This window comes from Streptomyces sp. CNT372 (assembly GCF_000377145.1).
This window is the reverse complement of record NZ_KB897795.1, coordinates 1-43,840: the sequence shown is the minus strand read 5'-3', so window position 1 is coordinate 43,840 and position 43,840 is coordinate 1. Positions and strand designations below refer to the sequence as shown.

At 73.7% G+C, this 43,840-nt stretch carries 29 protein-coding genes and 8 pseudogenes; 26 read left to right on the top strand and 11 right to left on the bottom strand.

Annotated elements, in window-relative coordinates:
* The 3 genes and pseudogenes from C593_RS33150 to C593_RS30700 form a co-directional block, all read left to right on the top strand.
* On the top strand, positions 1-117 hold a 117-nt coding region (locus tag C593_RS33150), incomplete at its 5' end, for an acyl-CoA dehydrogenase (protein ID WP_158686867.1).
* Between the two features lie 503 nt (positions 118-620).
* Positions 621-1,010, top strand: coding sequence for a VOC family protein (locus tag C593_RS0127720; protein WP_018849372.1), 390 nt, complete (start codon positions 621-623; stop codon positions 1,008-1,010).
* Positions 1,011-1,136: 126 nt separating this feature from the next.
* Positions 1,137-2,060, top strand: a pseudogene (locus C593_RS30700) (response regulator); the annotation flags it as partial.
* 202 nt (positions 2,061-2,262) lie between these two features.
* On the opposite strand, the pseudogene C593_RS34015 reads toward C593_RS30700, so the two are convergent.
* Positions 2,263-3,006: pseudogene (locus C593_RS34015) on the bottom strand (condensation domain-containing protein); the annotation flags it as partial.
* A 402-nt stretch (positions 3,007-3,408) separates the two neighbouring features.
* Between C593_RS34015 and C593_RS0127710 the strand changes: the two are divergent.
* The 9 genes and pseudogenes from C593_RS0127710 to C593_RS30690 all read left to right on the top strand — a co-directional run.
* Positions 3,409-5,034 carry an AMP-binding protein gene (locus C593_RS0127710; RefSeq protein WP_018850585.1) on the top strand — a complete coding sequence of 542 codons (1,626 nt, stop codon included), beginning with the start codon at positions 3,409-3,411 and terminating at the stop codon, positions 5,032-5,034.
* Complete coding sequence (locus tag C593_RS0127705) at positions 5,031-6,335, top strand: MDR family MFS transporter (RefSeq protein ID WP_018850584.1); 1,305 nt, start codon at positions 5,031-5,033, stop codon at positions 6,333-6,335. Before C593_RS0127710 ends, C593_RS0127705 begins: the two co-directional genes overlap by 4 nt.
* Positions 6,336-6,387: 52 nt before the next feature.
* Complete coding sequence (locus tag C593_RS0127700; protein ID WP_018850583.1) at positions 6,388-7,629, top strand: ATP-grasp domain-containing protein; 1,242 nt, start codon at positions 6,388-6,390, stop codon at positions 7,627-7,629.
* Positions 7,630-7,852: 223 nt separating this feature from the next.
* Positions 7,853-8,099, top strand: a pseudogene (locus C593_RS34010) (ParA family protein); the annotation flags it as partial.
* Positions 8,095-8,547 (top strand): annotated as a pseudogene (locus C593_RS30695) (ParB/RepB/Spo0J family partition protein); the annotation flags it as partial. The pseudogenes C593_RS34010 and C593_RS30695, both read left to right, overlap by 5 nt.
* Positions 8,548-9,023: 476 nt before the next feature.
* Positions 9,024-10,202, top strand: coding sequence for a Cmx/CmrA family chloramphenicol efflux MFS transporter (locus tag C593_RS0127685; protein ID WP_026278135.1), 1,179 nt, complete (start codon positions 9,024-9,026; stop codon positions 10,200-10,202).
* 437 nt (positions 10,203-10,639) lie between these two features.
* Positions 10,640-10,849 (top strand): annotated as a pseudogene (locus tag C593_RS32145) (helix-turn-helix domain-containing protein); the annotation flags it as partial.
* A 361-nt stretch (positions 10,850-11,210) separates the two neighbouring features.
* Complete coding sequence (locus tag C593_RS0127680; protein WP_018850580.1) at positions 11,211-12,125, top strand: S41 family peptidase; 915 nt, start codon at positions 11,211-11,213, stop codon at positions 12,123-12,125.
* 21 nt (positions 12,126-12,146) lie between these two features.
* Positions 12,147-13,087 (top strand): annotated as a pseudogene (locus C593_RS30690) (IS701 family transposase); the annotation flags it as partial.
* A gap of 377 nt (positions 13,088-13,464) precedes the next feature.
* Here the strand turns inward: C593_RS30690 and C593_RS0127670 are convergent.
* On the bottom strand, positions 13,465-13,737 hold the full coding sequence (locus C593_RS0127670; protein WP_018850579.1) for a DUF3253 domain-containing protein: 273 nt from the start codon (positions 13,735-13,737) through the stop codon (positions 13,465-13,467).
* A 124-nt stretch (positions 13,738-13,861) separates the two neighbouring features.
* Here C593_RS0127670 and C593_RS0127665 point away from each other — a divergent pair, with 124 nt between their 5' ends.
* Positions 13,862-14,500 carry a DUF6082 family protein gene (locus C593_RS0127665; protein WP_018850578.1) on the top strand — a complete coding sequence of 213 codons (639 nt, stop codon included), beginning with the start codon at positions 13,862-13,864 and terminating at the stop codon, positions 14,498-14,500.
* Between the two features lie 66 nt (positions 14,501-14,566).
* On the opposite strand, the gene C593_RS0127660 is transcribed toward C593_RS0127665, so the two are convergent.
* Positions 14,567-15,679: an SPFH domain-containing protein gene (locus tag C593_RS0127660; protein ID WP_018850577.1), complete on the bottom strand. Its 1,113-nt coding sequence runs from the start codon at positions 15,677-15,679 to the stop codon at positions 14,567-14,569.
* Positions 15,680-15,787: 108 nt separating this feature from the next.
* Positions 15,788-16,225, bottom strand: a complete 438-nt coding sequence (locus C593_RS0127655; protein WP_018850576.1) for an NfeD family protein — start codon at positions 16,223-16,225, stop codon at positions 15,788-15,790.
* A gap of 72 nt (positions 16,226-16,297) precedes the next feature.
* Here C593_RS0127655 and C593_RS32140 point away from each other — a divergent pair.
* Positions 16,298-16,807, top strand: a pseudogene (locus tag C593_RS32140) (Asp23/Gls24 family envelope stress response protein); the annotation flags it as partial.
* A 199-nt stretch (positions 16,808-17,006) separates the two neighbouring features.
* Here C593_RS32140 and C593_RS0127650 read toward each other — a convergent pair.
* Positions 17,007-18,350 carry a DEAD/DEAH box helicase gene (locus C593_RS0127650; protein ID WP_018850575.1) on the bottom strand — a complete coding sequence of 448 codons (1,344 nt, stop codon included), beginning with the start codon at positions 18,348-18,350 and terminating at the stop codon, positions 17,007-17,009.
* A 292-nt stretch (positions 18,351-18,642) separates the two neighbouring features.
* Here C593_RS0127650 and C593_RS0127645 point away from each other — a divergent pair, with 292 nt between their 5' ends.
* Positions 18,643-19,266, top strand: coding sequence for a snapalysin family zinc-dependent metalloprotease (locus C593_RS0127645; RefSeq protein ID WP_018850574.1), 624 nt, complete (start codon positions 18,643-18,645; stop codon positions 19,264-19,266).
* A gap of 105 nt (positions 19,267-19,371) precedes the next feature.
* Here the strand turns inward: C593_RS0127645 and C593_RS0127640 are convergent, their stop codons facing one another.
* A complete protein-coding gene (locus C593_RS0127640) occupies positions 19,372-20,220 on the bottom strand; it encodes an endonuclease (protein WP_018850573.1) in 849 nt (282 codons plus the stop codon).
* Positions 20,221-21,279: 1,059 nt separating this feature from the next.
* Between C593_RS0127640 and C593_RS0127635 the strand changes: the two genes are divergently transcribed.
* From C593_RS0127635 to C593_RS0127600, 8 genes are all read left to right on the top strand, one after another.
* Entirely contained in the window at positions 21,280-22,647 is a 1,368-nt protein-coding gene (locus C593_RS0127635; protein WP_018850572.1) for an MFS transporter, read from the top strand.
* Between the two features lie 61 nt (positions 22,648-22,708).
* Positions 22,709-24,088 (top strand): hypothetical protein, encoded by a 1,380-nt coding sequence (locus tag C593_RS0127630; RefSeq protein ID WP_018850571.1) that lies wholly within the window; start codon positions 22,709-22,711, stop codon positions 24,086-24,088.
* Between the two features lie 462 nt (positions 24,089-24,550).
* Positions 24,551-27,886: a non-ribosomal peptide synthetase gene (locus tag C593_RS0127625; protein WP_018850570.1), complete on the top strand. Its 3,336-nt coding sequence runs from the start codon at positions 24,551-24,553 to the stop codon at positions 27,884-27,886.
* A complete protein-coding gene (locus C593_RS34005; protein WP_018850569.1) occupies positions 27,883-30,036 on the top strand; it encodes an AMP-binding protein in 2,154 nt (717 codons plus the stop codon). Before C593_RS0127625 ends, C593_RS34005 begins: the two co-directional genes overlap by 4 nt.
* Position 30,037: 1 nt before the next feature.
* Positions 30,038-31,900, top strand: coding sequence for a non-ribosomal peptide synthetase (locus tag C593_RS0127615; RefSeq protein WP_018850568.1), 1,863 nt, complete (start codon positions 30,038-30,040; stop codon positions 31,898-31,900).
* Complete coding sequence (locus tag C593_RS0127610; RefSeq protein WP_020610409.1) at positions 31,890-34,748, top strand: condensation domain-containing protein; 2,859 nt, start codon at positions 31,890-31,892, stop codon at positions 34,746-34,748. Before C593_RS0127615 ends, C593_RS0127610 begins: the two co-directional genes overlap by 11 nt.
* 154 nt (positions 34,749-34,902) lie before the next feature.
* A complete protein-coding gene (locus C593_RS0127605; protein ID WP_018850567.1) occupies positions 34,903-35,103 on the top strand; it encodes a cold shock domain-containing protein in 201 nt (66 codons plus the stop codon).
* A gap of 297 nt (positions 35,104-35,400) precedes the next feature.
* The gene (locus C593_RS0127600) at positions 35,401-37,344 is read left to right on the top strand and encodes a glycoside hydrolase family 15 protein (protein WP_051093827.1); all 1,944 of its coding nucleotides are present in this window, start codon (positions 35,401-35,403) and stop codon (positions 37,342-37,344) included.
* Positions 37,345-37,384: 40 nt separating this feature from the next.
* On the opposite strand, the gene C593_RS0127595 is transcribed toward C593_RS0127600, so the two are convergent.
* Genes C593_RS0127595 through C593_RS0127585 form a run of 3 tightly spaced genes read right to left on the bottom strand, consistent with a single transcriptional unit; the run spans position 37,385 to position 39,662 of the window.
* Positions 37,385-37,681: a YkvA family protein gene (locus C593_RS0127595; RefSeq protein WP_018850565.1), complete on the bottom strand. Its 297-nt coding sequence runs from the start codon at positions 37,679-37,681 to the stop codon at positions 37,385-37,387.
* Between the two features lie 49 nt (positions 37,682-37,730).
* Positions 37,731-38,882, bottom strand: coding sequence for an AI-2E family transporter (locus tag C593_RS0127590; protein WP_018850564.1), 1,152 nt, complete (start codon positions 38,880-38,882; stop codon positions 37,731-37,733).
* A 51-nt stretch (positions 38,883-38,933) separates the two neighbouring features.
* Positions 38,934-39,662 (bottom strand): ribonuclease H family protein, encoded by a 729-nt coding sequence (locus tag C593_RS0127585; protein ID WP_018850563.1) that lies wholly within the window; start codon positions 39,660-39,662, stop codon positions 38,934-38,936.
* A 283-nt stretch (positions 39,663-39,945) separates the two neighbouring features.
* On the opposite strand from C593_RS0127585, the gene C593_RS30680 reads away from it, so the two are divergent.
* Positions 39,946-40,704, top strand: a complete 759-nt coding sequence (locus tag C593_RS30680; protein ID WP_018850562.1) for a lysophospholipid acyltransferase family protein — start codon at positions 39,946-39,948, stop codon at positions 40,702-40,704.
* Positions 40,705-40,826: 122 nt separating this feature from the next.
* Here the strand turns inward: C593_RS30680 and C593_RS30675 are convergent, their stop codons facing one another.
* Both C593_RS30675 and C593_RS33480 read right to left on the bottom strand, forming a co-directional pair.
* Positions 40,827-41,381 carry a hypothetical protein gene (locus tag C593_RS30675; protein ID WP_018850561.1) on the bottom strand — a complete coding sequence of 185 codons (555 nt, stop codon included), beginning with the start codon at positions 41,379-41,381 and terminating at the stop codon, positions 40,827-40,829.
* Positions 41,382-41,439: 58 nt separating this feature from the next.
* Positions 41,440-41,589: a hypothetical protein gene (locus C593_RS33480; protein ID WP_018850560.1), complete on the bottom strand. Its 150-nt coding sequence runs from the start codon at positions 41,587-41,589 to the stop codon at positions 41,440-41,442.
* Between the two features lie 297 nt (positions 41,590-41,886).
* On the opposite strand from C593_RS33480, the gene C593_RS0127565 reads away from it, so the two are divergent.
* On the top strand, positions 41,887-42,714 hold the full coding sequence (locus tag C593_RS0127565) for a S1 family peptidase (protein ID WP_486591198.1): 828 nt from the start codon (positions 41,887-41,889) through the stop codon (positions 42,712-42,714).
* A gap of 244 nt (positions 42,715-42,958) precedes the next feature.
* Positions 42,959-43,840: pseudogene (locus tag C593_RS0127560) on the top strand (DUF1996 domain-containing protein); the annotation flags it as partial.

Genomic DNA, 43,840 nt, shown 5'->3' with positions numbered 1-43,840 from the left:
GCCATCAGCCGGGAAGTGAACGACCTCTGCCGCAAGGTCCGGCCACTGGCCGTCGACCTGGTCGACGCCTGGAACATCCCACCCGAACTGCTACGGGCCCCGGACCTCCTGACGTGACACCCGCCCCGCAGCCGGCACACGGACGGGCAAAAGGACCGGACAAGAAACACACGGACCGACGGGCAAAAGGACCGGACAAGAAACACACGGACCGACGGGCAAAAGGACCGGACAAGAAACACACGGACCGACGACCGGCCGTCAAACCCCCAGGAGACGGCACAGGGCCGCGCCCACCCCGGAAACCCGGACCCCGCCACCCGAAAAAACCCCAGACCGACCAGGCACCAACCCCCCAACCCGGCCAGCGATCCAAGCCCAGGCCAGCACACCAAACCACCCCAACGACACCCCCGTACCGACCCTCACCGCAAACAGAACCCCACCGACCCGACCCGACCCCGACACCACAGAAGCAGCAGAGACGGGGGCACGCGGGCGGGCCGCAAACCCCCTCCCGTGGCGGGCCGGTCCCCGGCTATGATCCACCGCGGCATCGCGTGCCGGTCACCGGCCGGGTGAGGCATGGAGGTGCCGGGAGTTGCCCTCGGAGGCATTCCTTGTCAGTCGATCTCAACCACACCATCGTTCACTCCCGTGACAACCGGGAATCCGCGGAGTTCTTCGCGACCCTGCTCGGCCTCGACATCACCGGCGAGTGGGGCCCGTTCATCGCCGTCGCCCTCGGCAACGGCGTGACCCTGGACTTCGCCACCGTCCCCGCGGACACGATCACCCCGCAGCACTACGCCTTCCTCGTCTCCGAGGAGGAGTTCGACGCGGCGTACGCGCAGATCCGGGAGCGCGGCATCGAGCACTACGCCGACCCGCGGCGCACGCAGCCCGCCACGATCAACCACAACGACGGCGGCCGGGGCGTGTACTTCATGGACCCGGCCGGGCACGCGCTGGAACTCATCACGGTGCCGTACGGCGGCCGGCCCGCGTAGCGCGAAGGCGGGGCCGGGGAACGGTGCCGTGTTCCCGCCGCACCTGGTGAACGCGTCGTCCGGCAACGGTCCCCGGCCCTTCCCGCCCGCAGCGCGCCCCGCCGCGTTCCTCCCTACGATGGGCGTGTGACAGCCACCGGCCGTTCGCCGGGTGGGAGGCGTACGGGACAGCCGCCGGGTTCGGCGCGGACCGTCATCCTGACCGTGGATGACGATCCGGGGGTGTCCCGTGCCGTCGCCCGTGATCTGCGGCGGCGGTACGGCGAGGCGCACCGGATCGTGCGGGCGGAGTCGGGGGAGGCCGGGCTCGACGCGCTGCGGGAGCTGAAGCTGCGCGGGGACCAGGTGGCGGTGATCCTGGCCGACTACCGGATGCCGCAGATGAACGGCATCGAGTTCCTGGAACAGGCGCTCGACGTGTACCCGTGGGCGCGCCGGGCGCTGCTCACGGCGTACGCGGACACCGGCGCGGCGATCGACGCGATCAATGTGATCGACCTCGACCACTATCTCCTCAAACCGTGGGACCCGCCGGAGGAGAAGCTCTACCCGGTCCTCGACGACCTCATCGCCGCCTGGCGGACCGGCGACCACCGGCCCGTTCCGACCTGCAAGGTGGTCGGACACCGCTGGTCGGCGCGCACTTCGGGGGTGCGGGAGTTCCTGGCCCGCAACCAGGTGCCGTACCGCTGGTACGCGTCCGACTCGCCCGAGGGGCAGCGGCTGCTGGCCGCGGCCGGGCAGGACGGGGAACGGCTGCCGCTGGTCGTCACCGCGGACGGCACCCCGCTGGTGGAGCCCGGCGACACCGATCTCGCGGCGAAGGTGGGGCTGGCCACCACACCGGCGGCCGAGTTCTACGACCTGGTCGTCATCGGCGGGGGCCCGGCCGGGCTCGGTGCGGCCGTGTACGGGGCGTCCGAGGGGCTGCGCACGGTGCTCGTCGAACGGTCGGCGACGGGCGGGCAGGCCGGGCAGAGCTCCCGGATCGAGAACTACCTCGGCTTCCCCGACGGGGTGTCCGGCGCCCAGCTGATCGACCGTGCGCGGCCCGGGCCAGGTCGGCGAAGGGGGAACCGGTGTCCTCGATCAGGGCGGGCACCCACTGGTTCATGGACGTCACGACGTCCCGCCGGCGAGGGGTGAACCGGTTGGCGCTCATCAGCTGGACCATCAGCCGGTTGTCGTCGCTGTCCCCGGTTCCGGTGCCGCCGGCGTCGCAGCGGCGGGCGACGGCCCCCGCGCAGGCAGCGAGGACGACCCCGGCGAGGGAGATGCCTTCACGGGCGGCGATCGTACGGGCGGCGGCGCGGGCGTGGGCGGAGCGCAGGGTTCCCTGCACGACGGCGCCCGGTGCTTCGGCGTCATGCGGGAGTGTAGTCGGCGGGGCGGCGGCGAGCACGTGCTCCCAGTGGGCGAGCGCGGCCCGCTGCCGCCTCCGGCCGGCCGGAGAGTGCTGGTCCGCCGCCAGATCGGCGGGGCCCGGTGGTGGTGGCCCGAGCCGCCCGGGAGCGGTGATCTCCCGCAGGATTTCCTGGTGCAGCTGCTCCTGGGCCCAGGCGTCGGCGACGATGTGGTGTTTGACGAAGACCAGGTGTGACAGCGCTCCGTCACGGGCCAGGAGTCGGGCCCGCCAGCCGTGTTCGCGGCCCAGGTCGAAGGGGCGCGCCGCCAGGGCGAGAGCGATCTCCGCAGGGCGCTGTCCTCCGTCGCGGCCGGGGTCAGTGAGGTCGACGAGGTCGACCGATGCGCGGACTTGCTCATCCGGGGGCAACTGGCGCGGTTCGTCCGGGTCTTCGAGGACGTAGCGCGTCCTCAGGGAGGGATGGCGCAGTGCCAGCGCGTGAACGGCGGCGCTGACCGCTTCCGCACGTGTGCCGGGCGGAAGGGCCCACACCGCGGCGTTGTTGGGCTCGTGCCGGCGTGAGGGCCGCAGGTCCCGGATGTCGTGCCAGACCGAGAGCTGCCCTAGGGACAGGGGGTTCGCCTCGGTCATTCACACTCCAGTCAGAGTAATTCCGCCATGCGGAATACGATTTCCATCGAGATCATCTCGCTGCCACACGGCACCGAAGCCTGTCCAGGGCCGACTCGACCCCGGTTCCGGGTCGCCGTGGTGACGGCGTGACGCTCAACACCCGGACGCACGGCCCAACATGAGGCACGCAGCACGTCGGCCACCCCTCGCGGGCCCGCGCCGGCCCTACGGGAGCGAAAACCCCGGAGCGGGATCCCTGCCGACCGAATGGGACTGGCCTTCGAGTGGCGGCGTGTGCAAACATTTCACTCCCGCGATGGAATTCGTATTCCGCAGAACGGAATTCCGCGTCATCACGCCACGCACGACCCCGCTGCCGGCGACACACGACGAACCACAGCGCAGGAGAAGGACACGGACGTGACGCAACCACCGGGCGCAGCGCCCTCAGTCACCGGCGAGTTCCTGCACGACTTCCTGCTCGCCCGGGTACCCGACAGCCCCGCGGTCGTGGAGCCCGGCCCGCCGGGAAGCGTCATCGTGACCACGTACGACAGCCTTCGCAGCCGCGTGGCTCGGTACGCCGGCGAACTCCGGGCCCTGGACCTGGAGACGGGCTCCCGGGTGCTGCTGGAGGCGGAGGCGACCGCCGACTCCATCGCGATGCTGCTCGCCTGCTCCCGCGCGGGTCTCACCTTCGTACCGGTGAGCCCCGAGACGCCGCGCGACCGACTGCTCCCCCTGATCGGGACCGCACGGCCCGCCCTGCACCTCCAGCCCCGGGACGGCAAGCGCGAGGACCTGCCTCCCGACCTGGCCACCGCCCGGTTCGGACCCGGCGGTATCACCGTGGAGCGACCACCGGTCCCGGCGCCCCGCACGCGCCGGTCGCCCAGCGTCACCGACCCCGCGTACATCATCTTCACCTCCGGGACCACCGGCCGCCCCAAGGGCGTGGTGATGAGTCACCGTGCCGTCGTCGCCTTCTACCGGGGCATGCTCACCCACGACATCGCGCGCCCCGGTGACCGGATCGCGAGCACCTCTCCGCTCCAGTTCGACTTCTCGCTGCTCAACATCGGCCTGGCTCTCGGCAGCGGCGCCGCCGTCGTCCCCGTACCACAGGCCCTGGTGCGCTGGCCCCGGCACTTCCTGCGAGTGCTGCGCGACACCGAGGCGACCCAGGTCAACGGCGTACCGTCGATCTGGCGGCAGGTGCTGCGCCACGAGCCGGACCGCCTCGCGGAGCTCGACCGCCTGCGCGGAGTGCTCTTCTGCGGTGAGGAGTTCCCGCTGCCGGAGCTTCGCCGGCTACAGCGGCTGCGGCCCGGGATGCGCATCGTCAACTGCTACGGCGCCACCGAGTCCATGGCCTGCTCCTTCGAGGACGTCCCCGACCCCCTTCCCGAGGACGTCGAGCGCCTCTCCATCGGCGTGGCCCACCCGGGCGCCGAGATGCTGCTCGTGGACGAGTCCGGCCGGGTGGTCGACCGCCCCGGAATTCCAGGAGAGATCCACCTGCGCAGCCCCGCCCTCTTCTCCGGCTACTGGGACGACCCCGGGGCGACCCGTGCCGCCCTCGTCCCCGACCCGCTGTGCCCGCAGTCCGGGCAACTGGTGCTGCGCACCGGGGACCTGGCGGTCCAGGGCGAGAAGGGCGAGTTCTACTTCTGCGGGCGCACCGACTCCCAGGTGCAGATCAACGGCAACCGCGTCGAGCTGGGCGAGGTGGAGCGCCGCCTGCTGGAGTTCCCCGGTGCCACCGCGGCCGCCGCGCTCCCCCTGCCGGAGCCGGGCGGAGGCAGCCGGCTGGCCGCCTTCGTCGTCGTCGCGGCCCGGGACGCCCGCCCGCAGGCGGGCGATCTGCGGGACTTCTGCGCACGGACCCTGCCTGCCTACATGGTCCCCGGGGAGATCCGGCTCCTCGACACACTGCCCACGACCACGAACGGCAAGGTCGACCGGGCGGCGCTGGCCGCGTCGCCCTCCCCCGGCCCGGCTCGGGTTCCGGCCACCACTACCGCCTCCCGCCGGGGAGAACGATGACCACGACCGACCGCCCGGGCACCGGTCCGGCACCGGAACCGGGAACCGAACCGGAAGCGGAACCGGGCAGCAGTACGGCACCGGGCGGTGGGCGGACACGGTGGCGGGCCCACGTCGCCGTCCGGGTCGGCGGACTGCCCGGAGCCTTCTGGGTGCTCTGGTGCGGCACCCTGGTCAACCGGCTCGGCGCCATGGTCAACCCGTTCCTGAGCCTCTACCTCGCCGAGGTCAGGGGCGTGCCCATCGCCACCACGGGGCTGATCCTCGCGGCCGTGGGCGTCGGGTCCGTCATCTCCCAGCCGCTCGGCGGGGTCATCACCGACCGCTTCGGCCGCAGGATCGCGCTCACTGGCGGAATGATCGCCAACGGCACCGTGCTGCTCGCCCTCGGGCACGCCGAGAGCCTTCCCGCGATCGCCGCCTGCGGCTTCGCGCTCGGCGTCACGATCGATCTGTTCCGGCCCGCCTCGCAGGCCCTGGTCGCCGACGCGGTGCCGTCCGCCGACCGCACGCGCGCCTTCGGGCTGCTGCTGTGGTCCGTCAACCTGGGCTTCTCCGCCGCCATGGTGATGGGCGGATACCTGGCGACGCGCGGGTTCCACCTGCTCTTCTGGGTCGACGCGGTGGCCTGCGCCGTCTTCGGCCTGCTCGTCTGGTTCGCCGTCCCGGAGACGCACCGGCCGGCCCGCGACCGCCCAGACGGTACCTATCGCGCCGTCCTCGCCGACAAGGTGATGCTCGCGTTCGCCGGTGTCGTCGTTCTGTACGCCACCGTGTTCCAGCAGGCGTTCGCCACCCTTCCGCTGGCGATGAGCGGCAGCGGACTGTCCAGCGGGGCGTACGGCACCGTCATGGGTGTCAACGGCATCGTCGTCATCGCCGTACAGCCACTGATCGGCCACCGGCTCGCCGCGTTCGACAGGAGCCGGGTACTCGCCTTCGGATTCACCGTCGCCGCCTGCGGCAACGCGCTGCTGGCCATCGCGTCCGGCACGGTGGTGTACGGCGTCGCGGTCGCGGTGTGGAGTCTGGGTGAGGTGCTCGTCTTCGCGGTCACCGCGTCCATCGTCGCCGACCTCGCTCCCGCCCATCTGCGCGGGCGCTACAACGGACTTCTCGGCATGGCGTGGGGCACCGGCTTCCTCATCGCCCCCGTCGTCGGCACCCGGCTGCTGGTCATCGGCGCGCCCGTGCTCTGGCTGTCGTGTGCCGCCCTGTGCGTCCTGGCCGCGGTGGCGCAGTTGGCGCTCGCGCCGGCCGTCCGCGGCCGCGAGGGCGACTTCGCGAAGGTCGCCGCATGACCCCGGCCGGCCCGTCCCACCCGCCCGGGCCCCGGCCACCACGGAGAGACGGATGACGAAGAAGATCCTGCTGCTCGAAGCGTGGGTCGCGGCCGGCGAGGGCCTGCTGCGCGCGGCAGCCGCACTGGGCGCCGAGGCGTACGTCGCCACGCACGAGAACGTCTACGCCACGCACTACCGGCCCGACCTCAAAGAAATGATCAGCGGTGTCGCCTTCACCGACTTCGGTGACCCCGCCGCCGCACTCGACGACCTGACCGCGTTCTGCCGGGCGAACCGCGTCGACGGAGTCGTCGCCTGCTGGGAGTTCCTCTCCCCCGTGGCGACCCTCCTCGCTGCCCGGCTCGGCCTGCCCGGTCATGACCCGGTCCGGGCGGCTGCCTGCCGCAACAAGCGGCTCATGGCCGAGATGTTCGCCGCCCACGACGTCCCGGCCCCACGCACGGTCACCGCTGCCGATCACCACACCCTCGCGCGTCGCGCCGAAGCGGCCGGCATCGGTTTCCCGCTCGTGGTCAAGCCCGCCGAGAACGCCGCCTCGATCGGCGTCACCGTCGTCAGCTCCGCCGAGGACCTCCCGGCCGCCGCGCGGCTGGCCGCGAGCGAGACGCACAAGCCGTCGCACGGTATCCCGCTGGACACCACGCTGCTGGGCCAGGAGTACGTGGACGGCGAAGAGTTCAGCGTCGAAACGGTCCTCACGCGCGGCGAGGTCCACCACCTGGCCGTGACCGAGAAGTTCACCACGCGGGACACGAGCCGCGCCGAGACCGGCCACACCGTGCCGGCCCAGCTCCCCCCGGATGTCCGTGCGGCCGTCCTCACCGCCACCACACACGCAGTCACCGCGCTGGGTCTGCGCGACGGCGTGGCCCACACCGAGGTGAAGGTGGACAGCCGGGGCCGGCCGCGCGTCATAGAGGTGGGCGCCCGGCCGCCGGGTGACAGCATCATGAAACTGATCGCCGAGGCCACCGGCATCGACCAGGCCCGTGCGTATCTGCTGACCGCACTGGGAGAGCGGCCCGACCTCGTCCCCCGGCACGAACGGGCCGCCGCCATCCGGTTCATCACCGCCCCTTGTGCCGGCACGCTCACCCGGGCAGAGGGCCTCCCCCAAGGGGATCACGTCGTGAGCACCGGGCTCCTGAAACACCCCGGTGACCCGGTCGGCGACCCGCGCGACAACCTCCAGCGCGTCGGCCATCTCATGGTGCGCGGTGACAACGCGGAGGCCGCCAACAAGGCGGCGGCCGAGGCGCTGAACGCCATCACCGTCGAGGTGTCACCGTGAGCAGCGCGCCGCTCGCCCTTCCCGGTCAGGGTTCACCGGACTCCCGCCATCGCGCTCCGCGCGGATGCCGCCGGGCGTCTCGGTGAGCCGAGCCAGATGCGCATGGCCAGGATGTGGAAGCGTTCGTCGCCGGCGGGAACGTTGACCACGAAGGTGGCGTAGGGGCGACCGTTCTTGTCCCGCGTGATGCGTTGGACGGATCCCAGTAGGGCGATCGGATGGGGACGTGAAGCTCTCCGGTGTGCGGGCCCGGGAGGCTCTGGAGCGGGCGCTCGCCCCGCTGGAGGCGGACTACGACGTCGTCATCATCGACTTGCCCGCCGAGCTTGGGGCTGAGCATGGAGGCCGCGGCTTACTACGGCCGGCGGCGCGACGGTGAGGTGCCGGCCAACTCCGGTGTCCTTGTCGTCGTTCAGGCCGAGGACAGCTCGACCGACGCCTACGGTCTGCTCACGACCCAGACGCATGAGCAGCAAGGCGTCCAGGCTCGGCACCGGCGCGTCGTTCGCGCAGACGGCTCAGTCGGTGAGTGCGCGCCGGCAGGCGATCGACGCCGCGACGAGTGCTCCGACCGCGGGGGCCACTCCCCCGGTCAAACTGCCGGTCGGCGTGATCAGTTTGAATCCTGCGAACCCGCGGAGTTCACTCGGGGACCTGTCGGAGCTTGCCGGGAGCCTGCGGGATCACGGCCAGAAGCAGGCCGTCACGATCATGTCCAGGTTCGCGTTCCTCGAAGCAAACCCGGAGCGGGCGGGCGATCTCGAAGAGGGTGCCAAGTACGTCGTCATCGACGGCAACTCCCGCCTCGCGGCCGCGCGGGAGGCCGGGCTGACCGACATCAAGGTGACCCTGGACGAGGACCTGGGCGCGAACGCCGAAGAGCTTCTCGAGTCGGCCCTCGTCGCGAACATCCACCGCAGCGCCGACCATGACGGCTGAGGAGCCCGAGCAGAGTCCGCCCTGGCCCGGTACGTCGAACTCGCCGGCGGCCCCGCGGCCTTCGCCGAGGAACTCCGTGCGAGCCCGGATCCGGAGTACCGGGCCGAGCTCGCCAAGCTGCTGACCTGACGCCGCCCGGACGCCACGAAGGGGCGGGCTTCATTACGCCGTAATGAGTGGTCGCTAGGTGTTGCGGGACATGACGTTGGTGACGCAGGCCGATGTCAGTGAAAGAAAGATGCTGCGACGGGCATCGGTCAGGTACCGTGCGGGCCATGTCGAGTCCTGAGTCGGACAAGGTGGGGGCTTTCGGTCACGCCGTCAGCCCCCTGAACCACTGAGCACGTAGCCCTGTCGTCCCGCCGCATTCTGCGGCCGGGCGAGTGTGGGTCCTTGGGGCTGGCCGCGGTGACGAGATGACCTTCTCGTGCTTCTCCTTACCTCGGAGCCACTCGATGCCTCTCCCGCTGTACCTGCTTGCCATGGCGGTTTTCGCCGTGGGCACCTCGGAATTCATGCTCGCCGGCCTCCTGCCGGACATCGCCTCAGACCTCGATGTCACGATCGGGGCAGCCGGAACGCTCACCTCGGCCTTCGCGGTCGGCATGATCGTCGGTGCCCCACTCGTGGCCGCGCTTGCCCGCAACTGGCCCAGGCGCTCCAGCCTTCTCGGGTTCATCCTCGCTTTCGCAGTAGCTCACGCCGTGGGCGCCGTCACCACCAGCTTCCCTGTCCTGTTCGCCACCCGGGTCGTCGCCGCGCTCGCGAACGCGGGGTTTCTCGCCGTCGCTCTGACGGCGGCCGCCACGCTGGTCTCACCCGACAAGAAGGGCCGTGCGCTGGCCGTGCTGCTCTCAGGCACGACGGTGGCCACGATCGCCGGTGTCCCTGGCGGCTCGGTGCTCGGCACGTTCCTCGGCTGGCGGGCCACGTTCTGGGCTGTCGCCGCTCTCTGCCTGCCGGCAGCTCTCGGCATCCTGAAGGGAATCCCAGCAGGGCGTGGTGCGGATGAGGTGACCGGCAGGCCGGCGTTGCGAGCGGAGCTCGCCCAGCTCGCACGGCCGCGGTTGATTCTGGTGATACTGCTCGGCGCGCTCGTGAACGCGGCAACCTTCGCAAGCCTCACCTTCCTCGCCCCCGTGGTGACCGACAGCGCCGGACTGGGCGACTTGTGGATCTCTGTCGCCCTGGTGCTCTTCGGCGCCGGCTCCTTCGTGGGCGTCACCGTCGCCGGCCGGCTGTCCGACCGGCGTCCCGGTCCAGTCATCGCAGTCGGCGGCCCGCTGCTGCTCATCGGCTGGCTGGCCCTGGCGATGCTGGCCAACGAGCCGGTCGTCCTGTTCATTCTCGTGTTCGTGCAGGGCGCACTGTCCTTCGCGCTGGGCAGCACGCTGATTACGCGGGTCCTCTACGAGGCCGCGGGAGCCCCCACCATGGCCGGCTCGTATGCGACCGCGGCGCTCAACGTGGGCGCCGCCGTTGGCCCCGTCATCGCTGCGGCCGCCCTCAGCACCGAAGCCGGGGACCTCGGGCCGCTCTGGGCAAGCGGACTCCTCGTCGCGGTGGCGCTGCTTATCGCATTCCCCCTCCTCACCACCATCACGGCCGGCCGGAGCACCGAGGTGCTCCAGTGACACACGCGAACGCCCCTTTGAACATCGAGGGACGCCGAAGGCTCGTGGCTCGCTGCCGCACCCGGCCGATCGCGCACGCCGCCGCCGAGGCCGGTGGCTGGCGCGCCCGGGCATCAACCATTGCCGGTTCCTCGACCCCGACGGCTCGGCCAACAGACGCCCGTCGAAACGGGTCCGTGGCCCGCTGCCCGGGCCACATGGTCCACCTGCACGTCAAGAAGGGCGGATCCCCGACGGCAGCAGGTGGCGGGCCCGCGGACGCGGCTCCGGGCAGGCCAGGGCAGCGGCCTGCGGCCTGCGGAAGACCGCCGCGGAGTAAAGCAGCGCAGCGGCGGGGGAGTCCGAGCGGTATTACGGCGTGATGAAAACGAGAGGGCGACTCCCTCGCCGATCTGACCTGCCGGATTCGCCCAGGAGCGGGATCTCGATGAGGCGACGTGGCGGGGCACGCCAACGCCCCGCTGACGCCGGAAGGGCGTCGTCGGCTCTGTGAACGCGTGGACGCCGGACGTCCGATCGCGCACGTTGCGGCCGAGGGCGGCATCTCACGGCGCTGCTTGGCCAAGTGGTACGCCCGCTGGCGCATTCACGGCGAGGACGGGCTGCTCGATCACTCCTCCCGGCCCGCAACGAGCCCGGCCCGGACGACGGAGGACATCGCGGGACCTGATCGAAGCGTTTCGGCGGCAGACCAAGCACGGGCCCGCGCGGCGCTCGCCAAGCTGCTGACCTGACACCGCCCGGACGCCACGAAGGGGCGGGCTTCATTACGCCGTAATGAAGCCCGCCCCTCGTCGTCTCTGGTGCCGACCGACTGTACCTTGTCTGCCGGGCGCGGCCATCGGCCGCTTCATTACGCCGTAATGAGTGCTCGCTGAAGGATCGAGGTCTGGGGGACTCATGGGTCGAGGGCGTTTGCTGCGTTTCACAGTTGCGGGGTTTGCGTGTGTTCTCGCTGCTGGGGCCGCCGGGTGTTCCGGTGGGGGTTCCACGCCTCCAGGGGCGGCAATGTCCGACGAGGCTCGGTCCTACCTGTCCACCGCCTTGACTATCATGGAAGAGAACGCGCTGCGCAGCGGTGACGTCGACTGGGCCGACGTGCGACAAACTGCCTTCACGCAGGCGGGTAACGCGCAGCGTTCTGCCGATACGTATCCGGCCATCAGGACGGCTCTGAGCAGTTTGGGAGACGGCCACAGCGGCTTCTACGACCCGAAAGGAGCGAAGGAGCTGTCTGGCGATGATCAGGTCCGCCAGCCTGTTGAAGGGCGAGCGTTGGACGGACGTTTGGGGTATCTGTTCCTCCCCGGAGTACAAGGATCCGAGAAGATCTACAAGGAGTACGTGCGGGAAGGCCGAGACGCTGTGGCGAAAGCCAATCGTCCGAATGCCTGCGGCTGGGTGATCGACCTCCGCCGCAACCGCGGTGGAAATATGTGGCCGATGCTCGCTGTGGTGGGACCGATCCTCGGGGACGGCGACGTCGGATCGTTCGTCGATGCGGACGGAAAGAAGAGGATGTGGTCCGTCGACGAGGGCAGCCCTCGACTGGACGGCGAATCGACCGGCTGGGGGGCAAGTTCTCCAGTAGGCGGGGGTTCAGCGCCCGTTGCGGTGCTCACCAGCCGTTCTACCGCCAGTTCCGGGGAGGCAGTGGCCGTGGCCTTCCGAGGTCGCCCTGAGACGCGGTCCTTCGGCGAGGCCACCACTGGCGTTCCCACCGGCAACAAGTCGCATCGCCTGGCCGACGGGGCGATCCTCAACCTGACCGAGGTTGAGGACGCCGACCGCACGGGGCGTGCATACGACCGCCCGATCCCACCTGACGAAGTGGTCGTCGACAACCTCGGGCGCGGGGGAAGCAGCGACCCGGTCCTGGACGCGGCAACTGAGTGGTTGTCTGAGCAGCCCGCCTGCGCCTAGTACTCCAGTCTGGTGGCGCGATCTGCCGGACGCATCGAGAACTCCCAGGTCAATGTCTTCCTCGCCTACGCCACCGGCCGGGGACGGGCGTTGATCGACCGCCGGCTCTACCCGCCTGAGCAGTCCTGGTGCTCCGATCCCGAGCGCCGCCGAGCGGCCGGGATACCCAAGGAGATCGAGTTCGCGACCAAGCCCCGCCTGGCCTATGACATGATCGCCGCCGCGCTGGACGCCGGGTTCAGGCAGCGTGGGTGACCGGTGACGGAGCCTACGGGCAGGACCCACAGCTGCGTGCCCGCCTGGAGGAGGCCGGCATCGGCCACGTGATGGCCGTCGCCTGCTCGACCAGGGTGCGGATCAACCAGGGCCGCACCCCCGTCCGCGCGGACCCCCTCGCCGACCGTCTGCCCGCCACCGCCTGGCAGTTGCACAGCGCAGGCCCCGGCGCGAAGGGCCCGCGCTGCTACGACTGGGGCTGGATCCACATCGGCACCGGCGAACACCGCCACCTGCTCGTCCGCCGCAACCGCACCAGTGGTGAACTGGCCTTCTGCATGTGCTGGTCCCCTACCCCAGCCACCCTCGCGGAACTCGCCCGCATCGCCGGTGTCCGCTGGAGCGTCGAGGAATGCTTCCAGGCCGCCAAGAGCCACGTCGGACTCGACCACTACCAGGTAAGGCACTGGACCTCATGGCACCGCCACATCACACTCGCCATGCTCGCCCTGGTCTTTCTCGCCGCCGACGCGGCGCCGAAGCGGCCCACCGATCCGCACCACCCAGTGCGCGGAAGCGAACCGATCTCCTTGACCGTCCCGGAGATCCGGCACCTACTCGTCACCGTCTTCGGCCCACCGGCTCTGACTGCTGCCAGGATGCTGCACTGGTCAATCTGGCGCAGACACCACCGGGTCTGTCAATCGGACGATTACAGTCCCCTCGTGGTCCGTGGTGCGCGGTGATGCCTCCCCGGCTGAGCCCCTGACAGGAGGCGGCCCAACTGTTCTCGGAGGCATGCTGACTGGCCGGGCGGCCATTAGTTTCATTACGCCGCGACGGATGCTCGCCCGGTGATCATCAGACGGCGCGGCCCGCCGGTACGCGGTGAGAGTGCGCAGGTCGACACGGGAGCAGTCGACAGTGCGTCGAGGCCGGCGCCTCGGACTGCGAGGCAGCCTTCGCGGAGTCGAGCATGCTGACGACGGGGGAGTCCAAGCCGTATTACGGCGTAATGAAGTCGGCGGACGACGATCCCGCCTGAGGCCAGCCTCTCCCGGTTTCGTGCCAGAGCCTCGCGCCACCCTGATGGAGCCGGCCCGGCCCGGCGGGCCCTGGGCCGTCAGCGGGCGCGGCGGATGCGGATCGGGCCGCGGGCCTCGTCCGGATCGACGGGTCGGCCGCGCTGGGTGATCTCCACCTCGCCGGCCGCAACCATGTGCCGGGCTACGCGGCGGACGGGCTCCATCAGGGCGCGCCAGCCGTCGTCGTCTCCCGGGTAGACCGCCCGGGCGGCGTCGGAGGGGCAGATCGTGCCGGACGGGCCGCGCTGCTCCAGCAGTTGGCGGATCGTCTGCTCCACATGCCGGTCCGTCCCGGTCTCGCCGCCCCTCATACTCCCAGTGTTCCACCGTCGGCGCGGCCTCGCTCCGCGTGAGGGTGAGGTGCGCGGGGCGTGGGTAGGTCGCCGGATCAGATGGTCATCGGGGTGGGGGCGTATGAGGATTTCGGCGGGCAGAGTGGCGTGGGTCGCGGCGGGCGTGCTGGGGGCGTTGGGGGTGATCCTCCTGACCCCGTTCCTGCTGAAGGCCATGGGCCCGAAGGACGCGGACTGGGAGCGGCTCAGCCAGATCAGTCAGGCGTACGGTGCGCTGTCGGTGATCCTCTCGGCCGGTGCCCTGGCGGGTGTGGCGCTCTCTCTGGCCCATCAAGCCCGGCAGAACCGCATCGCGACAGAGGAGACCACGTGGAGCGCCCACCGGGAGCTGCTGCTGCTGTCGTTGTCGGACACGGAGTTCCTGCCGTGCTGGGAGCCGCCCACGATGCCGGTGTCACAAGAGGATTGGCGCCGCATGGTGTTCACGAATCTGATCATCCAGGACTGGGAGAAGACCTACGTTTTCGGGTTGATGAGTGACGCCCAGTTGGCGAGGACCTTCGAGGTGCACTTCCAGGGGCAGACGGCACGTGATCACTGGCGCAACTCCCGGGTGCACTATCTGCGGCACGCCGAGGCCGGTACGAACAAGCGGACGCGGCGATTCGCACAGACCGCGGACCGCTGCTACGAGGCCGCGGTGGCGGCCGGTGAGGCTGTGGCGCCGACCGCCTACTTCCGTGCACGGCCGCCGATGCCGGGGCAGCCGCCAGCCGGGTAGGTCCGGCCGTCCCGCTGATTGCGCCGGACGGTCGGTCGGAGGGCAGGGACGGCGGACCGGCCGGTCTCAGTCCCCGGAGGGCTGGCGCCGGCCCGAGGCCTGGGGTGAGCCCGAGCTGGCCGCCTCCGCTTCGGCCTTGGCGTCGCTCACGGCTGCCGCGGCTTCCTGCGCGACCTGGTCGGCGGCAAGGGCGGCGTCCAGCGACAGCGGCGATCCGGCGGTGATCGCCGCTGTTCCGGCGTCGTCGGACGCGTCGTCCGTGCCGGCTGCCGCCTCGGGTTGCGCGGCGGCGGGCGGGGCGCCCGTCGCCGACTGGCTGCCGAAGGCGGTGGTCACGGTGCGGACGGCCTCGGTCAGCTCCCCCGGGATCACCCAGAAGGTGTTGTTGTCGCTGCTCGCGATGCTCGGGAGGGTCTCCAGGTATTTGTAGGCGAGGACCTTCGGGTCGGCGTTGTTGCGGTGGACGGCCTGGAAGACGCGCTCCACGGCTTTCGCCTCGCCGTCCGCCCGGAGGATCATGGCCTGCTGGGTGCCCTGCGCCTCAAGGATGTCCTTCTGCTTCGTGCCCTCCGCGGTGAGGATCTTTGCCTGCCGCTCGCCCTCGGCGTGGAGGATGGCCGCGCGCTTGTCGCGTTCGGCGCGCATCTGCTTCTCCATCGCCTCCTTGATGGTGTGCGGCGGGTCGATGGCCTTGATCTCGACGCGGTTGACACGGATGCCCCACTTGCCGGTGGCGTCGTCGAGGACCGTGCGCAGGCGGGTGTTGATCTCCTCGCGCGAGGTGAGGGTCTCTTCGAGGTCCATGCTGCCGATGACGTTGCGCAGCGTGGTCACGGTGAGCTGGTCGATGGCCTGGAGGTAGTCGGCGACCTCGTAGGCCGCGGCCCGGGGGTCGGTGATCTGGTAGTAGAGGACCGTGTCGATGTTCACGACGAGGTTGTCCTCGGTGATCACCGGCTTGGGGTCGGAGGAGTACACCTGCTCGCGCACGTCGAGTTTGGTGTTGACGCGGTCGGCGACCGGCACGACGAGGTTCAGGCCGGGTTGCAGGGTGCGGTGATAGCGGCCGAAGCGCTCGATGTTGTAGCGCCGCGCCTGCGGGACGATCCGTACCGCCGAGGCCACGAGGAAGACCACAACGATCGCCGCGACGAGAATCGGGATGACCACCGGATCCACATGTCCTCCCTGGGTGCGGTCGGCCGGGTAATGTCCGGCCGGAGTGTGTTCAGCCGTTCGGCGTTCGGTCGTTCATGGCGTTCTGGCGTTTCGTGGCATCGGGTTGTTTCACGGTAGGAGTTCGCGGGGGTAGACGACGGCGGTCGCGCCGTCGATCTCCATGACGTCGACGAGGGTGCCCACGGGGATCACATGGCTCTCGTCGAGGGCGCGGGCGGACCATGCTTCGCCGGCGAGCTTGACCAGGCCGTGCGTCGCGGTGACCTCTTGGACGACCTCCGCCGGCTTGCCGACCAGCGCGTCGCTGCCCTCGCGGGAGAGAGGTGAGCGGGCCATCTGCCGCAGCGCGACGGGCCGCACGAGGACGAACCCCGCGGCCGCGGCCACTCCGAGCGCCACAAGCTGTCCGAGGAATCCGACGCCGAGACCCGCGACGACGGCGGCGACCAGGGCGGCACCCGCGAGCAGCCCGAAGACGAGCGTCAGGGTGAAGAACTCCGCGACGCCCAGACCTGCGGCGGCGAGCAGCCAGATGAACCACGGCATGCGGTCACCCTCCCTGGTCTCTGGAGGGGGTCACTTCTGAAGGTACCCGCCGGAGCAGCGGACTGAACATACGTGCGCCTGTCGTGTTCCACGGGCGCACGCGATGTGACGCGGAGTGACGGCCAGCCCCTGGGCGACGCGGGCGGGGTCCGGGTGCCGTGCGGCAGTCGGGGCCGTGGCTTCCGGGAGACGGGGTGGCCTTCGGGGGCCTCGCGGCGCTTCTCCGCAGGGGACACGGGCAAGAGCGCCGGGCGCGATTCTGCTCCGGCGGAGCGGTACGGGGACGGCGGGCAGGGCAGGGACGTCGAGCAGGAGCGCGGCACCACCACGATCGCCGATGTCGTGGTGCAGAAGATCGCCGGACTCGCGGCCCGCGAGGTATCCGGGGTGCACGCGCTGGGCGGCGGCGCGGCACAAGCGTTCGGCGCGGTGAAGGGCCGCATTCTGGGGGCGTCCGCCGGGCCCGGGCCGGGCGTGTCCGTCGAGGTCGGCCGGAAGCAGGCGGCCGTCGATCTGCAATTCGTCGTCGAGTACGGCTCCGTCATACCCGGCCGGCCCGCGCGGTGCGGGACAACATCATCGACACCGTCGGGGATGACCGGGCTGGAGGTCGTCGAGGTGAACATCGACGTCGGCGACGTCCATGTCCCCGGTGACCCCGACGACGAGGACGAGGACGAGGACGAGGGTGGCGGGCGCGTCGCCCAGCCGGGGTGGCGCTGGGGGCCGGGCGGGTCGCGGGCTCCCGGCCGGACAGGGCGGGGGTTGTGCGCGGTGCTCCTCAGCGGCCCCGGCGGATCCGGGCTGCGGCGCGTGCCTCCGCTGCCTTGCGGGCTTCGGCGGCCTTGCGGGACTCCTTGGCGGGGCGGCCGGGGCGGGTGCCGATACCGCGGAAGGCGGCGTTGCCCTCGGCGGGCCGGGTTCCGGACGGAGGGCGCCGTGCGCCGGTGATCGCGGTGAGCTGTGCCTCACCGGAACGCACCTGGGTGACGGTGGGCCGGATCCGGGCCTCGGACAGCATCCGGTTCACCTCGCGGCGTTCGCCGGCGGTGACCAGGGTGACGACCTTCCCGGACTCCCCCGCGCGGGCCGTGCGCCCGGCGCGGTGCAGGTACTCCTTGGCGTCGGCGGGCGGGTCGACGTTGACGACGAGATCGAGCGCCTCGATGTGGATGCCGCGTGCCGCGACGTTGGTGGCGACCAGGACGTTCGTCGCGCCCTCCTGGAACTGGGCGAGGGTGTGGGTGCGCTGGGGCTGCGACTTGCCGCTGTGCAGGGCGGCGGCCCGGATGCCGCTGGCGCGCAGCTGCCGGGTGAAGCGGTCCACGGCGGCCTTGGTGTCCAGGAACATCAGGACCCGGCCGTCTCGTGCGGCGATCTCGGTCGCGGTGGCGAACTTGTCGGCGCCGTGGACGTTGAGGACATGGTGTTCCATCGTGGTCACCGCGCCGGCGGCGTGGTCGACGGAGACGGGCAGGGGGTCGTGGAGGTGCTCGCGCACCAGGCGGTCGACGTCGCGGTCGAGGGTGGCCGAGAACAGCAGGCGCTGACCGTCGGGGCGGACCTGGGCCAGGAGCTGTGAGACCTGCGGCAGGAAGCCCAGGTCGCACATCTGGTCGGCCTCGTCGAGCACGGTGATCCGGACCTGGCCGAGGTCGCAGTCCCGGCGGGAGACCAGGTCGGTCAGGCGCCCGGGGGTTCCGACGAGGACCTCGGCGCCGGCGCGGAGCTGGGCCGTCTGCCGGTTGATCGACAGGCCGCCGACCGCCGTGGCCAGGCGCAGGTCCAGGGCGCGGGCGTAGGGCTCCAGGGCGTCGGTGACCTGCTGGGCGAGTTCCCGGGTGGGCACCAGGACCAGGGCGAGCGGGGCCTTCGGCCGGGCGCGGCGGCCGGCGGTGCGGGTGAGGAGGGCGAGACCGAAGGCGAGGGTCTTCCCGGAGCCGGTCCGCGCGCGGCCGAGGATGTCCCGGCCGGCCAGGGCGTGGGGCAGGGCGGCCGCCTGGATGGGGAAGGGCTTCTCGACGCCGAGGCCGGTCATCGTGGTCAGGAGCGCGGGCGGCAGGCCGAGCCCGTCGAAGGATTCGGGGGGCGGCGCGTCCGGGGTGGCCGGCGTATCGGCGTTCATGGGGGCCTCTCTCGATCGTCGCCCGGAACGCGCCGGGGCCCGTACCCCTGCGGTACGGGCCCCGGCGGTGTCGAAGCGTGCCCCCATTTTACCAGCGGGAAGGCGGACCCCTGCCGGGGGACGGAGACGTTCATGACAGGTGCATGACTGGCGCGGCGGTGTGCGGGTAGGTTCCCCGGGCCCGGGGAGACGTGTCAACCGGCCGCCCTCTCACGTCAGTTGCCGGTGGTCGCGGCTCCCGCACTCTCGGCCCCGGAGCGGGCCGAGTCCCCCCATGAGTGAAGGGACGACCATGACCGACCACTCCCGCCGGCCACGCCATGCCTTCTGGCTGAAGGCCGCCGGCACCGCCGCCGCGTTCACCGTGTGCGCGGCGACGGCGGCCACCGCCGTACCGGCACCCCCGCCTTCGCCCGCCTCCACGCCGTCGGCCGCGGCGGTGACGATCACCTACGACGACAGCCGGGCAGGCGGCTGGGAGGCGGCCGTCGCCGCCGGCGTCGCCGCGTGGAACGACAACGTCGGCAACGTCGAGCTGGTCGAGGCCGCGCCCGGCGTCCGTGCCGAGATACAGATCGTGGCCACCAGCGGCTGGCCCCAGGCGAACCTCGGCCCGGTCCGGCCGGGCGGGCAGGTGCGCGTCGAGCTGGGCAGCCGGGCGGTCGCGGAGGGCCACGACAAAACCCGGATCGTCGCCCACGAGATCGGCCACAGCCTGGGCCTGCCCGACACCAAGCCGGGTCCGTGCTCGCAGCTGATGTCGGGTTCGAGCGCGGGCACCGCCTGCGCCAACGCGGTCCCGGACGCCGCCGAGCGGTCCCGCGTCGAGTCCGCCTACGGCGGAGGCTCCGCCTTCCGCGTCCCGGCGGACGGGCGTGTGGTGGTGGACGGGCGCATGGTGGTGGACGCGCCGTAGCACCGGCGGGCGCCGCGGACGGCAACGGCCCGGCGGGCGGCAACGGCCCCGCGGGCGGACACGAAGTCCCCCGCCGGGCCGTACCCGTTCGGCGCGCGCCGGCGGCTACTTCCAGATCTCGGCGACCCACTCGGGGTGGTCGATGAAGGGGTTGCGGTTCTTCTGGATCCCGAAGATCGCCTCGTTCCGCGCCTTCTCGAAAGCGTCCGGCGGGTCGGCCTCGTTCCACTGCTTCAGCACCGACAGCCGGCCCATCGCGGGCGCCGAGCCGTTGCCGACCTGGTCGTTGGGTTCGAGGTCGGCGAAGCCCTCACCGCCCTCGTAGCGGACGGTCATATAGAGGATCATGCGGGCGACGTCACCCTTGACCTGGTCGCGCGGTTCGAAGGAGTCCTCGTCGTACCGGCTGCCGGGGGCCTCGCCGACGGGCTCGCCACCGTTGTCGAAGTCCAGGTTGCCACGCGTGGAGTTGACGGAGGCGTCCTCGGGGCGCAGATGGTGGATGTCGGTGCCCGGGCCGGTCGATGTGCCGAAGCCGCCGTGGGACTTGGCCCAGACGTGCTCGCGGTTCCAGTCGTCGGCACCGCCGCCGTGGGCGGTCTTCGCCTGGGAGCGGCCGCTGTAGAGGAGGATGACGTTGTCGGGGTTCTCCGGGTCCTCGTCGGTGGTCTTCAGCGCGTCCCAGACCTCGTCGTAGGAGAGTTTGGTCTGCTCGCTGACGATGGTGTGCAGGGCTCCCTTCAGCTCGTCGCCGGTCTTGCCGAGCGCGCCGTCGTAGTAGGTGTCGTCGTAGGTGTGGCCGGGTGCCGCGGACGGGGCGGCGGGCGCATCGGCGCCCGATGCGGCGGGCGGGGCCGCGCCGGCGTACGCGGCCACGGGTATCAGGGTCGCGGCGGCCGCGGTGACGGCCAGGGCGGGGCGGCGCCAGGAAAGGCGCCGGCGGTGAGCGGACATGGTGTGGGGGGGTGTCCTCTCCCTCTCGACGGGCGCCGCGCGGAGGTTCGGGCGATCGGCCGTTTCCCCCGGCGGCGGGCCCGGCAGACGGTTCACGACGGATGGTTCACAGCGAATGGTTCACAGCAGATGGTTCAAGCCAAAGAGCTTGGCATGTCCCGGCCACCGGGGAGTGGACGCGGGGAGCCCGACCTGTGTCGACCCCGTGAAGGAACCGTTCTCCAGAGGCTGCCCGGGTCTCCAGAGGCGCCTGGGCCACCCGGTGAGAACCGGGCGGCCCGGTACCGGCCGGTGGAGAAGGAAGGGGGACCGGTTCAGCCGAGGGCGCGGCAGTACAGGGCCTCCGGGGTGCGCAAGGAGCCGAGCCGGCCGGTCCAGGCGACAGCCCCGCGTACTCGTGGTCGGCGCACTGGGCCTCGTACCGGCCGTGGGCAAAGTCCCCGCCGGCGGGGGCGGGGCCCGGGTTGTCCGGTCGTCGGTAGCGGCCGGGCCCCGGGCGCTGGGGCCGGTGACGGCGGCAGGCACGTCGACTGCCGGGGGGCGGGGGTTCGGCGGCGTGGCCGGGCGCGGCAGCACGGTGAGCACCAGCTGCGGCGCCGCCAGGACGGCGGTCAGGGCCTTGGCCGGGGATCCGCGCACACTGCCTCCTCCGTGGGCCCGGCGAACCGGGTGGGCCGCCGGGCTGTCATGGCAGGTTGATGACGAGGGTCAGCGCCCTCCGCACCACGGGGCGGCCCCGTCCGGGCCCACAACCGGGCCCGGTCCGGCCCGGATTCGCCTTTAGCAGAGGGAATGACCCACTCCGACCACAACACATGCGGACGACGGCTTTCGGCCAGAGTGGCGCCTGTGACTCTGGGTGCGGGACACCCCGCCCGGGGACCGCGCCGGGGGCGCGGTCCCCGCATGCCTTCGTGTGCCCGGTGTAGTGGTTCATCCTGTGACTACCTCCACATCGTGAAAAATTTCCCGCATTACCGCTGAAACACAGAAGGAAAATGGTCAAAAGTGAGCACGTCACTTTGACTACTGATCGGCCGTTCAGTGAGGGTCGTTCATATGTCCGTTACACGAACCGCCCCCGGGAACGGTGGCCCGCTGCGTCTGCGCGACTTCCGGCTGCTGCTCGCCGGTGCCGCCGCCTCCCAGGTGGGCGCGCAGGTCACCCTGGTCGCCCTGCCGCTCGTGGCGGTTCTGGTCCTCGACGCCTCCGCGTTCGAGGTGGGGCTGCTGACCGCCGCGGAGGCGGCGGCCTTCCTCCTGATCGGCCTGCCGGCGGGGGCCTGGGTGGACCGGATGCGCAAGCTGCCGCTGATGATCCGCGCCGACGCGGTGCGGGCAGTCGCCATGGCGAGCGTCCCCGTGGCGGGCGTCACCGGTGTGCTGACGATGGCCCAGCTCTATGCGGTGGCCCTGGTCACCGGCGCCGCCACCGTCTTCTTCGACGTGGCGCACCAGAGCTATCTGCCCCACCTCCTCCCCCGGGAGCACCTGGTCGCGGGCAACGGCGCGCTGGAGACGGTGCGTTCCTCCGCGCAGGTGACCGGTCCGGGCCTGGGCGGCTCCCTGGTGCAGCTGCTCGGCGCGCATCTGGCGATCGTGGCCGACGCGATCGGCTATGCCCTCAGCGCCCTGTTCCTGCTCGGCATCCGGCGCACCGAGGAACGTCCGGAGAAGGTGCCCGGCGCCTCGTTGCGCGGGGACGTCGCCGAGGGGCTGCGCTTCGTCGTCCGCCATCCCCTGCTGCGGGTGATCGCCGCCGCCACGGGTCTGGGGAACTTCTTCACGGCCGTCCTGATGGCCACGCAGACCGTGTTCCTGGTCCGGGTCCTCGATCTGCGGCCCGCGACGATCGGACTGATCCTCTCCGCAGCGGCGGTCGGCGGGCTCGCCGGGGCGCTGTGCGCGGGGGTGATCGGGCGCAGGTTCGGGCAGGCGCGGATCATCTGGCTGTCGGTCCTGGTGACGGGCCCGTTCGCGGTGCTGTGGCCGCTGTCCTCGCCGGGGGCGGGGGCGGTCCTCTTCGCGGTGGCCTCCGGGGCGGTGTTCTTCGGCTCCGTGGTCTACAACGTGGCCCAGGTGAGCTTCCGTCAGGCGCTCTGCCCGCCGCAGCTGCTGGGCCGGATGAACGCCACCCTGCGGTTCCTGATGTGGGGGACCCTGCCGCTCGGCGCCCTCGCGGGCGGGGCCCTGGCCGACGCGTTCGGGCCGCGCACGGCGCTGGTCTGCTGCGCGGCGGGCTTCCTGCTGGTGCCGCTGCCGCTGCTCTTCTCGCCGCTGCGCCGGATGCGGGACCTGCCGGCGCCGACGGACGGTGACCCGGCGGACGGTGACGGGGCCACGGGCGGGGGCGGTCCGGCGGCGGGGGACGCGGCCGGCGTTACGGCGGCGGGTGCAGGGGCGCCGGTACGGGCCGAGGCCCCCTAGGAGATGACCGGGCGCTTGCGCGCCGGGCTGCGAGAGACGAACCACGTCGAGAGAGGAACCCGTGCACAGCATCACGAGCCAGTACCTGGCCCGCTACCGGCGGCTCGACACCGGTGACGGGACACCGCACCTCCTTCCCGTCACCGGTGCGCAGCGCCGCTTCGTGCTGGTGCGGTCACTGGACCGGGCCGGACGGCCGGACCTCGTGCCGATGTTCTTCGCGTTCCCGGCCGGGGCGGTGGACCTCGCCCGGCTGCGTGGCGCGGCGCACCGCCTGGCGGCTCTGCACCCGGTACTGCGGGCCCGGCCCACCGTGCTGCGCGGTGCGCCCGTGCTCGCGCTCGCCGAACCGGACGTCCCCGTCACGCGCGTCGGCCTCGCGCCCGGGGAGAGCGCGGCGGCGGCGCTGCGGCGGGTGCTCGCGGCGTGGGAGGCGGACGGGCCTCCGATGCGGCTCTTCGTCGTCCGGGACGACCGGGACGAGGAGCGGGACGGGGGCCTGGAACGGAGCGCGGCCGACGGGCCCGGTGAGGCGCGGGAGATCCTCGCGGTCGTCCTCGACCATACCGCATGCGACGGACAGTCCCTCGCGCGCATCGTCACGGAGCTGACCGCCGCCTACGCCGAGCACGGGGGCGGGCAGCCCGGGGCCGGGGATGCGGCGGCCGAACTGGACGCCTACCGCTCGGCGGTGCTGCTGCACCTGGACGCCGAGGAGCGCGCGTCGTCACCCGAGGCGCTGGCCTACTGGGGCGACCGGCTCCGGACGGTGCGGGAGCACGCGCCGCTGCCCCGGCCCGTCCCGGCCGGGTCGGCGTCGGCGTCGGCATCGGCATCGGCATCGGCATCGGCATCGGGTGAACTTCCCAGTGGCGCGGCGGAGTTGCGGGTGCCGGTCGCGCCCGGCGGGGTCTCGTTCCCCGTGCTCCTCGACGCCTGCGCCGCCGCGGCCCGGGCGCTGTACCGGACGGACGCCACGGTGCCGCTGGGCTACCCGTGGGGTGGCCGGCCGCCGGGCGCGGCGCCGGTGCTGGGCTGCTTCCTGAACACCGTCGTCTTCCCGGCCGGGAGCGGGGCGCCCGCGGGGGGCTCCACCGCCGACGCCTGGTGGGACGATCTGGACCGGGCCGACACGCCGTTCGACGCGGTGGTCCGCGCCGCCCGGGCCGCGGGCTCGGGCTGGACCGGTCGGCTCGACGGGCTGCTGACCGTGGACGACACACGCGGCCGTCCCCCGCTCGTCCTCGGCGGGGTGACCGGCCGGGAGGTCCACATCGACGGACGCCCGGTGCGCGGGCCGTTCGCCGTCTCGGTCACCCAGGGGGCGGACCTCCATGTGCGGATGGTCTGGGACCGCGCGGTCCTGGCCGACGACGCCGCCACGGGGGGCTTCGACGCCCTCGCGGGCGCGCTGCGCGCGGCGGGGGCGGCGGCTGCCTGAAGCGGAATACGGGGCGGGGCAGGGCGGGGCCATGGTTCCTCGTCGTGTGTGGGTGCGCCGCATGTGTGGGCGGGAGCCATGTGGTCGCGCGGACGTGCGCGCGCCCTGCGTTGCCTCCCGGCACAGCTCCCCGGCCGACATATGTCCGCACCACGTGTGCCCGGACCACACAGGTCCCCGCCGCACAGACGCGCGCCACACAGGCCCCGGCCACATATGGCCCCGCCACACAGGCCCGGGCCACACAGCACCCCACCACACGGCCCCGCGCCCCCACCCCGCCCCCTGTCACCCGCTCGCCCCCGGACCACCGTCCACCCCCCTCAGACCACGCCCCCGGCCGACCAGCCGGGGTGCCCGCCTGGCAGGACCGCGCGACCCGCGGATCCGGCCCGGCCCGTCCGGCCGCGACCGTGCCCGGACACAGCCCAGATCCGACCCGACAACCCTCAGGGATCGCCCATGCTTCCGCTCTCCTCCTCGCAGGAGATCGTCTGGCTGCACGAGCAGGTACAGCCCGGCAGCCGCGCCTACAACTTCACCGCCTCGCTCGATCTGTGGGGCTCCCTCGACGCCGAGGCGCTGCGCCGCGGTCTCGCCGCCACCCTCGACCGGCACCCCGGGCTGCGCCTCGAACTGGTCCCGGTGCCGGGCGGGATGCCCGGCCAGCGCGTCGCCGACGCCTGCGCCCCGCGGCTGCGCACGGTGGACCTGAGCGGCGAGGCCGACCCGGAGGCCGCCTTCCGCGACCTGCTGCGCACCGAGGCGGAGACCCCCCTCGACACCGAGGAGGCGCCGCTGCTGCGCTGGACCCTGGTACGGCTCGCCGCGGACCGGCACCGGCTCATCCACGTCGAGCACCATCTGATCCACGACGGGCACTCCTTCGCGATCCTGCTCAAGGACGTGTTCTCGGTCTACCGCGCCCATGTCCTGGGCGAGCCCGTCACACTGCCTCCCGCCCCCTCCTACGCCGACCATGTGCGTGCCCAGGCGGCGGCCCGTACGGAGCGGCGCCGGCGCGCGGCGGCCGGGGCGGCGGACGCGAGCGCGGACACGGGCGCGGCCACGGACACGGGCGCGGACCCGGGCGTGGACGAGAGCCTGGCGTTCTGGAAGGCCGAACTGGCGGACGTCCCCCGCGATCTGCCGCTGCCCGGACTGGCCCGGCCGGGTGCCGCGCGCCGGCACCACGGCGGCCAGTTGCGCCAGTCGATCGGCGCGGACCTCGCGGATCGGCTGCGCGAGCACTCCCGCGAGCGGGGCCTCACCCCGTTCGCCGTCCTGCTGGGGCTCTTCGCGGAGTTGCTGCGCCGGCACAGCGGTCGGTCCCGGATGGTGGTGGGCACGGCGGTCGGCAACCGGCCGCGGGGCTTCGAGGACGCCGTCGGGATGTTCGTGAACACCATCCCGCTGGCGCTCGATCTGGACCCGGCGGCCCCGGCCGTGGAGGCGACGGAGGAGGTCACCGACACCCTGATCCGGGCGCTGCCGCACCAGGAGACGCCCGTCCAGGAGCTGACCCGGGCCCTCGGGCTGCACACCTCGGGTGCGGACAACCCGCTCTTCGCCGTCATGTTCAGCGCCCATGACGCCGTGCTGCCGGAGATCGACGTGCCGGGTCTGGACGTCACCCTGTTCGAGGGTTTCAACACCGGCACCACCCGTTTCGACCTCGATGTGGTGCTGCTGCCGGACGACCGGCGGGGTGTGAGTGTCCGGCACGGAGCCGCCGGGATGACCCTCGTCTGGGACTACGACGCCGACCGGTTCGGCGAGCCGGTGGCCACCCTGCTGGCGGAACGCCTCGCGGGCCTGCTGCGCGCCTATCTGGACGCGCCCGCCACGCCCCTCGCGAGCCTCGCGCCGCCGCCCGCTCCCCCGGCGCCCGCTGCCACCGCCATCGCCCCGGAGACCGGTTCCGTCCCGGACACCGGTTCCGCGACGGGAGCCGGTTCCGCGACGGGAGCCGGTTCCGCGACGGACGGCGCCGGACGGGACCTTCTGGACCCGGTCACCGCGCACGACCCCGACCGGCCCGCGCTGCTGATCGGCGCCCGGCGCGTCACCTACGGGGACCTGGACGCACGGGTCACCGGTCTCGCCGAGCGGCTGCGCGCCGCCGGGGTGACGGCCGGGCAGCCGGTCGCCTGTGTGCTGCCGCGCGGCGCCGAGTCGGTGGTCGCACTGCTCGCCTGCCTGCGCACCGGCGCGGTGTACTGCCCGCTCTCTCCGTCCGATCCGCCGGCCCGGCTGGAGCTGCTGCTGACCCGCCTCTCCCCCGCGCTCGTCCTCACCGCGCCCGGCACCTCGGTGGCCGTCCCGGAGGGCCTGCCCACCGCCGACACCGACGCCCCGCGTCTGCCCGCCGCCCGCCGGGCCGAGGAGGTCCCCGGGGCGGTGTACGTCATCCACACCTCCGGCTCCACCGGTACGCCCAAGCCCGTCGCGGTCGGCCGGGCCGCGCTGGAGAACCATCTGACCGGCACCGCCGTGCGGTTCGGCCTGGTCCCGGGCGACCGGGTGCTGCTCTTCGCTCAGCCGTCCTTCGACGTGGCCCTGGAGGAAGTCCTTCCGTCGCTGCACGCCGGGGCCTGCCTGGTGGTCCCGGACACCGACGTGCCGACCGGCACGGAGCTGGCCGGGCTGCTCGCCTCGGCGCGGATCACCGTCGCCAACCTGCCGACCAGCTACTTCCTGGCGGTCCGTGAGGACCTGGTGCCCGCGCTCCGCGAGGGCCGCTGGGCGCCCCGGCTGCTGGCCCTGGGCGGCGAGCGGCTCCCGGCGGACGTGATGCGGGCCTTCCGCGCGGAGACGGACGCGCGGCTGCTCAATGTCTACGGCGTCACCGAGGCCGCGGTCAGCAGCACGGTCCACGAGATCACCGCGGAGAGTCTGCGGGACGCGGCGGAGGTGCCGCTCGGCACCGAGCTGCCCGGGGAGCGCGTCCACGTCCTGGACGCGGGCCTGCGGCCGCTGCCGGACGGGGCGGTGGGCGAACTGGCCGTCGCGGGCGCGGGGCTGGCCGAGGGCTACCACGGCCACCCGGAGACGACGGCGGCACGGTTCGTCGCCCTCGACGCGCTCGGCGGGGAGCGCGTCTACCTCACCGGTGACCTGGGCTACCGGGGTCTCGACGGGGAGCTGTACTTCCTCGGCCGCCGCGACCACCAGGTGAAGCTGCGGGGCCACCGCATCGAGCTGGAGGAGGTGGAGGCGGCCGCCTCCGCCGCGCTCGGCGGCCGGTCCTGCGCGGTGGTGCTGGACCGCGAGGCACCGGGCGGTCCGCGCCTGGTCGGCTTCCTGGAGGCCGGTGACGGCGGGGCGGAGTGGGACGAGCGGGCGCTGCACGCGGAGTTGAGCCGGCGGCTGCCGGCCGCGCTCGTACCGGCGCAGTGGGCGCGGCTGGCCGCGATGCCGACGCTGTCGGGCGGCAAGCCGGACCGGGCGGCGCTCACCCGGGCGGCCGCCGGCCTGGAGCCCGCCCAGGAGAAGGAGCCGGACGGCTCCGGCACGCAGGCGCGCGGCGACGCGACGGCGGCGGACCCGATGACGGCGCTGCTCGCCGAGGGCTGGCGCACGGTGCTGGGCCACGACCGCTTCGACACCGGCTCGCACTTCTTCCATGCCGGCGGGCACTCACTGCTCGCCGCGCAGCTGGCCGCCTGGCTGGAGCCGCACCTCGGCCACCGGCCGCCGTTGCGGGTGCTGTTCCAGCACCCGGTCCTCACCGACCAGGCCGGCGCCCTCTCGGCCGCCGCCCCCGCCGCCCCGACCACTTCGACGGAGTCCCGATGAACGACACCACCGCACCGAAGGCCGCGACCGCCGGGGGCGGCAGCCCCGCCGTGGCCCACGGGCCCGGGGGCGGCGCTGCGCAGGCCGTCCTCGCCCGCTTCGAGGAGTGGGCGCGCACCGCTCCGCACGGCCCGGCCGTCACCGACGGCGCGCACCACTGGACGTACGAGGAGATATCCGCGGCGGCCGACGAGACCGCGGCCGTCCTGCGCGGGCGGGTGCGCCCGGGGGACCTGGTGGGCGTCTGCCTCGACCGGTCCGCGGCCCTCGTCGTCGCCGCCGTCGCCCTCGCCCGTCTGGGCGCGGTGTATCTGCCGCTCGGCCCCCGTCCCGGCGCGCGCCGCACCGAGGCGGTCGCCGAGGACCTCGACGTCGTCTGCCTCATCGGCGACCCGGGCGGGCTGCCGCCTGCGTACCGGGACGGCGAGCAGGTGAAGCTGCCGCTGCCGGACCGGGGCGCCAACGCCGTGGCCACGGTCGTGGCCGCGTTCGCCGAGGAGCGGGCGCCGGGGGCTCGCCGGGCGCCGGCCGGCGCGTTCTACGCCGTGCTGACCTCGGGTTCGACCGGCCGGCCCAAGGCCGTGGCGGTCGGCGAGCGGTCCCTCGCGGGGCTGCTGGAATGGTACCGGGACGAGACCGGGCTGGCCCCCGGAGACCGCCAGTCCCTGCTGATCGGGGTGGCGTTCGATCCGCATGTGATGGAGCTGTGGGCCGCTCTGACCTCCGGTGCGGCCCTGGTGCCCGCGCCGGACGAGGTGCGCTGGGACCCGGCGGTCCTCGCACAGTGGTGGCGGGACGCGGCCGTGACCGTGTCCGTCGCGGCCACGCCGATGGCGGAACCGCTGCTGGAGGGGCCCTGGCCGGCGGACCTGGTGCTGCGTCACCTGGTCGTCGGCGGCGACCGGATGCGGCGCCACCCCGGCGCGGACGTGACCGCGACCGTGCACAACGCGTACGGGCCGGCCGAGGCGACGGTGGTGACCACCGTGCACACGATGCGGCCGGGCGACCGGCCCGCGGACCTGTCGTCCGCGCCGCCGATCGGCCGCCCGGTGCCGGGCGCGACGGTCGCCGTCACCGGCCCGGACGGGCGTCCCGTGGCGGTCGGCGAGGAGGGCGAACTGCGCATCGGCGGCGCGCTCCTGGCGCTGGGTTACGTGGACCCCGAGCTGACGGCCCGCCGCTTCACGGCCCCGCCCCCGCGGGAGCCCGCCCCCACACCGGCCCCGGGCGTGCCCGCAGGTGACGAGGCCCCGGCCACCCCGGGCCCGGGCGGCGAGGCGTCCCCAGCGGTCACCGGCCCGTACGGCGGTGCGGCGGCCGGGACGCCGAACGGCACGGGCGCGGAGACCGCCGCGGCACCTTCGGCGGGCACCGCCCCGCGCGGCGGTGCCCGCCCGTCAAACACCACGGACACCGCCGCGGCCCCGGACGCCGAGGCCCCGGGCTCCCCCGGGGCGCCCGTGTCCGCCGTCCCCGGTGTGGACCGTCTCTACCGCACCGGTGACCGGGTCCGGATGCGCGGCGACGGGGTGCTGGAGTTTTTCGGCAGGCTGGACGACCAGGTGAAGGTCGGCGGGGTGCGGATCGAACCGGCCGAGGTGGAGGCCGCGTTCGAGCAGGACGCGGGTGTCGGGGGCGCCGTCGTCACCGCGTCCCGGACCCCCGAGGGACGCACCCGGCTGGTCGCCCATGTCCGGCCCGCGCCGGGCGCGCGGCCGGCCGGGGACGCGCTGCTCGCCGCCGTGCGGGCGTGGCTGCCGGAGCAGGCGGTGCCCGCCGCCGTGCGGATCGTGGACGCGTTCCCGCTGGACGCCAACGGGAAGGTCGACCGGGCCGAGCTGGCCCGGCGGTCGGAGGCGCCCGCGGGGGACCGTCCGGCCACTCCCGCCGAAGGGGCCACCTTCGGCGAGCGGCTGGTGCTCGCCGCCGTGCACGGTGAACTCGGCCTGCCGGAGGCCGGGTTGGACGACGACTTCACCTCCGCGGGCGGCACCTCGCTGGCCGCCGCCCGGCTGCTGGCCGTGATCCGGCGGGAGGCCGGGGTGCGGCTGCGCGCCCCGGAGCTGCTGCGCCGGCCGGACCTCCGGGCCGTGGCCGCCCTCGTCGACGAACGCCGTACCACCGCCCGCCGAACGGAAGGGACCTGAGATGACCGTCCTCGACCCGCGTCCCGCACCCGCCCGCCCGGCCTCCGCGCCCGCCTCCGGGCCGGACGGGGGCATGCCGTCGCGTACGCTGCCCGGCCTGGTGGCCCGGCACGCCGCGCGCACCCCGCACGCCCTGGCCGTCGTCGACGGCGACACCACCCTCACCTACGCCCAGCTGGTCTCCGCCGCGAGCACCCTCGCCGGTCATCTGCGGGAGCACGGTGTCGCCCCTGGGGATCCGGTCGGGCTGCTGATGCCCCGCTGCTCGGGTGCGGTCGTCGCCCAGCTCGCCCTGTGGTGGGCGGGCGCGGTGTGCGTGCCCCTGGACCCGGCGCATCCGCGGCCGCGGACCGGGGCGATGGCCGCCGACGCGGGCGTCCGGCTCACCGTCGGCGACGCCAAGCTGCTGGAGTCGGCCGGCCCGGACGGCCCGGCACTGTCCCTGCCCCGGCACGAACCGCTCGCGGGGATGGAGACGCCCGCGGCGGAACTCTCCCCCGACGCGACCGCGTTCGTGATGTTCACCTCCGGATCCACGGGCCGTCCGAAGGGTGTGGCCGTGCCGCACCGGGCGATCGCGGAACTGCTCACGGACCCGGAGTACGTCACGGTGACCGCCCGGGACCGGGTGCTGTTCCACTCCCCCGCGACCTTCGACGCGTCCACCTTCGAGGTGTGGGGCGCGCTGGCCAACGGGGCGGCCGTGGTGGTGTGCACGGTGGAGCGGCCCTCCTTCGAGGACCTGGCACGGCATGTGGAGCGGCACGGTGTGACCGTCGCCTTCTTCACCACGGCCCTGTTCCACCAGCTCGCGGCGCGCCGTTCCCGGGTGTTCTCGGTGCTGCGGAGTGTCGTCGTGGGCGGGGAGGCGCTGGCGGCGCAGCCCGCGCGGGAGGTGCTGCGGGCGTTCCCCTGGCTGGAGCTGGTCAACGGCTACGGCCCGACGGAGGCGACGACCTTCGCGACCGCCCACCGGGTGACCGACGCGGACTGCGACGGCCAGGTGCCGATCGGCCGTCCGGTCGCGGGCGCGGTGCCGCACGTCCTGGACGCCGAGGGCCGGCCCGTGGCGGACGGGGAGCGCGGTGAGCTGTGGATCGGCGGGAGCCGGCTGGCGCACGGGTACGTGGGCCGTCCGGAGCTGACCGCCGAACGGTTCGCCGAACGGCCGGGCGCGGGGCGGCTGTACCGCACGGGTGATGTGGTGTCCCTCGGCAGGGACGGGCTGCTGCACTTCCACGGCCGCACCGACGACCAGGTCAAGGTGCGGGGCCACCGCATCGAGCCGGGCGAGGTGGAGCACGCGCTGCGCGGGCTGGACGGGGTGGACGACGCGGCGGTGACCGTGCACCGGCCCGGTCCGGGTGATGTGCGCCTGGTGGGGTACGTGGTCGCCGCGCCCGGTCCCGTTCCGCGCGGCCAGGCGCTGCGGGAGCGGCTGGCGCTCACGCTGCCGGCGCATCTGGTGCCGGACGAACTGACGGTGGTGGAGCGGCTGCCGCTCACCACCTCGGGCAAGGTGGACCGCCGCCGGCTGGGTGAACTGCTGCCGGGCGGCGGGGACGGTGCCCCGGCGGAGCCGCTCACGCCGCTCCAGCAGGCGGTGGCCGAGGTGTGGGGGCGGGCACTCGGCTCCGAGGTGACCCGCGCGGACGCCGACTTCCTCGCCCTGGGCGGGCATTCGCTGCTGGCGCTGGTGGTCACCGACGACCTGCGCGAGGAGCTGGGGGTGGAGGTGGCTCTCGCCGACTTCTTCGCCGAACCGACCGTGGCCGCCCATGCCGCCCTGGTCGAGCGCGCCCTGCTCGCCGCGCACACCGATCTGCACCCCGAGACCGCGGAGGCGACGACCCATGGCCGCTGACACCACCCCTTCGGCGCAGGCCCTCCAGGAGGAGCTGCTGCGCCGGGCCCGCGCCCGTGCCCCGGGCCGCCCTGCGCCCGGGGCGTCCCCGCGCCGGGAGAGCGCGGAGAACCAGAGGGCTCCGCTGTCCCGGGCCCAGCGCCGGATGTGGCTGCTGGACCGGCTCGGCGGGGCCGGCGACTCCTACAGCGTCCCGTTCGCGACCCGGGTCCGGGGCGAGCTGGATCCGGAGGCGCTGGGCACGGCGCTGGGCGTGCTGGTCGGACGGCACGGGGCGTTGCGGACGCGGTTCGGGCAGGAGGACGGGGAGCCGTTCCAGGAGGTCCTGCCGGCGCCGGGCCGGATCGCGCCGGTGGTCCGGTCCTGCGATGCGCGGGAGGCTCCGGCCCTGCTGGCCGAGGAGGCGGGGCGGCCGTTCGACCTGGCGGCGGGGGCGCTGCCCCGGCTGCTGGTGCTGCGGCACGGCGAGCGGGACCACACCGTGCTGGTGACCTTCCATCACATCACGGTCGACGGCGGGTCCCTGGAGACGGTGGCGGCGGAGCTGGCCGCCCTGTACGCGGCGGCCGTGGGCGGGGGTGAGGCGGGGCTGCCGGCGGAGCCGCCGCAGTACGCGGACCACGCGCGGCGGGAGCACGCCGGTCTGGGCGGCTTCGAGGAGGGACTGCGGCACTGGGCGGACCGGCTGACCGGTGCGGCGCCCGTGCCCCTGCCGCGTCCGGCCGGTGAGGGGTCGGACGGGAACGTGACCCTCACCCGCTCGCTGCCGCCGGAACTGCCCGCCGCTCTGCGGGAGCTGGGCACCCGGCACCGCTGCACCCCGTTCACGGTCGCCCTGGCGGCCGCGTTCGCCTCGCTGCACCGGCTGACCGGCGCCGACGACCTCGTGATCGGTGTGGCGGGCACACACCGCCGGGGCAGCGCGATGCGCGGGCTGGTCGGACTGTGCGTCAACACCCTGCCCGTGCGGGTGGACCTTTCGGGTGATCCGGCGTTCGGCGTCCTGCTGGACCGGGTCCGGGACGCCCAGCTGGCGGCCCAGGAGCACGGCGAGGTCCCGTTCGACCTGGTTCTGGAGCGGCTGGGGGCGGCCGCCCGGGGCGCGGACGGGACGGCGCTGGTCCGGGTGACGGCCGACGTCCTCGGCGAGCCGGCCGCCCTGCGGCTGCCGGGCACCACCGGGGAGTACGTGGATGTCCCGGCGGGTGCGGCCAAGTTCGACCTGTCGTTCGGTCTGCTGGACACGGCCCGGCCCGCCGCGCTGGTGCAGCACGCGGGTGCGGCGCTGGACGAGGAGACGGGCACCGCCCTGGCCGAGGCGCACGCCGCGCTGCTGGCGGCGGTGGCGGCCGATCCCTCGCTGCCGCTGTCCCGGCTGCCGGACGCGACGCCTTCGGGCGGCCGGGAGGTGCATCCGGCGGAGGCGGCGCTGCGGTCGCACCCGGGGCTCGCGGACGCGGCCGTGGTCGCGCCCGAGGGCGGGCCGCTGCTGGGGTACGCGGTGCCGCGGGGTGTGTCCGGTCCCCCGCCCGCCGAGCTGCGGTCCTACCTGCGCGGCCGGGTGCCGGCCGCGCAGGTGCCCGCGGCGGTGACGCTGCTGGACGCGCTGCCGCGTACGGAAGACGGCTCCCCCGTGGTGTCCGCGCTGCCGGGCCTGCCGGCCGCGCCGGCTCCCGAGGGGCCGCGGGCCGAAGCGGTGACCGGGGGTTTTCGTGAGCTGCTGGGGCGTGTGCCGGGTCCGGACGACGACTTCTTCGCGCTCGGGGGCCACTCACTGATCGCGGTGCAGCTGGCCGAGCGGCTGCGGGCGGCGGTGCGGCTGCCGCTGACCGGTCTGGACATCCTCCAGGCGCGCACACCCCGGGCGATCACCGCCCTGCTGGACGCCCGGGAGGCGGAGCGGGCGGCGGCGAAGGCGTCCCCGGCTGCGGGCCGGGCGCGGCGCTCCCGTGAGGGCACGGTGCTGGTCACCGGCGCGACCGGCGGGGTGGGTGCGTTCGTGGTGCGCGAGCTGGTGGCGCGGGGCCGCCCGGTGCTGGCGCTGGCCCGGCCGGAGTCGGCGCATCTGGCCGGCGCGGAGGGCGTGGACGTCGTGGAGGGCGACCTCGCCGATCTCGACGGGCTGCGGGCGGCGGTGCGGGACGCGGACGCGGTCGTCCACGCGGCGTGCACCTTCACCCGTCACGAGGTGGACCGGGCGGCGGTGGAGGCCATGGCCGGGGCGTGGCGGCGGGGGCCGTTCGTCTTCGTCAGCAGCACGGACGCGTACGGGCGTCCGGCGGGCGCGGAGGTCGGGGAGGAGGACCCGTCGGTGGAGCCGCTGAGCCCGTACGGGCGGGCGAAGCGGGAGTGCGAGGCGGTGCTACTGCGCGCGGCCGGTGCCGGCGGGCGGGGCGGGGCGAGCGCGGTCCGCTCCCCGCTGGTGTGGGGCCCCCACGACCGGTTCCGGGAGCAGCTGCGCTGGGGGGCGACCGGGTCGCTGTACCAGGCGGCGGCGGAGGGGAAGCCGGTGGCGGTGCCGCGTGCGGGTGCGGGCGGCCGGTCCTGGTACGGGGCGCCGTGGGTGCACGCGGCCGCCCTGGCCCGGTCCGTGGTGTCCTGCCTGGAAGCCCCGGTGCACGGGGTGGCCAACGCGGTCGGGGGGCATGTGTCCTGGCTCGACTTCGCGACCGGGCTGACGGACCTGCTGGGCACCGGGGGCGGGGTCGTCGAGGCCGACGACGTGCCCCGGGACCTGGACCACCCCTGGCGCTACCGGGCCGACCGGCTCGCGCCGGAGCTGCGCCCCCGGCCGGGTGAGGACTGGCGCACGGCGCTGGCGGCCATGGCGTCGCCCGCGGGCCGCTGAGTTCACCCGTGGGGCCTTCGGGTTCACCCTTCAGGCCGGTGTCCGGGGTGTGAGAGCCGGACGAAAAGCGGGTAGACCGTGTGCCGGGCCACGTGGCACCGGCCCGTATCGCATCCCCTGCCGGGCACCCCGGCAAGAACGAAGGAACAGCACCATGGCCAGCGGCACCGTGAAGTGGTTCAACGCCGAGAAGGGCTACGGATTCATCGCCCAGGACGGCGGTCCGGACGTCTTCGCGCACTACAGCAACATCTCCGGGAACGGCTACCGCGAGCTGGCCGAGGGAGAGACCGTCACCTTCGACGTGTCCCAGGGCCCCAAGGGCCCGCAGGCGGAGAACATCGTCCGCGCCTGAGGGGCGCGCCCACCGGGGCCGTGGGGCCCGGCACACCCGTGCCGGGCCCCACGGCCCGCCCCGTGCCCACGGGCCGTCCCGTGCCCACAGGCGCTGCCGTGCCGACGGCCCGTCCCGTGCCCACGGAGTTCACGTCGTCCCCACGGCGTTCACGTCCCCACGGCCGGGCCGGGCGTACGGCACCGGTGCCCGGCCCCGCGTTGCGGCGTACGGGGGAATCCCGGCGAGGCGTGTTGGCGGGCGGCGCGGGCCCGCACACGATGACCGCGCCGGACCGGTACGAGAGTGGGCGACTTCATGGCATCCGACGCGCGCGACGACGACCGCACCCGTCCCCGGGGCGGCGCCGGGCCGGACCGGGAGGCGCCGCCGCGCTATCTGCCGATCGCCGAGCACGGCCTCATCGGCGATCTGCGCACCGCCGCCCTCGTCGGCACCGACGGGCGCGTCGACTGGTTCTGCGCCCCGCGCTTCGACTCTCCGAGCGTCTTCGGCTCCCTCCTGGACGCGGAGAAGGGCGGCTGCTGGCATCTGGAACCGCTCTGCCGGACCGCGTCCCGCCAGCAGTTCTACTTCCCGGACACCAACATCCTCATCACCCGGATGCTGACCGCCGACGGCATCGTGGAAGTGCAGGACTTCATGCCGGTGCTGCGCCCGCACGACCCGGGGCACCGGCAGCGGCTGGTGCGCCGGGTGGTCGCCGTCCGCGGCCGGATGCGGATGCGGACGGTCGTCGCCCCGCGCATGGACTACGGGCGTGCCCGCCACGAGCTGAGCCTGCGCGAGCACGTCGCCGAGTTCCTGACCGACCGGCTGGTGGTCAGTGTGCACAGCGGCGTCCCGCTGGAGCGGACCGGGGCGGAGGGGATCGACGCGGGGGCGGAGTTCCTGCTCACGGAGGGCGAGAGCGCGCTGTTCGTGCTGGAGACCCGTGAACCGGGCAGCGGCTGCCCGGGCGAGGAGCTGTCGGCGGAGGCCGCCGAGCAGCTCTTCCGGTCCACCGTGTCGTTCTGGCGGAAATGGCTCGGCCGGTCCTCGTACACCGGCCGGTGGCGCGAGACGGTGCACCGCTCGGCGCTCACCCTGAAGCTGCTGACCCACGAGCCCACCGGCGCGATCGTCGCCGCGCCCACCGTCGGCCTCCCCGAGGAGCTGGGCGGCAGCCGCAACTGGGACTACCGCTACGTCTGGATCCGGGACGCGGCCTTCTCCCTCTACGCGCTGCTGCGCCTCGGGTTCACGGAGGAGGCCGCGGCGTTCGTCGGCTGGCTCGCCCGCTGCGTGCGCCACAGTGACGGCGGCAGCGACGACGACGGCACCAGCGGCGGGGGCGACCGGGGCACCGGGCCGCTGCGGGTGCTGTACTCGATCGACGGCCACGCGGACCTCCCCGAGGAGGAGCTGCGCCATCTGGAGGGCTACTGCGGCTCCTCCCCCGTGCGCATCGGCAACTCCGCCGCCGGCCAGCTCCAGCTGGACGTCTACGGCGAACTCGTGGACTCCGTCTATCTGTTCAACAAGTACGGCGACGGCATCACCTGGGACACCTGGTCGGACCTGTCGGGCGTGCTGGAGTGGCTGCTCGGCAACTGGGACCGGACGGACGAGTCGATCTGGGAGACCCGCGCGGGGCGCAGACGCCACACCTACTCGCGGGTGATGTGCTGGGTCGCGGTCGAGCGGATGGTCCGGATGGCGCGCCAGCGGGGTCTGCCGGGCGATCTGGCCCGCTGGACGTCGGTGCGCGACGACATCTACCGGCAGGTGATGACGGAGGGCTGGAACGAGCGGCTCGGCAGCTTTGTGCAGCGCCTCTCGGACGCGCCCGGCGAACAGCCGCCGGAGATCCGCGACGCCTCGCTGCTGGTGATGCCGATGGTGAAGTTCTGCTCTCCGCAGGAGGAGCGGTTCCGTTCGACGATGCGCGCGATCGGCCGGGGCCTGGTGACCGACTCCCTGGTGTTCCGCTACGACGCGTCCGTCTCCGGGGACGGCCTGGACGGCACCGAGGGGACCTTCTCCATCTGTTCCTTCTGGTGGGTGGAGGCGCTGACCCGCACCGGGCGGATCGAGGACGCCCGGCTCGCCCTGGAGAAGACGTTCACCTATGCCAACCATGTCGGCCAGTACGCGGAGCAGATCGGTGTCACGGGTGAGCAACTGGGCAACTTCCCGCAGGCGTTCACCCATCTGGCGCTGATCAGCGCGGCGGTCAACCTCGACCGGGCGATGGGCTGAGCCGGTCACCGGTCGCCGGTCCGGCCGGGGCAGCGCCGCGTCAGGGCGGGCTGCCCCGGCCCGTCCTGTCCGCGGACGCGGCCGCGGAGTGGAGGGCGCGCAGGGCGAGCAGCAGGACGCCGATGTCGTCGAGGTAGACCGGGTCCGGGATCAGGTCGACCGGCGAGATCGTGTAGACGACGGCGGCCCAGAACAGGGCCTTGCTCTGCAGCGGGACGCCCGCGTCGAGGAGCAGCCTGCGGGCGCGGAAGACCCGGACGAGGAGGACGGCCGCGTAGACCGCCGCCAGGAGGGCGAGCAGGGCGGCGGCCACGAGAAGCCAGGGCACATGGTCCATGCCGTTCCTGTACCCAGTCTCCGGCGGCGGATCGCCCGTACGGGGCCGGTCACGCGGGGACGGCGGCCCCCGGGCCCGGTGCGGGGTCCGGCTCGGAGCCGGGTTCGCCGTCCGGGCCGGGGGACGGTTCCAGGGCCGGCGGGTCGCTGAGCTGCTCGCGGGTGTAGTTCCAGGCGACCGCGATCAGGGCGGCGGCGGGCACCGCGAGGAGACTGCCCACGACACCGGCGAGGCTGCCGCCCAGGGTCACGGCGAGCAGGACCACGGCCGCGTGGAGCCCGAGGCCGCGGCTCTGGATCATCGGCTGGAAGATGTTCCCCTCCAGCTGCTGGACCACGATGATGAGGGCCAGCACGATCAGCGCGTCCGTGAGCCCGTTCGACACCAGGGCGATGAGCACGGCCACGAAGCCGGCGAACAGGGCGCCGACGATGGGCACGAACGCGGAGACGAAGGTCAGCACGGCGAGCGGCAGCACCAGGGGGACGTCCAGGATCCAGAGGCCGAGGCCGATGAAGACGGCGTCGAGGAGTCCGACGAAGGCCTGGGAGCGGACGAACGAGCCGAGGGTCTCCCAGCCGCGTTCCGCGACGGCCGGCACATGGACGGCCATCCGGCCGGGGAGCTGGCGGGTCAGCCAGGGCAGGAACCGGGGCCCGTCCTTGAGGAAGAAGAACATCAGGAAGAGGGCGAGGACGGCGGTGACGACCCCGTTGACCACGGTGCCGACGCCGGTGACGACGGCGGTGACCATGCTGCCGAGGCTGTCCTGGATGCGGGCGGTCGCGGAGTCGAAGGCACCGGAGATCTGGTCCTCGCCGATGTTCAGCGGCGGGCCCGCCGCCCAGTCCCGCAGCCGCTGCACGCCCTCGGCGACGCCGTCGGCCAGCTCACCGGACTGGGAGGCGACGGGCACGGCGATGATGGCCGCGATCCCGCCGACGAGGAGCAGGAAGCCCGTGGTGACCACGGTGGCGGCCAGGGCGGGACGCCAGCCGCGGCGGCGCAGGAAGCGGGCGGCGGGCCAGGTCAGGGTGGTGAGGAACAGGCCCACTATGAGCGGCCAGACGACCGGCCACATCCGGCCGAGGACCCACAGGGTCACCCAGGTCATCACGAGGACGGCGAGCAACTGGACGGAAGTGCGCGCCGACGAGCGGAGCGCGGCACGGGTCCTGGTGGAGCTGAGCACGGCAGACATGGGGATCACCCTAAGGGCGCGGGCCGGGCGGCCTTCCCGCCCGGCTCCGGCTCAGCTTCCGGCGGGTGCGCCGGCGCAGGCGGGGTGGCCCCAGCCGTCGGTGTTCCTGGTGATCGTCTCGCCCTGCGCGTAGGGGCGGCCGCAGCGGCAGCGGCCGGGGAACTTCGCCTTCACCGAGGCTCCTGGGGAAGTCCCCTTGCCGGAGCGGGCACGCGGTGTCCCGCCGCCGGGGCGGCGGGTGCCTGCCGTGCCGCCGGTGCCGCCGCGGGCGGGACCGGACCGGGTGGGCGCCTCGGGCGGGGGCAGTACGGAGCCCCGGTCGGAACCGGCCGCCTCCTGGGTCCGGGCGGCGGCACTGGCCGCGGCGTCCGCGGCGGCGTTCAGCGGGTCGCCGTCGACCTGGTGGGCGGGCGTGTAGACGAACCGCACATCGCGTCCGGCGAGGAGGCCGTCGATCGCCACCACCAGATCGCGGTTGGCGACGGGCGAGCCGGAGGCCGTCTTCCAGCCCCTGCGGCGCCAGCCGGGGAGCCAGGTGGTGACGGCCTTCATCGCGTACTGGGAGTCCATGCGGACCTCCAGCGGTTCGGTCTCCTCGACCGACTCCAGGAGTTCGCGCAGCGCGGTCAGTTCGGCCACGTTGTTGGTCGCGCGTCCCAGCGGGCCCGCCTGCCAGGTCGCGACGCGTCCGTCCGCGCCGGCGACCACCCACGCCCAGGCGGCGGGCCCGGGATTTCCCTTCGACGCGCCGTCGCACGCGGCGATCATCCGTTGCACCATGCCCCGATGCTGTCATGTCCGGGCAGGTGCGAGGGCCGCCGGGGCGGCGGCGGCCGGTGCGCGCACCGCGCGCGTGCGCAGGTGCGGACCGGTCCGGGCGCAGGGCGGGTGAGTACGGCGGCGCGGGCCGGGTGAGTCGGGGTGCTCAGGCGGGCGCGGTGCAAACGGGCCGAGGATGGCGGCACTTCACCAACTCCGAGCTCCACCGACACCGACCCTCACCGTCACCCCACACCGACCGCGGTCACCGGCCGCCGTCGCCGCACACCGCCAGGAGACGCCCGTGTCCGCCCTCAGCCGCCTCGCCGATGTCCTCGTCCGTGCCTCGGGCGAACTCTCCGTGACCTGGGACGGCGGGCGGGAGGTCGCACCCGGCAGCATTCTCGCCGCGAACCACACGGCCCTGGCGGACCCGGCCGTGGTCGTCGCCGCGCTGCGGCGGCTCGGCGCCGAGCCGGTGGTGCTGGCGGCCGCGGGGCTGTGGCGGGTGCCGGTGCTCGGTCCCGCGCTGCGGCGCGAGGGGCACATCCCGGTGTACCGGGGCGGCAGCCGGGCCGCAGAGGCGCTCGGGCTGGCTGCGGCCGCGCTGGAGCAGGGCCGGACGGTGCTTCTCTACCCCGAAGGGGGCCTCCCCCGCCGGCGGGGCGCCGGCGAGCGGGCCCCGGAGAACTTCCGCAGCGGTCTCGCCCGCCTCGCGGCGCTCACCGGCGCGCCGGTCGTGCCGGTGGGTCAGGCGGGCGCGCGCCGGCTCACCTCGGGTGGCGCGGGCAAGCAGCTGGCCGGGGCGCTCACCGCGCCGCTGCGGCGGCCCAGGCTCCATGTGCACGTCGGCCGCCCGGTGGACCTGTTCCCGGCAGGCCCGGCGTCCGCGGGCGGGGCCGCGCCGGGCGCGGGGGAGCTGGGGACGGCCACGGCCCGGGCGCGGGAGGCGGTCACGGCGGCGTGGCGCGTCGCGGTGGGCCGCTGCGGCGGCGGGGTGCCGGCTCCGGCGCCCGCGGCGGATGGTGCGGCGCCGGCCGAACGGGCCGGGCAGGTCCGCTGAGCCGGGGAGGTCCGGCGAGGTGGACAGGTCGCGGGAGCCGGACGGGCCCAGCAACGTGGACAGGTCCGGCGAGGCGGTGCGCCGGCCGGGGCTGCCGCGTGTGTGGCGGCCGGCGGGGCTGATCAGCCGGCGCCGGGGCTGCCGGGCGTGTCCGGGCCGCTGCCGGGGCGGGCGCTGTGGTCGGGGTGGCCGTGCGTGCGGCGGGCCTCCTTCATCCGGGCCTCGTAGAGGTGGTCCCGGCCGTCCGCCAGCTCGGCCAGGGCCGCCCGTTCGAGCGTCCGGAACGGCTCGTAGTAGGTGGCGTTGTACTCCTCGACAAGCTGGAAGGTCCAGCGGCCGGGGATCACGTTGCGGCCCAGGATCTCGCGCTGGACCCGGTCGGCCCACCGGTCGTGCCCGGCGGCGCGCAGGAGTTCCACGGCCCGGTCCAGCTCCAGGTCGGCGGTGCCGGTCAGCTGGTGGAACGAGTAGAGGTGGCCGCGGGCCCGTTCGGTGGTCTCCAGCGCCTTGGACAGGGCACCGAGGGCCTCCACCGTACGGTCGTCGACGCCCTCGGGGCGGCGGTGGGAGCGGTCGGGCCCGTCGTCCTCGCGGCCCCGCTCCCGATGCGGTTCCCGGTCTGGTTCCTGATGCGGTTCCTGGTCTTGCGGTTCCTGGTGCGGTTCCTGGTGCGTCACGCAGCACACTGTGCCCCGGGGGCGGGCCGCCCTAACCCCCGGCGGGGCGGCCCGTGCCTCAGCGGCGGCGGCCCCGCAGGCGGTGCAGCAGGCCGCGGGCCTGGGTGCGGCGGCGCGGGTCGGCGGCCGCACGGCGGGCCGCGTCGATGGTCCGCCGGCCCTGGGGGCTGCGGCTGAACGCCTTGATCCGTGCCATCAGACGGGACATCTTGGACTCCTCGTGCTCCGGGATGCACTCCCGCGGTGGGCTGTGCCGGTGCGTGTACCCCGGTCCCGCCGCCCAACTCGCCCGCCCTCGCGCGGTTCCGCCTGCGGGAAGTACCGCCGGGGAATGAACCCCGGAGCGGATTTGGCGGTCTGGCTTGACGGCAGATGCCGGTCCCCGCCCGCCGAACCGGCGGCGGGCACCGGCAACCGATACGAGAAGCGGAGACAACCCCCCATGAAGGTATCCCCGTTCCGGTCCGGAACGGTTCGCGTCGCGGCGCTGGGCACCGTGTCCGCCGTGACTCTCGCCCTCACGGCGACCGCGGTCACGGCCGGCACCGCGCAGGCCGCCCCGAAGGACGACCGGGCCAAGCCCGGTGTCCGCGTCATCGGCGGCAAGGAGCAGGCCACCGGCGCCCATCCGTGGATGGCGGCACTGCTCACCAAGGGCAAGGAGAACCCGGTCAAGCGCCAGTTCTGCGGCGGCAGTCTGATAGCCGACACCGTGATCCTCACGGCCGCGCACTGCGTGACCGGGGTCAAGGCCAAGGACCTGGAGGTGACGGTCGGCCGCACGGTGCTGTCCAGCAAGAAGCAGGGTCAGCTGCGCAACGTGCTCAGCATCGTCTCGCACCCGCGGTACCTGAAGGGCAAGGAGGCGTACGACCTGGCACTGATCGAACTGACCAAGCCCGTCAAGGGCACGGCCGCCGTCAAGCTGCCCACCCAGGGCACGGACGCGCTGCTGCGCCCGGGCGCGAAGGCCACGGTCATCGGCTGGGGCAATGTGAACACGGAGGTCCCGCGCTACCCGGACCGGCTGCGCGGGGTGGACGTGCCCCTGCTGTCCCACCCGGAGTGCAGGGCCACTTACCGCGGCTACGACAGGGCCGTCAACATCTGCGCGGGCGTGGAGGGCAAGGACTCCTGCCAGGGCGACAGCGGCGGGCCGCTGTTCCGCAAGGTCTCGGGCCGTACGTACCAGATCGGCGTCGTGTCGTACGGCGAGGGCTGTGCCGAGCAGGGCGCGCCGGGAGTGTACGTGTCGACCAGCTCGGACAAGGTGTGGAAGACGCTCTCCGAGTCCCGTGAGGGCAAGCGCATCAAGCGGCTGCTGGGCCGCTGATCCCAGCGTACGCACCGCGTACACACCGCGGGCGGATCGCGCGCGCGACAGGGCCGCGGGCCGTTCCCGGAACCTTCCGGGGGCGGCCCGCGGGCCGTTGGGGCGGCCCTGCCCGGGTCCGGTGGCGAAACGGATGTGACGGACGGGTTGAACGCGACGCGCTCCGCATCCGTATGGAGCAGCGCGCCGGGCCGTCGGCCGGGCGCGGGCGCGCGCCCGACGGGCAGGAGAGCAAGGGATTCCCATGGGACAGGCAGTGCGAAGACGTTCGAGGCGGGGCAGCCGGCTGGCCGCCGCGTCGATCGCCCTCATCCTGGGCGGAGCCGGGCTGGTCGCCGTGAACACCTACGCGGCCGCGGGTGAGGGGCAGGGCCCCTGGCCCGGCGGGGACTCCGCGGCGCAGACGCGCAGCGGTCCGGCCGCGAGCACGATCAAGTGCCCGGAGGCGGCGAACGGACTGCCGGAGGTGCCTCAGGCCGCGCGGCCGGAGGTGGACCGGGAACTGGCCACGCTGGACACCCAGATCACCGAGGCGTACCAGCGTTTCGCCGCGGAACGGGAGAAGATCGCCCAGGACCCGGACTTCGCCGCCAACGCGATCCTGAACCCGCTGAAGGACAAGCGGGTCGCCGTCCTCGACCGGATCGCCCTCGCCATCGGCCGGGTGAGCGGGGAGCGCCCCGAGGGCCTGGAGGCGCTGGCCCCCTGCACCCTGCAGGCCGACGACACCGCTGAGGAGGGCGGTGGCCGGAACGGCGGTGGTGACCAGGGCGGTGACAACGGCGACGGCCAGGACGGTGGCGGGTTCGGCGGGCAGGCCGGCAACGGCCCCGTCGCGGGCGACTTCGTGAACATCCAGGACGTCCAGCCCAACGTCTCCCAGCCCCGCCAGAAGCGCGGCGCCTCCCGCGGCACCTTCACCACCGACTGCGGCGTCAACGCAGGCGGCCTCTTCAACCCCGACAACGTCATCGTCGCCCCCGGCGTCGCCAACGGCGCCCACCACATGCACGACTACATCGGCAACCAGGCCAACGACGCCTTCGCCAGCGACGACGACCTCGCCAACGGCGCCACCACCTGCCGCAACCAGGGCGACCGCTCCACCTACTACTGGCCCGTCCTG

Coding starts and splice junctions, on each gene's coding strand:
- C593_RS0127590 (WP_018850564.1), bottom strand. CDS start 38,882: ATGTCTGCCGTGCTCAGCTCCACCAGGACCCGTGCCGCGCTCCGCTCG.
- C593_RS0127600 (WP_051093827.1), top strand. CDS start 35,401: ATGGCATCCGACGCGCGCGACGACGACCGCACCCGTCCCCGGGGCGGC.
- C593_RS0127645 (WP_018850574.1), top strand. CDS start 18,643: ATGACCGACCACTCCCGCCGGCCACGCCATGCCTTCTGGCTGAAGGCC.
- C593_RS0127700 (WP_018850583.1), top strand. CDS start 6,388: ATGACGAAGAAGATCCTGCTGCTCGAAGCGTGGGTCGCGGCCGGCGAG.
- C593_RS0127605 (WP_018850567.1), top strand. CDS start 34,903: ATGGCCAGCGGCACCGTGAAGTGGTTCAACGCCGAGAAGGGCTACGGA.
- C593_RS0127650 (WP_018850575.1), bottom strand. CDS start 18,350: ATGAACGCCGATACGCCGGCCACCCCGGACGCGCCGCCCCCCGAATCC.
- C593_RS0127635 (WP_018850572.1), top strand. CDS start 21,280: ATGTCCGTTACACGAACCGCCCCCGGGAACGGTGGCCCGCTGCGTCTG.
- C593_RS0127625 (WP_018850570.1), top strand. CDS start 24,551: ATGCTTCCGCTCTCCTCCTCGCAGGAGATCGTCTGGCTGCACGAGCAG.
- C593_RS33480 (WP_018850560.1), bottom strand. CDS start 41,589: ATGTCCCGTCTGATGGCACGGATCAAGGCGTTCAGCCGCAGCCCCCAG.
- C593_RS0127640 (WP_018850573.1), bottom strand. CDS start 20,220: ATGTCCGCTCACCGCCGGCGCCTTTCCTGGCGCCGCCCCGCCCTGGCC.
- C593_RS34005 (WP_018850569.1), top strand. CDS start 27,883: ATGAACGACACCACCGCACCGAAGGCCGCGACCGCCGGGGGCGGCAGC.
- C593_RS0127585 (WP_018850563.1), bottom strand. CDS start 39,662: ATGGTGCAACGGATGATCGCCGCGTGCGACGGCGCGTCGAAGGGAAAT.
- C593_RS0127670 (WP_018850579.1), bottom strand. CDS start 13,737: ATGAGGGGCGGCGAGACCGGGACGGACCGGCATGTGGAGCAGACGATC.
- C593_RS0127685 (WP_026278135.1), top strand. CDS start 9,024: ATGCCTCTCCCGCTGTACCTGCTTGCCATGGCGGTTTTCGCCGTGGGC.
- C593_RS0127595 (WP_018850565.1), bottom strand. CDS start 37,681: ATGGACCATGTGCCCTGGCTTCTCGTGGCCGCCGCCCTGCTCGCCCTC.
- C593_RS0127705 (WP_018850584.1), top strand. CDS start 5,031: ATGACCACGACCGACCGCCCGGGCACCGGTCCGGCACCGGAACCGGGA.
- C593_RS0127615 (WP_018850568.1), top strand. CDS start 30,038: ATGACCGTCCTCGACCCGCGTCCCGCACCCGCCCGCCCGGCCTCCGCG.
- C593_RS0127655 (WP_018850576.1), bottom strand. CDS start 16,225: ATGCCGTGGTTCATCTGGCTGCTCGCCGCCGCAGGTCTGGGCGTCGCG.
- C593_RS0127610 (WP_020610409.1), top strand. CDS start 31,890: ATGGCCGCTGACACCACCCCTTCGGCGCAGGCCCTCCAGGAGGAGCTG.
- C593_RS0127680 (WP_018850580.1), top strand. CDS start 11,211: ATGTCCGACGAGGCTCGGTCCTACCTGTCCACCGCCTTGACTATCATG.